Annotated in this window: 50 protein-coding genes (1 of these 50 running past the window's edge); 21 read left to right on the plus strand and 29 right to left on the minus strand. The window is 73.8% G+C overall.

Going from position 1 to position 53649, the window contains the following annotated elements; all coding sequences use genetic code 11:
- The 4 genes from fxsT to ACIRQF_RS32650 all read right to left on the minus strand — a co-directional run.
- Positions 1-1620 carry the start of an FxSxx-COOH system tetratricopeptide repeat protein gene (fxsT, locus tag ACIRQF_RS32635; protein WP_404097836.1) on the minus strand. 2805 nt of this gene lie to the left of the window's left edge, so only the first 1620 of its 4425 coding nucleotides appear in the window; its start codon is at positions 1618-1620; the stop codon falls past the left edge of the window.
- Positions 1620-2798 carry an AAA family ATPase gene (locus tag ACIRQF_RS32640; protein ID WP_404097839.1) on the minus strand — a complete coding sequence of 393 codons (1179 nt, stop codon included), beginning with the start codon at positions 2796-2798 and terminating at the stop codon, positions 1620-1622. Before ACIRQF_RS32640 ends, fxsT begins: the two co-directional genes overlap by 1 nt.
- Positions 2795-4252 carry a hypothetical protein gene (locus ACIRQF_RS32645; RefSeq protein ID WP_404097916.1) on the minus strand — a complete coding sequence of 486 codons (1458 nt, stop codon included), beginning with the start codon at positions 4250-4252 and terminating at the stop codon, positions 2795-2797. Before ACIRQF_RS32645 ends, ACIRQF_RS32640 begins: the two co-directional genes overlap by 4 nt.
- A 191-nt stretch (positions 4253-4443) precedes the next feature.
- Complete coding sequence (locus ACIRQF_RS32650; RefSeq protein WP_376630140.1) at positions 4444-4860, minus strand: organic hydroperoxide resistance protein; 417 nt, start codon at positions 4858-4860, stop codon at positions 4444-4446.
- A 124-nt stretch (positions 4861-4984) separates the two neighbouring features.
- Here ACIRQF_RS32650 and ACIRQF_RS32655 point away from each other — a divergent pair, with 124 nt between their 5' ends.
- The 4 genes from ACIRQF_RS32655 to ACIRQF_RS32670 all read left to right on the plus strand — a co-directional run bounded on the left by ACIRQF_RS32655 (position 4985) and on the right by ACIRQF_RS32670 (position 7664).
- A complete protein-coding gene (locus ACIRQF_RS32655; protein ID WP_404097842.1) occupies positions 4985-5497 on the plus strand; it encodes a MarR family winged helix-turn-helix transcriptional regulator in 513 nt (170 codons plus the stop codon).
- A gap of 41 nt (positions 5498-5538) precedes the next feature.
- Complete coding sequence (locus ACIRQF_RS32660) at positions 5539-6003, plus strand: GNAT family N-acetyltransferase (RefSeq protein ID WP_376630136.1); 465 nt, start codon at positions 5539-5541, stop codon at positions 6001-6003.
- On the plus strand, positions 6000-7256 hold the full coding sequence (locus ACIRQF_RS32665; RefSeq protein WP_389749954.1) for an MFS transporter: 1257 nt from the start codon (positions 6000-6002) through the stop codon (positions 7254-7256). The genes ACIRQF_RS32660 and ACIRQF_RS32665 overlap by 4 nt, the downstream gene beginning before the upstream one ends.
- Positions 7257-7490: 234 nt before the next feature.
- Positions 7491-7664 (plus strand): hypothetical protein, encoded by a 174-nt coding sequence (locus ACIRQF_RS32670; RefSeq protein ID WP_376630132.1) that lies wholly within the window; start codon positions 7491-7493, stop codon positions 7662-7664.
- A 28-nt stretch (positions 7665-7692) separates the two neighbouring features.
- Here the strand turns inward: ACIRQF_RS32670 and ACIRQF_RS32675 are convergent, their stop codons facing one another.
- From ACIRQF_RS32675 to ACIRQF_RS32700, 6 genes are all read right to left on the minus strand, one after another.
- A complete protein-coding gene (locus ACIRQF_RS32675) occupies positions 7693-9069 on the minus strand; it encodes a carboxyl transferase domain-containing protein (protein ID WP_404097846.1) in 1377 nt (458 codons plus the stop codon).
- Complete coding sequence (locus ACIRQF_RS32680) at positions 9062-10528, minus strand: acyl-CoA synthetase (RefSeq protein ID WP_382479991.1); 1467 nt, start codon at positions 10526-10528, stop codon at positions 9062-9064. The genes ACIRQF_RS32675 and ACIRQF_RS32680 overlap by 8 nt, the downstream gene beginning before the upstream one ends.
- A 20-nt stretch (positions 10529-10548) precedes the next feature.
- Positions 10549-11781, minus strand: a complete 1233-nt coding sequence (locus tag ACIRQF_RS32685; RefSeq protein WP_404097849.1) for a nitrate/nitrite transporter — start codon at positions 11779-11781, stop codon at positions 10549-10551.
- A 163-nt stretch (positions 11782-11944) separates the two neighbouring features.
- Complete coding sequence (locus tag ACIRQF_RS32690; RefSeq protein WP_404097851.1) at positions 11945-13486, minus strand: GAF domain-containing protein; 1542 nt, start codon at positions 13484-13486, stop codon at positions 11945-11947.
- Positions 13487-13520: 34 nt separating this feature from the next.
- Positions 13521-14567 carry a rod shape-determining protein gene (locus ACIRQF_RS32695; RefSeq protein ID WP_404097854.1) on the minus strand — a complete coding sequence of 349 codons (1047 nt, stop codon included), beginning with the start codon at positions 14565-14567 and terminating at the stop codon, positions 13521-13523.
- A 149-nt stretch (positions 14568-14716) separates the two neighbouring features.
- On the minus strand, positions 14717-15301 hold the full coding sequence (locus tag ACIRQF_RS32700) for a hypothetical protein (RefSeq protein WP_404097856.1): 585 nt from the start codon (positions 15299-15301) through the stop codon (positions 14717-14719).
- Positions 15302-15423: 122 nt separating this feature from the next.
- Between ACIRQF_RS32700 and ACIRQF_RS32705 the strand changes: the two genes are divergently transcribed.
- On the plus strand, positions 15424-16278 hold the full coding sequence (locus ACIRQF_RS32705; protein ID WP_404097858.1) for a hypothetical protein: 855 nt from the start codon (positions 15424-15426) through the stop codon (positions 16276-16278).
- A 282-nt stretch (positions 16279-16560) separates the two neighbouring features.
- Here ACIRQF_RS32705 and ACIRQF_RS32710 read toward each other — a convergent pair whose 3' ends face one another.
- Positions 16561-16989: a MarR family winged helix-turn-helix transcriptional regulator gene (locus ACIRQF_RS32710; RefSeq protein WP_376630117.1), complete on the minus strand. Its 429-nt coding sequence runs from the start codon at positions 16987-16989 to the stop codon at positions 16561-16563.
- 88 nt (positions 16990-17077) lie between these two features.
- Between ACIRQF_RS32710 and ACIRQF_RS32715 the strand changes: the two genes are divergently transcribed.
- From ACIRQF_RS32715 to ACIRQF_RS32725, 3 genes are all read left to right on the plus strand, one after another.
- Positions 17078-18097 (plus strand): NADP-dependent oxidoreductase, encoded by a 1020-nt coding sequence (locus tag ACIRQF_RS32715; protein WP_382480002.1) that lies wholly within the window; start codon positions 17078-17080, stop codon positions 18095-18097.
- A 63-nt stretch (positions 18098-18160) separates the two neighbouring features.
- Positions 18161-18583 (plus strand): organic hydroperoxide resistance protein, encoded by a 423-nt coding sequence (locus ACIRQF_RS32720; protein ID WP_190103533.1) that lies wholly within the window; start codon positions 18161-18163, stop codon positions 18581-18583.
- Between the two features lie 154 nt (positions 18584-18737).
- Entirely contained in the window at positions 18738-19553 is an 816-nt protein-coding gene (locus ACIRQF_RS32725; protein ID WP_376630114.1) for an EI24 domain-containing protein, read from the plus strand.
- 16 nt (positions 19554-19569) lie between these two features.
- Here the strand turns inward: ACIRQF_RS32725 and ACIRQF_RS32730 are convergent, their stop codons facing one another.
- The 3 genes from ACIRQF_RS32730 to ACIRQF_RS32740 form a co-directional block, all read right to left on the minus strand.
- Complete coding sequence (locus tag ACIRQF_RS32730; RefSeq protein ID WP_404097863.1) at positions 19570-20793, minus strand: serine hydrolase domain-containing protein; 1224 nt, start codon at positions 20791-20793, stop codon at positions 19570-19572.
- A 75-nt stretch (positions 20794-20868) separates the two neighbouring features.
- Positions 20869-22086, minus strand: a complete 1218-nt coding sequence (locus ACIRQF_RS32735; protein WP_404097866.1) for a PP2C family protein-serine/threonine phosphatase — start codon at positions 22084-22086, stop codon at positions 20869-20871.
- Positions 22087-22383: 297 nt separating this feature from the next.
- Entirely contained in the window at positions 22384-23343 is a 960-nt protein-coding gene (locus ACIRQF_RS32740; RefSeq protein WP_404097868.1) for a LysR family transcriptional regulator, read from the minus strand.
- 147 nt (positions 23344-23490) lie between these two features.
- Here ACIRQF_RS32740 and ACIRQF_RS32745 point away from each other — a divergent pair, with 147 nt between their 5' ends.
- Positions 23491-25680, plus strand: a complete 2190-nt coding sequence (locus ACIRQF_RS32745; RefSeq protein WP_404097871.1) for a M4 family metallopeptidase — start codon at positions 23491-23493, stop codon at positions 25678-25680.
- Positions 25681-25746: 66 nt separating this feature from the next.
- Here the strand turns inward: ACIRQF_RS32745 and ACIRQF_RS32750 are convergent, their stop codons facing one another.
- Both ACIRQF_RS32750 and ACIRQF_RS32755 read right to left on the minus strand, forming a co-directional pair.
- Positions 25747-26469 carry a carbon-nitrogen hydrolase family protein gene (locus tag ACIRQF_RS32750; RefSeq protein WP_389749932.1) on the minus strand — a complete coding sequence of 241 codons (723 nt, stop codon included), beginning with the start codon at positions 26467-26469 and terminating at the stop codon, positions 25747-25749.
- A 32-nt stretch (positions 26470-26501) separates the two neighbouring features.
- Positions 26502-27419, minus strand: coding sequence for a LysR family transcriptional regulator (locus ACIRQF_RS32755; RefSeq protein WP_376630103.1), 918 nt, complete (start codon positions 27417-27419; stop codon positions 26502-26504).
- Between the two features lie 49 nt (positions 27420-27468).
- Between ACIRQF_RS32755 and ACIRQF_RS32760 the strand changes: the two genes are divergently transcribed.
- Entirely contained in the window at positions 27469-28299 is an 831-nt protein-coding gene (locus tag ACIRQF_RS32760) for an NAD(P)-dependent oxidoreductase (RefSeq protein ID WP_404097875.1), read from the plus strand.
- 121 nt (positions 28300-28420) lie between these two features.
- Positions 28421-29629, plus strand: a complete 1209-nt coding sequence (locus ACIRQF_RS32765; RefSeq protein WP_404097877.1) for a serine hydrolase domain-containing protein — start codon at positions 28421-28423, stop codon at positions 29627-29629.
- Here ACIRQF_RS32765 and ACIRQF_RS32770 read toward each other — a convergent pair.
- Together ACIRQF_RS32770 and ACIRQF_RS32775 are read right to left on the minus strand one after the other, a co-directional pair.
- Positions 29626-30813 (minus strand): pyroglutamyl peptidase, encoded by a 1188-nt coding sequence (locus tag ACIRQF_RS32770; protein WP_404097919.1) that lies wholly within the window; start codon positions 30811-30813, stop codon positions 29626-29628. The two genes, ACIRQF_RS32765 and ACIRQF_RS32770, sit on opposite strands and share 4 nt — an antisense overlap.
- Before the next feature lie 287 nt (positions 30814-31100).
- Entirely contained in the window at positions 31101-31679 is a 579-nt protein-coding gene (locus ACIRQF_RS32775; RefSeq protein ID WP_404097880.1) for a TetR/AcrR family transcriptional regulator, read from the minus strand.
- 103 nt (positions 31680-31782) lie between these two features.
- Between ACIRQF_RS32775 and ACIRQF_RS32780 the strand changes: the two genes are divergently transcribed.
- Complete coding sequence (locus tag ACIRQF_RS32780) at positions 31783-34248, plus strand: glycoside hydrolase family 3 protein (RefSeq protein WP_404097883.1); 2466 nt, start codon at positions 31783-31785, stop codon at positions 34246-34248.
- 51 nt (positions 34249-34299) lie between these two features.
- Here the strand turns inward: ACIRQF_RS32780 and ACIRQF_RS32785 are convergent, their stop codons facing one another.
- Entirely contained in the window at positions 34300-35169 is an 870-nt protein-coding gene (locus ACIRQF_RS32785) for an SGNH/GDSL hydrolase family protein (RefSeq protein ID WP_404097886.1), read from the minus strand.
- 262 nt (positions 35170-35431) lie between these two features.
- Between ACIRQF_RS32785 and ACIRQF_RS32790 the strand changes: the two genes are divergently transcribed.
- Entirely contained in the window at positions 35432-35926 is a 495-nt protein-coding gene (locus tag ACIRQF_RS32790) for a DUF3145 domain-containing protein (protein ID WP_365342018.1), read from the plus strand.
- Positions 35927-36291: 365 nt separating this feature from the next.
- Here ACIRQF_RS32790 and fabF read toward each other — a convergent pair whose 3' ends face one another.
- The 5 genes from fabF to fasR all read right to left on the minus strand — a co-directional run bounded on the left by fabF (position 36292) and on the right by fasR (position 41181).
- A complete protein-coding gene (fabF, locus tag ACIRQF_RS32795) occupies positions 36292-37554 on the minus strand; it encodes a beta-ketoacyl-ACP synthase II (protein ID WP_382480025.1) in 1263 nt (420 codons plus the stop codon).
- A gap of 79 nt (positions 37555-37633) precedes the next feature.
- Complete coding sequence (locus ACIRQF_RS32800) at positions 37634-37882, minus strand: acyl carrier protein (RefSeq protein ID WP_382480027.1); 249 nt, start codon at positions 37880-37882, stop codon at positions 37634-37636.
- A 57-nt stretch (positions 37883-37939) separates the two neighbouring features.
- Positions 37940-38971: a ketoacyl-ACP synthase III gene (locus ACIRQF_RS32805; RefSeq protein WP_376630087.1), complete on the minus strand. Its 1032-nt coding sequence runs from the start codon at positions 38969-38971 to the stop codon at positions 37940-37942.
- Between the two features lie 18 nt (positions 38972-38989).
- Positions 38990-39910: an ACP S-malonyltransferase gene (locus ACIRQF_RS32810; protein WP_404097891.1), complete on the minus strand. Its 921-nt coding sequence runs from the start codon at positions 39908-39910 to the stop codon at positions 38990-38992.
- Between the two features lie 89 nt (positions 39911-39999).
- The gene (fasR, locus tag ACIRQF_RS32815) at positions 40000-41181 is read right to left on the minus strand and encodes a fatty acid biosynthesis transcriptional regulator FasR (protein WP_376630083.1); all 1182 of its coding nucleotides are present in this window, start codon (positions 41179-41181) and stop codon (positions 40000-40002) included.
- A gap of 93 nt (positions 41182-41274) precedes the next feature.
- Between fasR and ACIRQF_RS32820 the strand changes: the two genes are divergently transcribed.
- Positions 41275-41943: a pirin family protein gene (locus ACIRQF_RS32820; protein WP_382480059.1), complete on the plus strand. Its 669-nt coding sequence runs from the start codon at positions 41275-41277 to the stop codon at positions 41941-41943.
- 13 nt (positions 41944-41956) lie between these two features.
- On the opposite strand, the gene ACIRQF_RS32825 is transcribed toward ACIRQF_RS32820, so the two are convergent.
- The 4 genes from ACIRQF_RS32825 to ACIRQF_RS32840 form a co-directional block, all read right to left on the minus strand.
- Positions 41957-42151: a DUF397 domain-containing protein gene (locus tag ACIRQF_RS32825; RefSeq protein WP_376630082.1), complete on the minus strand. Its 195-nt coding sequence runs from the start codon at positions 42149-42151 to the stop codon at positions 41957-41959.
- On the minus strand, positions 42135-42959 hold the full coding sequence (locus ACIRQF_RS32830; RefSeq protein WP_403526859.1) for a Scr1 family TA system antitoxin-like transcriptional regulator: 825 nt from the start codon (positions 42957-42959) through the stop codon (positions 42135-42137). Before ACIRQF_RS32830 ends, ACIRQF_RS32825 begins: the two co-directional genes overlap by 17 nt.
- A gap of 133 nt (positions 42960-43092) precedes the next feature.
- Complete coding sequence (locus ACIRQF_RS32835; protein WP_382480033.1) at positions 43093-43614, minus strand: DinB family protein; 522 nt, start codon at positions 43612-43614, stop codon at positions 43093-43095.
- 57 nt (positions 43615-43671) lie between these two features.
- Positions 43672-44841 carry an Ig-like domain-containing protein gene (locus tag ACIRQF_RS32840; protein WP_404097896.1) on the minus strand — a complete coding sequence of 390 codons (1170 nt, stop codon included), beginning with the start codon at positions 44839-44841 and terminating at the stop codon, positions 43672-43674.
- Positions 44842-45061: 220 nt separating this feature from the next.
- On the opposite strand from ACIRQF_RS32840, the gene ACIRQF_RS32845 reads away from it, so the two are divergent.
- The 5 genes from ACIRQF_RS32845 (at position 45062) to ACIRQF_RS32865 (ending at position 50731) form a co-directional block, all read left to right on the plus strand.
- Positions 45062-46246, plus strand: coding sequence for a lipid II:glycine glycyltransferase FemX (locus tag ACIRQF_RS32845; protein WP_404097898.1), 1185 nt, complete (start codon positions 45062-45064; stop codon positions 46244-46246).
- Positions 46243-47895, plus strand: a complete 1653-nt coding sequence (gene murJ / locus ACIRQF_RS32850; RefSeq protein WP_404097901.1) for a murein biosynthesis integral membrane protein MurJ — start codon at positions 46243-46245, stop codon at positions 47893-47895. Before ACIRQF_RS32845 ends, murJ begins: the two co-directional genes overlap by 4 nt.
- Positions 47896-47961: 66 nt before the next feature.
- On the plus strand, positions 47962-48645 hold the full coding sequence (locus ACIRQF_RS32855; RefSeq protein ID WP_382480039.1) for a response regulator: 684 nt from the start codon (positions 47962-47964) through the stop codon (positions 48643-48645).
- Positions 48646-48653: 8 nt separating this feature from the next.
- Positions 48654-50126, plus strand: coding sequence for an ATP-binding protein (locus ACIRQF_RS32860; protein ID WP_376630069.1), 1473 nt, complete (start codon positions 48654-48656; stop codon positions 50124-50126).
- Positions 50123-50731, plus strand: coding sequence for a hypothetical protein (locus ACIRQF_RS32865; RefSeq protein ID WP_382480041.1), 609 nt, complete (start codon positions 50123-50125; stop codon positions 50729-50731). The genes ACIRQF_RS32860 and ACIRQF_RS32865 overlap by 4 nt, the downstream gene beginning before the upstream one ends.
- A gap of 26 nt (positions 50732-50757) precedes the next feature.
- Here the strand turns inward: ACIRQF_RS32865 and ACIRQF_RS32870 are convergent, their stop codons facing one another.
- Positions 50758-51573 (minus strand): serine hydrolase domain-containing protein, encoded by an 816-nt coding sequence (locus tag ACIRQF_RS32870; protein ID WP_404097906.1) that lies wholly within the window; start codon positions 51571-51573, stop codon positions 50758-50760.
- 52 nt (positions 51574-51625) lie between these two features.
- Here ACIRQF_RS32870 and ACIRQF_RS32875 point away from each other — a divergent pair, with 52 nt between their 5' ends.
- Both ACIRQF_RS32875 and ACIRQF_RS32880 read left to right on the plus strand, forming a co-directional pair.
- Positions 51626-52036: a MerR family transcriptional regulator gene (locus ACIRQF_RS32875; RefSeq protein WP_376630063.1), complete on the plus strand. Its 411-nt coding sequence runs from the start codon at positions 51626-51628 to the stop codon at positions 52034-52036.
- Positions 52033-53061: an aldo/keto reductase gene (locus tag ACIRQF_RS32880; RefSeq protein ID WP_376630061.1), complete on the plus strand. Its 1029-nt coding sequence runs from the start codon at positions 52033-52035 to the stop codon at positions 53059-53061. Before ACIRQF_RS32875 ends, ACIRQF_RS32880 begins: the two co-directional genes overlap by 4 nt.
- The last annotated feature ends 588 nt before the right edge of the window (positions 53062-53649 follow it).

The raw sequence follows: 53649 nt of genomic DNA on the forward strand, positions 1-53649 counted from the left end.
CAGGGCGCGGAGGATCGCCAGCTCGACGCGTACGAACGGAAGGCTCTCCGCGGTCATCGGAGGGTCGGGGGCCCCTTCCGGGGAGAGCAGGGCGCTGTGCAGCCCCCGCGCGGCCTCGGAACGGGCACCGAAGAAGTCGGACACCGAGCGCGCCACCCGCGCCGTGTCCGCGCGCATCGCGCCGGCCAGCAGCGCCTCGCGCGCGCCGTCGACGAAGTCGAGGGGGGCCGCCTGGGCGACGGAGCCCGGCGGTTCGTCGGCCGGCGCCTGCTCGACCAGGCCGCTCAGGAACAGCTCGGCCACATGGACCGGCTGCGCCTCGGGGACGAGGGTGCGCCGCACGTCCCGCACCAGGCGGGGCTCCAGGATCGCGGCGGCCAGATGGGTGGCGAGCCGGAAGGCGGTGGGGGTGGCGTGACTGCGGAAGCGGCGGATCCGCTCCTGGACCGACGGTGCCGGCGCCGCGGCCGGCGGCTCGGTGGGCTCCGGCTCGGCCCGCTCGGGCGCGCCCAGGAGCAGGACGGTGGCGTCGACCCAGCCGGAGTCCTCGCCGGCCACGAGCGACGCCCAGCGTCCCAGCCAGTCGGCGGCCAGCTCGACCACCGGGACGGCCACCCGCCACCGGTCCGGCGGCGGGTCGAACGGATCGCGCTCCTCCGGGGGGAAGGACACCGACAGCTCGGTGTTGCGGGCTCCCGCGCGCGGGCTGCGCAGCCTTACCCGCCAGGGGGTCAGCGCCGTGCGGTGCCAGTCCCGTTGGGACAGCAGGTGCACCATGGCCGTCGGCCCGGCGGCCGCCCACACCTCCAGGGCGGCCAGGCCCGCCCCGGTCGCCCACAGCGGCCCCAGCGCGTCGGTCAGGACGAGGACGATGCGCCGCCCGGTCCGGTCCGCCAGTTCGGCGGGGACACCGACGGCGTCGTCCCCGTACGGGCTGCGCAGCACCGCCTCCTCGCCCTCGGCGCTCTCGCGCAGGCCGAGGCGTCGGACGCGGACGTCGCGGAAGGCCCCCAACTGCTCCGCCACGGCGGTGAACTCGGCGATCGTCTGCTCCCAGATCGCCATCGTGGCGTGGTCGTCGACCACGAGCACCAGATCGAAGCGCCGCTCGTCGGCCGACCGGATCCAGGGCATCCAGAGGCCCGCCTCGGCGGCGTGCTCGGCGGTGGCCTCCTCGTCCAGCTCGACCTCGGTCCGGGAGGGGACCATCTGCTTCAGCGGGCGCAGCCGACGGCTGATGTCCGACGCGCCGCGCAGGTCCGGCAGCGGCTCGGCCCGTACGCGCACGTCCTGGAACTCCCGCACGAGCCGGGCCGCGGGCGCCGTCGGTCTTCGGGGCGGGAGGCCGGCCTGCGGGGGCGGCTCGGGCCGGAGGCCGCCAGGCGCCCCGGCCGGAGGCCCGGGAACCTCCGGTGTGCCGGACTCTCCGTTCGGGGACCCGTTCGCCGGAGGCCTACCGCCGGGTGCGGGCAGCCCGGAGAGACCGGGCGGCGTCACCGGCCGGGGCTGCGGCGGTTCGGCGGACGGGGGGAGCCGGGCGGCGAGCGTCTGGTACGCGTGCAGCCACAGCGCCTCCGCCACTTCGAAGGCCTCCGGAAGCGAACGGGCGTCGTCATCCATCAGGGTGCTCCCGAAAGCTGACGCCACAGCGCGTCCAGGAGCTCGTCCCACGCCTCGTCGTCCTCGCGGACGCCGGCCGTCCGCAGGAAGATCGCGTTGAGCAGCTGGTCCGTGGCCAGTCCGCCGTGCTCCCGGCTGCGTTCCATGAACTTCTGGATCATGGCCTCGTGCCGGCCGCCCTGGTCGCGGAAGTGGGCGGCGATCATGGCGGCGAGCTGGTCCTCGCGCGGCGGGGAGACGTTCAGCCGGACGCAGCGGCGCAGGAAGGCGGGCGGGAACTGCCGCTCCCCGTTGCTGGTGATCACGATGAACGGGAAGGCCCGGCACCGCACGCGTCCGTCGGACACCGTCACGGTGCCGTCGGGGTCGTCGGTGAACACCCGGGCCCGGCCCTCGTGATGGCGCGCCCGGACCAGCTCGGGGATGTCGTACGAGCCGTTCTCCAGGACGTGCAGGAGGTCGTTCGGCAGGTCGATGTCGCTCTTGTCCAGCTCGTCGATGAGCAGGACGCGGGGGAGCGCGTAGGGCAGCAGGGCGGTGCCGAGCGGGCCGAGCCGGACGAAGTCCCCGATCCTCGCGCCGCCCTCGCCGTCTCCGCGGGCGCCCTCGCCGCCCCCCGGGGCCGCGCCGGCCGGGCGCGGCCCGGTCGTGTCGTCCGGGGAGCCGGACGCCTGGGCGGGCACGGGGACGCCGGTGACCGGGACGCCCGGCCGGACGTGCCCCAGCGAGGCCTGGGCGCGGCCGATGGCGTCGTACTCGTAGAGACCGGAGCGCAGGGTGCTGCGGGAGGTGATGCCCCAGTGGAGGACCCGGCCCAGGCCCAGCTCGCGTGCCACGAGATAGGCGAGGGTGGACTTGCCGATGCCGGGCCGCCCGGTCACGAGCAGCGGCCTGCGGAGCAGCAGGGCCGTGTTGATCAGGTCGATGTCGTGCGGGTCCTGCCGGGGGGTCGCCCGGCCCACCGCGCCGAGCCGGCGGTCCGTCTCGGCGCTCTCGGCCGGTACGGGAGGCAGCACGGGACCGCCGTCGAAGTCCCGCCAGCCGGGTGGCGGCGGCAGGACGTCGCCGAGCCGGATGTCCGTCAGCGGCTGCCCGGTGCCGCGGTAGATCCACCAGCTGCGGCTGGTGACGGGCCCTCCGTTCCGGTCGCCGTGGACCGGGTGATGGACACCGCTCATGATTCCCCCTCCTCGTCGTGTCCGCCCCGCGCGTTCCAGGCGTCCGCCCCTGGCGAGCCGGACCAGTCGACGAGGCGGTTCGGGTCGTCGAAGAGAACCGCCACGTGTCGTCCCGCGTGGACGTCCCGTTGCGCGGCGGCGGCGGTGGCCGCCTCGTGGCGCAACTGCTGTACTCGCTCGGGCAGTTCGACCGCCCTGCCCTTCATGAGCTTCCTGGCGCGCTTGCGGAAGTCGGTGGCCGCCGGACGCCGGTCCCACACGGCCACGGGTACCCCGGCGAACAGGGCCGACTCCAGCGAGGCCCGGCTGCCGCCCGATCCCGGCAGCGGGGGAGCGCTGAGGGCGACGGTGACCAGCCGTTCGTCGGTGGCGAGGGTGCTGGCCCACTGGCTGGGGTCGTGACCGCGGCTGCCCGTCGTGTCCCAGTGGCAGACGGTGTCGGCGCTGTCGAGCAGCTGCTGCCAGCGGTTGTGCCACCGCCGGTGGAGCTGCGGCTTCCGCATGCGTTCCAGGCTGCGCAGCACGACCGGATAGCTCAGGCACAGGGCGGTGGAGACGGGCGCGTCGGACTGCAGCGGCAGCCACTCCATCGGCTGGTTCAGCAGATGGACGGGGAGCACGAACTCCATCACCGGCCTGCCGGGGCGTCCGGCCCAGTCCTTCTCCGCCCGGCCGATCAGCTCCTCCAGGACGGAGGCGACCTCGCCGAGGGAGACGACCCGGTCCTCTCCGCGCTCCGGCCGCCAGGGGCCCGGACGGATCTGGCGCCAGTGGGAGAGCAGATACCGGTCCGGGTCCATTCCGTGTCTGCACAACTGGACAACGAGACAGGCGGGCGCTGGTTGTGCCGCCGGGCCGCGGTCGAGGTCCGCGCGGACGGCCTGCAACTGCGGACGCAGCCCGAGGTGCTTGGCCTGGGCGTCGTTCCACTCGCGCAGTCCGGTCGCGACCTGCTGGTGGGCGGCGGTTCCGCCGAGCGCCGTGATCACGTGCTCCACGAGCACCATGGCGGGGAGCAGTCCGTCGGGGCGGGCGTTGACCCGGCTGAGGAAGTCGAAGGCCTCGGCGAGGGTGGCCACGGGACGGGGCGGCAGGGCGAGGTCGCCGGCCGCCGCGTAGAGCGTGCCGTGGGCGTCGAGGTGGCGGACGCGGGCCAGCAGGGCCCGCCCGTCCTGTAACGCCGCCTCGGGCAGGACCCCGAGCACCGGGGGCGCGATGGTGACGAGCTCCCGGATCCGCAGCACGGGGGCGGATCCGGGGTCGTAGACGTTCAGGGTGTCGAGCAGTTCGAGCAGTCCGCGGGGTTCGCGCAGGCAGGCGCGGACGATCTCCAGCATCTCCAGGCGCGTCCGGCCGTGCCGTTGGACGTTGCCCAGTTCGGGTAAGCGTTCCGTGAGCATGCTGATCAGCAGATCGCGCCCGCTCGGGGCGTCGAGCCCTGTCACCGCGCACATGTGATCCACCAGCTCACGCTCGAATCCCGGTGCGTAAGCGCCGTGGCCCTCATCGGACAAAAGCCCCCCCGTCACGGCTCCGATGATCCAACTCCTGTCCGGAGAAGGTCAGTACGGGCGCCGATCGCCCACTGCCAAGGGTATGGCCCGGGCCTGACGCGTCGCCACCCCGAGAGCCGGGTTGCTTCCGGCTACTCGACGACCAGCTCCACCGAGATGTTGCCCCGGGTGGCCTTGGAGTACGGGCAGAAGGCGTGGGTCTTCTCCAGGAGGGCCGTGCCGGCCTCGCCCTGCAGGTGCTCGGGGAATTCGGCGCGCATCACCACGGCCAGGCCGAAGCCGCCGTCGGCGGCGTCCTTGCCGATGGAGACCTCGGCGGTGACGGAGGCCTCGGAGATGTCGATCTTCTCCTGGCGGGCGACGACGCCCATGGCGCTGGCGAAGCAGGCCGCGTAGCCGGCGGCGAAGAGCTGCTCGGGGTTGGTGCCCTGGCCGTTGCCGCCGAGGGCCACCGGGTGGGCGAGGGGGAGGTCGAGGTGGCCGTCGGAGCTGACGGCGCGGCCCTCGCGACCGTTGGCGGTGGCGACTGCGGTGTAGATCGCGTCCATGGGAAGTCCTGTCCTCGGCCCCTCGGTGAGGGGGTGTGTCGTGCTGCCTCCGCAATTATTAGTGCGCGATTTAGTTGTGCACAACTAAATCGCGTGTGATGCGCGTCTCCCGTACCCTGGAGCCATGGACCGACCCATCACCGACCGCCCCGCGGGCGAGGACTTCCTCCGGCTCGACAACCAGATCTGCTTCTCCCTGCACGCCGCCACCCGTGCGTTCAACGGCGTCTACCGGGGTGCGCTCAGGGAGCTCGGGCTCACCTACCCGCAGTACCTGGTGATGCTGGTCCTGTGGGAGCACGGCGAGCTCCCCGTGAAGGGGATCGGGGAGCGGCTGCACCTCGACTCCGGCACCCTGTCGCCGCTGCTCAAGCGACTGGAGGTGGCCGGATACGTCGAGCGCAGGCGCAGCGCCGAGGACGAGCGGTCCGTCGCCGTGCGGGTCACGGACGAGGGGGCGGCGCTGCGGGGGAAGGCCCTCGGGGTGCCGCGCGGGATCGCCGCCGCGACCGGGCTCGACCTGGCGGAGATCCAGGAGCTGCGCGACCGGCTGCACGCCCTCGCCGCCCGGCTCGACGCGGTCGACCCGGACGACGTGGCGCAGTGCGTCGGCGCGGTGCCTGCGTCCGACATCTAAATGTAAGGATCGATTAAGCAGTCCGGTCCTATACTCGGGCCATGCCCGACATCACCCTCCGGCGCGCCACAGCCGCCGACGCCAAGCGGCTCACGCGGCTCGTCCGCACCTCCTCCGCCTACGCGGGCGAGTACGCGGTCATGGTCGACGGCTACCAGGTCGGCGGGGCGTACATCGAGCACCACACCGTCCACGTCGCCGTCGACACCGACGGCCGGGTGCTCGGCTTCTACGCCCTGCTCCTCGACGAGGCCGAGCTCGACCTCGCCTTCGTCGCCGACCGCGCCCAGGGCCTCGGGATCGGCCGGATGCTCATCGAGCACATGATCGGCGAGGGGCGCGCCGCCGGCCTCGACGCGATACGCGTCGTCGCCCACCCGCCCGCCGAGGAGTTCTACCTGCGCACCGGCGCCCGCCGCACCGGGACCGTCCGGCCCAGCGGACGGATCTTCTGGGCCCGCCCCGAGCTGAGCTACGACCTCGCCGCCACGGCCGACGCCGCGTGACCGCCACCCAGGAGGCCGGGCCGGAGAGCCGCAGGGTCTTCGCCGACCTCACTCCGCTGCGCACCTCCGCCGACTACCGCCGCCTCTGGTTCGGCAACAGCGTCACCTGGGTCGGCCAGGGCATGACGACCCTCGCGATCTCGCTCCAGGTCTACGACATCACCCGCTCGCCGTTCGCCGTCGGCCTCGTCGGGCTCTTCTCCCTCGTCCCGCTCGTCGTCTTCGGCCTCTACGGCGGCGCCGTCGCCGACACCCTCGACCGCCGCAAGCTCGGCCTCGCCAGCTCCACCGGCCTGGCCGTGCTCTCGGCCGGTCTCGCGGCCGCCGCGTTCGCCGGCTTCCACGCCGTCTGGTTCCTCTACGGGATCGTCGCCCTCCAGGCGGTCTGCGCCGCGCTCAACGCACCCGCCCGCAGCTCGATGATCCCCCGGCTGCTGCCGCCCGAGCAGTTGCGCGCCGCCAACGCACTCAACTCGATGACCACCACCTTCGGCACCCTCGTGGGGCCCAGTCTCGGCGGCGTCATCGTCGGCCTGGCCGGCTACCAGACCGCGTACCTCATCGACGCGATCGCCTTCTCCGCCTCGCTCTACGCGATGTGGCGCCTGCCCTCGATGCTGCCGGAGCGCACCGGCGCCAAGAGGGCCTCCGTCCTCGACGGACTGCGCTTCCTGGCCACCCGCCCCAATCTGCGCATGACGTTCTTCTCCGACTTCTGCGCGATGATCCTCGCCCACCCCCGGGCGCTGTTCCCGGCCGTCGCCGTCCTCTGGTACGGCGGGGACGCCCGCACCACCGGACTCCTCGTCGCCGCACCGGCGTTCGGCGCGCTGCTGGGCGGGGTGCTGTCCGGCTGGCAGGGCCGGGTCCGCCACCACGGGCAGGCGATCCTGCTCTCCGTGGGCGCCTGGGGCACCGCGATCGCCGCCTTCGGACTCACCCGCAACCTGTGGCTCGGCCTGCTGCTCCTCGCCGTCGCCGGGTACTCCGACACCGTCTCGATGATCTTCCGGAACACGATGATGCAGGTCGCCGCCCCGGACGAGATGCGCGGCCGGCTCCAGGGCGTCTTCATCGTGGTCGTGGCCGGCGGCCCCCGCCTCGGCGACTTCCTCGCCGGAACCGCCGCCGACCTCACCTCCCCGGCCGTGGCGATCACCGGCGGCGGGCTCGCCTGCGTCCTCGCCATCGGCCTGCTCGCCCTCTACGGCAGGAACTTCCGGCGCTACGACGCCGACAACCCCACCGCCTGAGACGGCGGTCGGCCGCCGCGCCCGGCCGGCGCGGGCTCCGTCTCGCTGCGGGCGGGCGCCGGCGACGACCGCGGCGGCTCCGTCACGCAGGAGATCATCCGAGCGGTGGGCGTGAAGTAAATGCGCCCCCGCCGAACGGGTCATCCCGGAGTCCGGTCAGGGCGCGGGCGCTTGCCGACGGCCTATGCCGCGGAGAGGCTCCGCATGAGCAACTCCGCTCCTCAGGAGGTTTTCATGCGCAAGTTCATCGCCTCGGCCGCGCTGGCCGCCGCCGTCGTCCTCTCGGGCGCGGGCACCGCCCTCGCCCACGGGTACGACGACGAGGGCGACGCTCCCAGCGTGACCGTGGTGGACAACACGGTCGTCGTCTGTGGGGACTTCAGCTACTGCGCGGGCGACATCGGCTGATCGTCACCCGGTCCGCGGCGAAGCCCCCTCATGCCGAGGGGGCTTCGTGCTGCCCGGGCTCCTCCCCGACGATCCCCCGCACGACGCCGAGTTCCACCAGGTCCTGGGGGCGCAGCCGGAGGCGCCCGGCCGTCTCCGGGACCAGCTCCGGCGGGCGCTTGAGGATCTGCGCGGCGAGCTCGGGCGCGATGACGGAGAAGTAACTGTCCGGGGTGGCCCAGGTGTTGCCCGGTGCGGCGAGCGCGAGCGCCCCGCCCGAGCCGCCCTCGCCGACGAGCAGCGACGTCACCGGAACGCGCGCTCCGGCGATCGCCGCGAACGCCTCCGCGATGGCCGGGCCCGCCCCGGCCCGCTCGGCGGCGGCGTCGTTGGCAGCGCCGGGCGTGTCGATCAGCGTCAGGACCGGGATCCCGAGCCGGTCCGCGAGCCGCACCAGCCGCGCGACGGTCCGGAAGCCGGCCGGCCGGGTCGCCCCGCCGTCCTGCGCCGCGTACGCCACCACCCGCCCGTCGCGCAGCCCGAAGCCGCACTCCACACCGGCGTCGGCGCCCCCGGCCCGGTCCCCGTGGATCGCCGCGCGCATCGCGAAGCAGGCGTCCAGATAGGCCCCGGCCCGCGGGCGTCCCGCGGCCCGCGCCGCCTGCACGGCCGCCCACCCGGTGGCGGGCAGGGCGAGGTCGCCGAGGGCGTGCGGCGGGGGAGCCGCGGCCGGCGCTGGCCCGGCCGCGGGACCCAGCAGCCGCAGCCACCGTCCCAGGGTCTCCCGCAGCCGCTCCGGCGGGACGAGGGCGTCGACGTGCCCGTGGGCGTACTGGTCCTCCGCCGTGTAGGCGGCGGGGTCGGCGTCCGCGGGGCGGACGCGGGAGCCCGCGAAGGCGACCTGGGCGGTGGGCAGGGCCAGGACGACGTCGGCGCCCGCGCCGACGGTGGCCCAGCCGCCGCCGGTGGTGGGGTCGCGCAGCACGGCCACGTGCGGGACGCCCGCCGCGCGCAGCCGGACGGCCTCGGCGGCGACGCGCTGCAATTGGGTGAGGGCGATCATGCCCTCCTGCATCCGGCTGCCGCCGGTCGCGACGAGCGACACCAGCGGGAGCCGCCGCCCGGCCGCCGTACGGAACGCGGCGACGAGCCGGTCGCCCGCCGCCCGGCCGAGCGAGCCGCCGAGGAAGCCGAACTCGAAGACCACGAGGACGCAGGCACGTCCGCCCACCGTCGCCGTGCCGTAGCGCACCGACTCGTCCTCGCCGGTGCGCGCGGCGGCCCGGGCCCGGGAGGCGTCGTAGCCGGGCCAGCCGATCGGCCCGTCGACGCCGGCCCCCGTCCCGGTTTCCGCCGCGTCGTCCTCCGGGACCCAGTCGTCCGCCACCAGGGCGACCGCGGCACGGGCGGTCAGGCGCTCAGCCACGGGAGGGCTCCTGGAGGGCCTTCTTCAGGACCTTGCCCATGTCGTTGCGGGGCAGCGCCGTCAGGAAGCGGACCTCGCGGGGGCGCTTGTGCGGGGCGAGCTGGGCCGCGACGTGCGCGGCGAGCGCGTCCGGCGCGGGCGGGGCGTCGGGGTCCGCCGGGACGACCCAGGCCACGATGCGTTCGCCCAGGTCCGGGTCGGGCGCGCCGGTGACGGCGGCCTCGCGAACGCCCGGGTGGTCGAGGAGGGCGTTCTCGATCTCCCCGGCGCCGATCTTGTAGCCGCCGCTCTTGATGAGGTCGGTCGCCTTGCGGCCGACGATCCGGACGTAGCCGTCGGCCTCGCGCACCGCCATGTCCCCGGTGCGGAACCAGCCGTCCCCGGTGAAGGCGGCCGCGGTCGCGTCCGGGCGGTTGAGGTACGCGGAGAACAGGTTCGGGCCGCGCACCTGGATCTCGCCGACCGTCTCGCCGTCGTACGCGTCCGCGCCGAGCACCGAGCCGTCCTCCTCCGCCAGGCGCAGCTCCACCCCGCCCAGCGGCAGGCCCACCGAGCCGGGGCGGGGGGCCGAGCCGACGGGGATCGAGGTGTTCATGAGCGTCTCGGTCATCCCGTAGCGCTCGATCACCGTCCGGCCCGTCGCCGCCCGGATCCGCTCGTGGTCGTGGACCGGGAGGGCCGCGGAGCCGGAGACCAGCAGCCGGGCCTGCGCCAGGGACCGGGCGAGCGCCGGGTCCCCGGGGAGCGCCTCGGCGAGCCGGTGGTACATGGTCGGCACGCCGAACAGCATCGTGCCGCCGGCCTCCCCCAGCTCCTTCGCGACGCCCTCGACCGAGAAGCCGCCCAGGTGGCGCACCTCGCCCCCGCGCCGCAGCGGGCCGAGGACGCCCAGGACGAGCCCGTGGACGTGGAACAGGGGCAGCCCGTGCACGAGGACGTCGGCGTCCGTCCACTCCCAGGCGTCCGCGAGTGCGTCGAGGGAGGCGGCTAGCGCGCGCCGGGACAGGACGACGCCCTTGGGCGGGCCGGTCGTGCCGGAGGTGTAGACGATCAGGGCGGGGGTCCCGGGGCCGTCCGGCTCCGGGCGGGCGGGCGTGCCGGGCGCGACCCGGATCGCCACGTCGGTCCGGGGCAGCTCCGCCAGTCCCGCCGGCAGGTCGTCCCCGGCACCCGCGAGCACGATCCCGGGCGCGCTGTCGCCGAGGATGTGCGCCAGCTCGCGCTCCCCGATGCGGGGGTTGAGCGGGACGGCCGGCACGCCCGCGAGCAGCGCGGCCACGACGCCGACCGCCGTCTCGGCCGTGGGCGTGGCCCAGACGGCCACCCTCCCGGCGCTCAGGAGCCGGGGCGCGAGGGCTCCGGCGGCGCGCGCCAGTTCCTCGTACGTCAGGGTGTCGGCGCCGAACCGCAGGGCGGGTCGGTCGGAAGGGGCCGCCAGGGCCGGGAACAGGGCGCTCATGGGCGCATTCTGCCCAGCCGTCAGGGACGGGGTACTGCGACTTTGCTCACCTCGGGGGCGGGCGTGTCGCTGTCGGGGCGCACGTTCCGCATCCGCCCGTAGGCGTAGACGCAGCCGGCGAGGGCCAGGTCGGACAGCAGCATGAAGCCGATCGAGTACGAGCCCTTGGCGCTGTAGATGGCGCCCATGACCAGCGGGGGTACGAAGCCGCCGAGGCCGCCCATCGCGCCGACGATGCCGGTCACGCTGCCCACCTTCGCCTGGGGGGTGACCTGCGAGACGAGGGCGAAGACCGAACCGCTCGCGGTGCCGAGGCCGGCGGCCATGAGGAGCAGGGCGGTCGTGCCGCCCGGGTTCAGCGGCGGGTCGAAGGCCTGGACGATGGCGAGCAGGGCGACGACCCCGAGCGCGACGGCCGTCACCAGGGCCGGGTGGACCCGGTCCGAGAGCCAGCCGCCGATCGGCCGGAAGACGACCGTCACCAGGGCGAACCCGGCGGCCTTGGTGCCCGCGTCGGTCGGGTCGAGCTCGTACCAGGTCTTCAGGTAGGTCGGCAGGTAGACGCCGAAGGCGACGATGCCGCCGAAGCCGATCGCGTACAGCGCCGACAGCTCCCAGGTGACCCGCAGCCGCCCGGCCTGGCCGAGGCGCCGGGCGAGGGAGGCGGAGGGGATCGGCCGGTCGGGACGGTCGGTGATGAGGAGCGCGGCGAGGACGGCGTACGCGGCGAGGGCCACGGCCACGACGACGAAGGGCAGGTTCTCGCCGTGCTCGGCGATCCGCGGGGTGAAGTATCCGGAGAGCGCCACGCCGCCCATGCCCATGCCGAAGACGCCGAGCGCGAAGCCGCGCCTGGCCGGCGGGAACCAGGAGTTGACCAGCGGGATGCCGATGGCGAAGGTCGTGCCGCCGATCCCGAGCAGGAAGGCCACGACCAGCAGCAGGCCGAAGGAGTCCTTGACGACGATCAGGAGCAGGACGGGCACGATCGTCAGCGCCGAGACCAGCGGGAACATCAGCTTCGCGCCGTACCGGTCGGTGAGCGCGCCGGCCGCGATCCGGCCGAGCGAACCGACCAGGACGGGGATCGCGACGAGCAGCGACTGCTCGAAGGAGCTGAGCGAGAGCCGGTCCCCGTACCAGCTGCCGAGCGGCGCGATCAGGTCCCAGGCCCAGAAGGTCAGCGTGAAGCCGACGGTGGCCGTGACCAGGTTGCGATAGGCGGCCGCGGGGATCTTCACTTCGGTGTCCACGCCCTCAGTCAAGATCCGGCGGGCGGGCGGGGCGCGCCGGAATGCTCCGTTCGGGGCGTCGGACGGGGCCGTCGTGGGCGGTGCGGCGCGGCCGGCCGGACGGGTCCGCGCCGGACCCCTTCGTACGGGCGAGCCGGACCGGCTCCCCACCGGGGTCCGGGTGTCAGATCTCCTGCGGCCAGGTGACGACCGTGGGCGGGCTCCCGTCGTCCTCGACCCGCAGCCGCAGCCCGGAACCGTCGGCGGTGATCTCGACCGTGACGGCCCCGACGTCCGGCCGGCGGTGGGCGGCGGCCAGCGCGGCGCGCAGCGCGGCGAGCAGCCGGTCGGCGGAGGCCTCCTCGGAGAGGGTGTCGACGGCGCCGGAGAAGTGCACGGAGGGCTGGAAGCCCAGCAGCGCCGCCGCGCCGCCGGTCTCGCGCAGCACCCGGCCGCGGAAGGAGGCCGGGGCGTCGGCCGGCGGCTGCTGCAGCGCGAAGATCGTGGTGCGGACCTCCTGGATCGTCGAGTCCAGCTCGTCGACGGCCCGGGCCAGGAGCGTGTCGACCTCGTGGACGGCGGCCCGCCGCCGGGTCGACTCCAGCATCATCTCGGTGGCGAAGAGGCGTTGCACGACCAGGTCGTGCAGGTCGCGGGCGATCCGGTCGCGGTCCTCGTACACGGCGAGCTGTTCGCGGTCGTGCTGGGCGTCGGCGAGGACGAGCGCGAGCGCCGCCTGCGAGGCGAACTGCGAGGCGAGCAGCCGGTCCACCGCGCTGTACGGGCGGTCGCCGCGCCGCCGGGGCAGAGCCAGGGTGCCGATGAGCCGGCCGCCGCTCTGCAGGGGCAGCAGCATCGAGGGCCCGAAGCGGCTGCGGACATGCGTGGTCATCCGCGGGTCGGTGGCCGAGTCCTCCACGAACACCGGCTCGCCACCGAGCAGCTGGACCAGCACGGGGGAGCCGGGCGCGATCGTGGTGCCGACCAGGTCGCCGGGGTCGTCGGGGGTGGAGGCGGCCACGATCTCCATGCCGCCCTCCCCGGTCGGCTGGAGCACCACGCCCGCCGAGGCGTCCGCGAGCAGCCGGGCCCGTTCGGCGACCGTGGTCAGGGCGTCCTGGGCCGGCTTCCCGGTGAGCAGCGCGGTCGTCACGGCCGCGGCGCCCTCGATCCACCGTTCCCGCTGTCGTGCCGTCTCGTAGAGCCGCGCGTTGCCGATGGCGATGCCGGCCTGGGTGGCGAGGACGCGCAGCAGGGCCAGGTCGTCGTCGCCGAACGGGCCGGTGGGCTTGTCGCCGAGGTAGAGGTTGCCGAACACCTCGGTGTGGACGCGGATCGGCACGCCGAGGAGGGAACGGATCTCCGGGTGGCCCTCGGGCACGCCGGAGGAGCGCGGGTCGGCGGTCACGTCGTCGAGCCGCAGCGGCCGGGGGTCGCTGACGAGGGCGCCGAGCAGTCCGGTGTGCCCGTCGGGGATGCGCCCGATCCGTTCCCGCTCCACCTCGGTCATGCCGGAGGTGAACAGCTCGGTGATGCGCAGGCGCTCGGGGTCGACGACCCCGAGCGCCCCGTGGCGGGCACCGGTCAGCGCGGTGGCGGTGTCCACGATGTGCTGGAGGGTGGCCCGCAGTTCGAGCTCGGTACCGACGCTGAGGACGGCTTCGAGCAGCATGGGCAGGCGGGGCGCAGGATCGTTTCCGTACGCGTCCTCGTCCATGTTCGACATGGGGTCATTCTCGTACAAGGCGTTCCGCCGTGGACTATTCGGCCGTCTCGGTCAGCGGGTCGAGGACCAGGGGCTGGATCCGGCCCTCCAGCATCGCGCCGAGCCCGAGGACGGCGCAGACGTCCGGGCGCTCGGCGATGTGCACGGGCATTCCGGTGGCCTCCCGCAGCATCTGGTCGAGGCCCGGCAGCAGGGCGCTGCCGCCCACCATCATGATGCCGCGGTCGGCGAGGTCGGCCACCAGGTCGGGCGGGCAGTCGCGGAGCACCTTGCCGATGCCGTCGAGGACGGCGGTCAGCGGGGTCTGGATGGCCTCCCGCACGGCCGCGGTGTCGACGGTCACCGAGCGGGCGAGCCCGGTGGCCACGTCGCGGCCGTGGATCTCGGTGAAGGTGGGGCCCTGGAGGGTCAGGCCGTTGCCGTGCAGGGCGACCTGGAGCGGGCGCACCGACTGGCTCGGCAGCATCAGTTCGTGCCGGTGGCGCAGATGCTGGATGACCGCGTGGTCGATGGCGTCGCCGCCGACCGGCATCCGCTCGGCCGTCACGATCGCGCCGAGCGAGAGCACCGCGACCTGGGTGGTCGCCGCCCCGCACACCAGGATCATCGTGGCGGTCGGCTGCTCGACCGGGAGGCCGCAGCCCACGGCCGCCGCGATCAGGGTGTCGACGAGCTCCACCCGGCGGGCGCCGAGGCCGACCAGGGTCTCCACGGCCGCGCGCTGGGCGAGCGGGTCGCTGTCGTGCGGGGTGCAGGCGGCGGCGCGCAGCCGGGGCTTGCGGCGCAGCTGGCGACGGAGCTTGTCACCGAGGAGATGACGGAGCATCCGCTGGGCCATCTCGATGTCGACGACGGTGCCGCCGGAGACGGGGCGGACCACCCGGATGTAGTCGGGGGTGCGGCCGGTCATCTTCTCGGCGAGCGCGCCGACGGCGATGAGCGCGCCGGTGCGGGTGTTCACGGCGGCGACGGACGGCTCGTCGACGACGAGTCCGGCGCCCTTGACGAAGACCCGGGTGCGGGCGGCGCCCAGGTCGACGGCGACATGGCAGCGGCGTAGCTGCTCAAGGCTGACGGTCACGGCGGTCCTCCGGAGTGCGGTGCTGGCACGGGCGAGGCGGGGCGCACGGGGTGCGCGGTCCTGTTCGATCGTCCTGCGGTCCCGCGCGGGGCGCGCGCTGAGCTGAGCCGCCCGGGGGTGCCGAAACCCCGGAAGACCCTGACGGAACGTCAGGCCTGGGGGGTCGTCCGGTGCCCGGCCGGTGGCGGGACCTGACGCTGGAGAAGACCCCAGGCGAACTCGGCGGCCGCCCGGCCGCCGTCGGGGAGGGTGAAGTCGAGGCGGGCGAGCGTCGGGGCGGCCCCCTCCCGGGGCTCGACGTCCCGGAAGGCGCGCCAGACCTCGTCGATCGTGCACCGCCACGGGCGCAGGTCCTCGGCGGTGCGCAGCTCGGGCGGCGCGGCGCCGGGAGCGCGGGTCAGGGAGCGGGACCACACGGCGCGGCGCGGGCCCACCAGGACGGTGAACCGCAGATCGGGCCAGAGCGGCACCGGCCAGGCCCACGCCTCGCTGTCGCCGCGCACCGGCTGCCGCGACTCGGGATCGCCGAGGGCCTGCCGGTAGCGCTCGAACTCGCCCGGACCCTGCCGGGCGTGCGCCCGGGCCTGCCAGCGCTTGTTCGCCTCGCGCATCTCGGCGCGCGTGGCGCCGAGTTCGCGCAGCGCCTCCTCGACGAGGCCGGCCTGGTGGTCGGCCATCCGGCGGAGCAGGACGAGCTGGAACTCGTACGGCCCAAAGGGGGTGGCAGGGGTCATGCGCCCATCCTGCCCGAAGGGGGAGATTCGCGACGGCACGCCGACGACCTGCGGTTTCCTCACAGGATCCTCACGTTCACGCCTATCAGCCGTGTCCGAGCGGCGCATAACCTGCGGGCGCCATGGACTACTGCCCCCAGTGCCGACGGCATCTCAACGGCGCCCTGGCCTGTGCCGGTTGCGGGACCCCCGCCGAGGAGCTGCGGTACTTCACCCCCCACCCGCCCGCCCCCGCGCCCGTGCCCACCTTCACGCAGCCGGCGGAGACCCCGCCGCCCGTGGAGGAGGAGTACGGCTACGCGTACGAACTGGACCCGGTCGAGACGCCCCGGCCCGCCGAGGGGCGCGCGGCCGCGCGCCGTGGCCGGAGCCGGTCGGGCGGCGGCCGGGCCGCCCCGCGGGGCGGGCGCCGGGCGCGCTCCCGGCGTGGGCGCACGGTGCTGCTCGGCACGCTCGGCTTCGCGCTCGCGGCCGGTTCGCTGAGCATGGCCAAGCTGGCCCTGGACCAGCCGGCCGGCGGCGCCGCGACCGCCGTCCAGGAGGAGGACGTCGTCGAGGCCACCCTCGACCCGGAACCGCCGGCGCCGTCGGAGAGCACCGGCCGGCCGGACGGCCCCGGGCCGGTCGAGTCGGTCACGGCGCGCCCGACCTCCACCGGGCACCCCGCCCGCGGTTCCGGCCGCGGGGGTGGCACGGGAGGCGCTTCCGGCGACGGTGCGGGAACGGGCTCGGGCGACGGTTCGGGCTCAGGTGACGGGACGGGCACGGGGACCGGCTCGGGCGACGGGTCCGGCGCCTCGCCGAGGGCGTCCGTCCCCGGCCCGGAGAACCCGTCCGGCACGCCCTCGACCGGCCCCTCCGGCAGTGCCTCGCCGACGCCCGGCGGCGGTCCCACCACGGCCCCGGGCACGCCGACGGCGAGCCCGAGCCCGAGCCCGACGCCGACCTGCACCCGCTTCCTGTGGTGGTGCGTCTGAGGCAGGCCTCGGGGGCCTGCCTCGGGATCGTGCCGGGCGCACGGCGCATCGGGCACGGGGCACGGGGGCGCCTCGGGTCGGGGCGTGCGGGGTCCGGGGGTGCGCGGGATCCGGCGGGTGCGGGGGCCGGGGGTGCGCGGGATCCCGCGGGTGCGGGGTCCGGGAAGGCACGGGATCCGGCGCGTGCGGATGCCGCCGTGGCGCCCGGGGGAAGGCGTCCGCCGGCCTCTGGGTCGTGACCCTTGGCCGGGGCCTATTGGCCGGGGCCCCTGGGCCGGATCTTCAGGGCGTGCCCAGCATGCGCTTCAGTAGGTCGCGCAGCAGGGTGCGCTCGGTCTCGGTGAGTTCGCCGAGCGGCTCGCGGGCGAAGTGCAGCGACTCGCGCAGCCGGCGGGCGGTGTCGCGGCCCTCGTCGGTGGGGGCGGCCACCTTGACGCGGCGGTCGGCGGGGTCGGGGCGGCGCTCGACGAGGCCGCGGGACTCCAGGCGGTCGATGATCCCCGTCACGTTCGACGGCTCGCACTTGAGCTTCTCGGCGATCTTCCGCATGGGCGTGGGCTCCAGGGCGAGCAGCCCGAGCACGCGGGCCTGCGCGCCGGTGAGGGCGTGCGCGGCGGCGGCCTCCTCGTACTCGTCGTGGTAGCGGGCCACGACGGTGCCGATGAGCTCCACGACTTCCAGCGTCAGGGGGTCCGTGTGTCGGGTGGGCATGGGTTCATCGTACTCCGATGCTTGACAACATGAAATATCGAGGCGCATGGTTGTTTCAGTTCGTGAAGCATTTCTAGGAGGCTCCGCCATGTCCGTACTTCCCGCGTCCAGCCGTGAGTGGCACCTCGTCGCCCGCCCGCACGGCTGGCCCGTGCCCGCGGACTTCGCCCTCCGCGAGAAGCCGCTGACCGAGCCCGCCGAGGGCCGCGTCCTCGTGCGCAATCTGCACTTCTCCGTGGACCCGTACATGCGCGGCCGGATGAATGACGTCAAGTCGTACATCCCGCCCTTCCAGCTGGACCAGCCGATGGACGGCGGCGCGGTCGGCGAGGTCGTCGCCTCCAACGCCGAGGGCTTCGCCGTCGGCGACCACGTGCTGCACGGCCTCGGCTGGCGCGAGTACGCCGACGTGCCCGCCCAGCACGCCACCAAGGTCGACCCGGAGCTCGCCCCGCTCTCCGCGTACCTGGGTGTGCTCGGCATGACCGGCCTGACCGCCTACGCGGGCCTCTTCGAGGTCGCCTCCTTCAAGGAGGGCGACGCCGTCTTCGTGTCCGGCGCGGCCGGCGCCGTCGGCAGCCAGGTCGGCCAGATGGCACGGCTCAAGGGTGCCTCCCGGGTGATCGGCTCGGCCGGCTCCGACGAGAAGGTCAAGTGGCTGGTCGAGGAGCTCGGCTTCGACGCCGCCTTCAACTACAAGAACGGCCCGGTCAAGGACCAGCTGCGCGAGGCCGCCCCGGACGGCATCGACGTCTACTTCGACAACGTCGGCGGTGACCACCTCGAGGCCGCGATCTCCTCGCTCAACGTGCACGGCCGCGCCACCATCTGCGGCATGATCGCCCAGTACAACGACACCGAGCCGGTCCCCGGCCCGCGCAACATGGCCATGATCATCGGCAAGCGGCTCCGCCTCCAGGGCGTCCTCGTCGGCGACCACTACGGGCTGCAGCAGCAGTTCGTCCAGGAGGTCGGCGGCTGGCTGCGCTCCGGCGAGCTCAAGCACGGCGAGACCTTCGCCGAGGGCATCGAGAACGGCGTGGACGCCTTCCTCGGCATGCTCCGCGGGGACAACACCGGAAAGATGATCGTTTCGGCGACCCGCTAGTCTTCCCTCAGCCGTCGCGATCGTGGGCGCGAGTCGCGGCGAACGAATAAGGGAAACAACAGCATGTCGATTCAGCAGTCCGACGTCCTGTACACCGCCGTCGCCACCGCCGAGAACGGTCGTGACGGCCGGGTCGCCACCGACGACGGCCAGCTCGACGTCGTCGTCAACCCGCCCAAGGCCATGGGTGGCTCCGGTGCGGGCACCAACCCGGAGCAGCTCTTCGCCGCCGGCTACAGCGCCTGCTTCCAGGGCGCCCTGGGTGTGGTCGCCCGGAACGAGAACGCGGACGTCTCCGGCTCGACCGTCACCGCCGAGGTCGGCATCGGCAAGAACGACGACGGCTTCGGCATCATCGTGAAGATCTCGGCGACCATCCCGAACGTGGACGCCGAGACCGCCAAGGGCCTCATCGAGAAGGCCCACCAGGTCTGCCCGTACTCGAAGGCGACCCGCGGCAACATCACGGTCGAGCTGGCCGTCTGAGCCGACCCGCCGCAGACTGAGAACGAGGGCCGCACCCTGACCGACCGGGGTGCGGCCCTCCCTCCGTTCCGGACCCTCGCAGGGCCGGGTCCCACCGTCTCAGGTTCGGAACAGGAGGAGGGCCTTGGCCGGACCCGCCACTAGGGTGATCGTCATGCGTGATTTCGGAGCAGGATTCCGTTACCTGCTGCAGGGGCAGAAGTGGGTCGGCACTCACGGACGCTGGTTCGGGTTCGGGCTGCTGCCCGGACTCGTCACCTTCGTCCTCTACGTGGGGGCGCTGGTCGGGCTCTCCTACGGGGCCGACGACCTGACGGCCTGGGCGACGCCGTTCGCCGACGGCTGGGGCTCGCCCTGGCAGGGCGTGTTCCGCGGCACCCTGACCTTCCTGGTCTTCGCGCTCGGCGTCTTCCTCGCCGTGATCACCTTCACCGCCGTGACGCTGCTGATCGGCCAGCCCTTCTACGAGTCGCTGTCCGAGGCGGTCGACCGCAGCGAGGGCGGCGAGGTCCCCGAGTCCGGGTTGCCGCTCTGGCGCGAGCTGTTGATCTCGGCCCGCGACAGCCTGCGTGTCCTCGTGCGGGTCGCGTTCTACGGCATCCTGCTCTTCGCGGCCGGCTTCATCCCGGTGGTCGGCCAGACGGTGGTCCCCGCGCTCGGCTTCGGCGTCTCCGGCTTCTTCCTCACCGAAGAGCTCACCGCGGTCGCGCTCCAGCGTCGCGGCGTCGAGTTCAAGGAGCGCCTGGGGCTGCTGCGCGGCCGCAGGGCGGCCGCGCTGGGCTTCGGCGTCCCCCTCGTCCTCGCCTTCCTCGTCCCCTTCGTCGCCGTCCTGCTGATGCCGGGCGCGGTGGCCGGCGCCACGCTGATGGCCCGCGACATGACCGGCGAGGCGGCGGACGAGGGCACGGACGACGACGCGGACGAGGACGGGACGGGCCGGACGAGGGGCGCGGCGCACCACACCGTCTGATCCGGCCCCGGCCCGGTCAGGGCTGCAGCGGGTCCTCCGGCGCGAGCGCCGCCGCGATCCGCTCCGCGACCACCTGCGCCATGTTGCCTTCGGCGGTGTCCGGCGTCTTGGTCGCGGACACCGCGATGGAGAGGCGCTTCGACGGCAGGTACGCCTGGATCGCCGCGTACCCGGTGAACGACGGGTTCTGCAGCAGCCAGCCGTTGGCGACGATGACGCCGAGCCCGAAGTGCTTGGCCTCGGTCTGCTTCAGGCAGATGTCGGCGGGGCACTTCGCGGTCGGCACGCCGAGCCCGACCGTGCCCGGGTCCAGCAGGGTGCGGTACGAGCGCCGGGAGATCAGCTCGCCGCTGCCGATGCCCCGCGCGGAGCGGGCCATGTCGCACACGGTCGAGGTGATCACGGCGCCGGGACCGGTGGTCCACGAGGGGTTCCAGAAGGTGGACTCCTCGTAGAGGCCGCGGTCCGAGGTGAAGGCGTGCAGCACCGGGGCGGGGATCTCCGGCGTGAAGTTGTTCTGCGTGTTCCGCAGCCCCAGCGGGCCGGTGACCTGCTCCTCCACCAGCCGGTCGATCCGCTGTCCGGTGATCCGCTCCAGGGCGCGCTCGAGGAGCAGGTAGTTGGCGTGCGAGTAGCTCCAGTTGGTGCCCGGTGTGTACCAGAAGTCGTGCGCGAACGGGAACGCGAGCAGTTCGTCGGGGGTCCAGGCGCGGAACGGGTCGGCCAGCAGCTCGGCCTCGAACTCCGGGTCGGTGACGTAGTCGTGCAGGCCGCTGGTGTTGTTGGCCAGCATCCGCAGCGTGATCTCGTTCGCCCGCGGCACCTCGGGCAGCCAGGGCTCGACCGTGGCGTCGAGGTCGACCCGGCCCTGCTCGACCAGCCGGAGCAGGGTCGTGCCGATGTGGGCGAAGGCCACCGAGCCGGCCCGGAAGTGCATGTCCGGCTCGGCCGGGACGCCCGTCATCGACTCGCCGAGCGCGTCGGTGACGACCTCCCGCCCGCCGTCGTCGACCCGCAACAGCACGGCCTTCAGCTTGAGGTCCTGCTGGGCCTGGCGGGCGATGGCCAGGACCTGGCGGCCCCGGGCGTCCAGGGGGTGCCGGGTCCGTGCGCAGTCGCGGTCGCCGTGGCCGCCGGGCGGCCCGGACGGCGTCTGCGCGACGGCCGCGCCGACGGGGAGGAGGGTGGCGAGGAGGGCGGCGGCGAGCAGGGCCGCGCGGTTCCGGGGGGTGCGTCTCATGCCCGCACTATGTCCGGAAGGTCCGTCTGATCCCGGCGAACACTCCGCGCGGCACCCGGGACCCGCCCGGACGCCTCACAAGCCCACGACGATCAGCGCCGTGTCGTCCGTCGCCCCGCCCACCGGCAGCATCTGCAGGAGCAGCGCGTCGGCCAGGGCCTGCGGCTCGACGCCGCGGTGCCGCCCCAGGATCCCGGCGAGGCGGGCGAGCCCGGCGTCGATGTCCTCGTTCCGCCGCTCGACCAGACCGTCGGTGTACAGGACCAGCGCGGTGCCCGGCGTGAACGCCGCCTCCGCCTGCGGGCGGGCCGCGTGCTCCAGGTGCGCGCCCAGCGGCGGATCCGTCGCCCGGTCCAGGAACTCCACCGTCCCGTCCGGGTGGAGCAGCGCGGGCGGCGGGTGCCCGGCGCTGCTGTACGTGACGACCCGGCGGTCCCAGTCGATGCAGGTCTCGACGGCCGTCGAGTTCTCGGCGCCCGCGACGGACCGGGCGTACAGGTCGAGCACGTCCAGGGCCTTCGCGGGCCCCGCCACGACCAGGGACGCGGCGCTGAGGGCGCTGCGGAGCTGGCCCATCACCCCGGCGGCGCTCAGCCCGTGCCCCACCACGTCGCCCACCGCCACCCCGCCCCGGTCGCCGCCGGGCAGGGTGACCAGGTCGTACCAGTCCCCGCACACGTTGAGCGCGCCGACCGCCGGCCGGTAGCGCACCGCCGTCGGGTGCGAGCCGATCGGCACGGGCGCGGGCAGCATGGCCTCCTGCAGGGTGAGTGCCACCTCGCGCTCGCGGGCGTGCGCCGCCCGCAGCCGTTCGTTGACCTCCTGGAGCTCCCGGGCCCGCGCGTACACCTCGGCCTCCAGGACCCGGGCCCCGCCTTCGCCGGGCCCGCCGCGGGCCCGGATCAGCTCGGTGATCTCCTCGACCCGGTGGACGAGCAGCACCACTCGCCCGTCGGCGTCGAGCACGGGCACGTTGACCGCGCTCCAGTACCGCGGCTCCCACTCCCCGGGCCGGTCCAAGCGCTCGACGTCGTAGCGCTCCGGGGCCATGCCGTCCCGCTCGCCGGTCGCGGCCACCCGGCGCAGCGAGGTCACCAGGTTCCGTACGCCGTTCGCCGCCGGATCGTTCGGGTTGTCGGGGAACACGTCGAAGGGGCGCCGGCCGATCAGCTGCTCCCGGCTGCGGCCCGACCGGGTGGCGTACTCCGCGTTGACGTCGAGGTACACGAGATCGGGGGTGAGCAGCGCGATCATGCCGGGCAGCGCCCGGAACACGGCCGCGTAGTCGGTCACCGTCCCTCACCTCTCACCCCAGGGTGCGCCGCGCGGCGCCCGTTCACATCCCGGAGCGGTGCCGCGGGGCCTGCCGCTGGGGTACCGGGCCGCGCGGGGCCGCCGGAGTGCCCGGCTCCGTGGGGCGGGCGGAGTGCCCGGCTCCGTGGGGCCGGCGGAGTGCCCGGCTGGCTCCGTGGGGCCGGCGGAGTGCCCGGCTCCGGGGGGGCGGGGTGCTCCGGCGGGGGCGCGCGCCTCCGGTCGGTCCGGGAAGGGGTGACCGGCCGCGGCCGGCCCGGGGCGGGCACCCGGCTCCGGTCAGTCCAGGGCGGGGTGGAGTTCCGGGCGGGACTCCCACCAGATCCGGTGGAAGGCGTTGGTGGGGACGTTGTCCAGGTACGCGAGTCCCGCGGCCCGGTAGAGCAGCCCGGCGCGCCGCTCGGAGACCGCCGCCCGGTTCCAGGCGAGGCGTATGCGGCCGGTGACCGGGTCCCCGACCAGCGGACGGAGCACCGTGCCCTCGGCGGGCGGCGCCGTCGGCTGGCTCACGGAGATCGCCCGGCCCGCCGCGATCAGGTCGTAGTGCATCTTCCGGTCGGCGATCCGGTAGCGCAGCTTCGGGGTGAAGCCGGCCTTCGCGCAGGCGTCGACCAGCGCCTCCGGGCCGCCGTCGTCGTCCTCGACCATCGTCATCCAGGTCTCGCCCGCGAGGTCCGCCAGGTCGATCCGGTCCCGCCCGGCCAGCGGGTGGGCCGCGGACATGCGCACGCAGAAGGGTTCCTTCGGTACGAGGGTGCGGGCCGCCACGCCTTCGGGCAGCGGGACCTCGTGGTCGGCGACCTCCCCGTACACGACGGCGTCGTACCGCCCGGCGGCGAGCAGCCGGGTGAGCGTCGTCACCGAGTGCTCGATGTCGACCTCGATCTCCTGGCCCGCGAACTCCTGCTCCAGCCGCCCGATCAGCCGGTCCACGAGGACCAGCAGGATGCAGCCGAGGCGCAGCGTCGGATGGGGCGCGACGGCCCGCGCACCGGCCGCGAGGGCGTCCATCTCACCGAGCACCCGCCGCGCCTTGGACAGCACGAACTCGCCCAGCGGGGTCGGGTCGACACCGTGCCGGCCCCGGGTGAACAGCTCGCCGCCCGCGACCCGTTCGATGCGCCGCAGCTGGGCCGAGAGGGCCGGCTGGGAGACCCCGAGCCGGGCCGCCGCCCGCCCCAGACTGCCCGCCTCCGCTATCCGGCAGACGGCCTCGAGATGCCTCAACTCCAGCTGCATTTCAGCAGCGTATGCACCTCGCGCCCGAGGGCGGAGCCGTTCGGCATAACGCGTGTCTTATGCCGGGTGAGATGTCCCCTGGTGGGCATGTCCACGCCCATACTCGGCGCGTCCCACCGTCTCCCCCCCACCCGAAACGGAGCAGACGTGCACCCCACCAGACTCTCGGCGGCCTTGGCGGCGCTCGCCCTGACGGCGAGCCTCGCGGGTACCCTCGCGGGCACCGCGACCGCCGCCACCGCGGGACCGTCGCAGCCCGTACCGCCCGGGCACGGCAAGTCCCTCGCCCTCGCCGCCGCCGACAAGGCCGCCGACAGCGGACTCGACGGGCTGCGCCACGGCACCGACGAGGAACTCGTCCGCACCGCGGTCACCCCGTGGGCGGGCGGCCTCTACTACGCCGCCTACCAGCGCACCTACAAGGGCCTCCCGGTGGCCGGGGGCGACGCCGTCGTCGTCTCCGACAGCGCCGGCAAGGTCCGCGAGGTCGCGGCCGCGCCCGCCCCGGCCATCCGGCTCTCCACCAAGGCCACCATCGGCTCCGCCGCCGCTTTGGCCACCGCCAAGGCGCAGCTGGCGGGCGTCGAGAGCGCGGGCACCCCCGAACTCACCGTGCTGCTCAAGGGGAACAAGCCGGTCCTCACCTGGCACACCCTGGTGGTCGGCCGCACCGCCGAGGGCCTGCCGAGCTCGCTCGACACCCACGTGGACGCCCGCACCGGCAAGGTCACGCAGGCCACCGACAAGATCCTGCACGCCGACGGCCGCGGCTACCACAACGGCAACGTCACCATCGACACCGCCGCGAGCTCGATGACCGACCCCAACCGCTCCGGCTTCCGGTGCGGCGGCCAGAACGGCAGCGCCTACACCGGCACCCCGCCGTGGGGCAACGGCACCGCCAACGACCTCGTGACCGCCTGCGTCGACATCATGTACGCGGCCCAGCGCGAGTCGGACATGCTCAAGCAGTGGTTCGGCTACAACGGCCAGAACGGGCAGGGCGGCATGGTCCCGGCCCGGGCCGGCCTGGGCGAGGTCAACGCCTACTACGACGGCACGAAGACCACGTACGGCCGCAACCAGAACGGCACGATGCAGCTCACCGGCATCGACGTCGTGGCCCACGAGTACGGTCACGAGATCTTCGACAGGACCCCGGGCAGCTCCGGCTCGTCCAACGAGAACGGTGGGATGAACGAGTCCACCGGCGACATCTTCGGGGCGCTCACCGAGCACTTCGCGAACAACCCCAACGACACCCCGGACTACACGGTCGGCGAGAAGCTCAACTTCCTCGGCGACAACAAGCCGATCCGCTACATGTACAACCCCTCCCTGGCCGGTGACCCCAACTGCTACCCGCAGCTGAACTCCGGCACCGAGGTGCACGCCGCGGCCGGCCCGCAGAACCACTGGTTCTACCTGCTCGCCGAGGGCTCCAACCCGGGCGGCGGCAAGCCCGCCAGCCCCATATGTTCCGGCGGCCCCTCCTCGGTGACCGGCATAGGCATCCAGAAGGCCGGCAAGATCTTCATGGGCGCCCTGCTGATGAAGACCTCCTCCTGGAACCACCTGGCCGCCCGCAAGGCCACCCTGGCCAGCGCCAGGAACACCTACGGCAGTGCCGAGTGCAACGCCGTGAAGACGGCCTGGAACGCGATCGGCGTCCCGGCCCAGTCCGGTGAGACCGACTGCGGCGGCACCACCACGCCGGACTTCTCGCTCGCCCTGAACCCGGCCTCCGGCTCGGTCCAGCCCGGCGCCTCGGTCACCTCCACGGTCAACACCAGCACCACGGGCGGCAGCGCGCAGACCGTGCAGCTGTCCGCGAGCGGCGCCCCGAGCGGGGTCACCGTCTCCTTCAGCCCGTCCTCGGTGACCTCCGGCAACTCCTCGACCATGACCGTCCAGGTCGCGGCCGGCACCGCGAACGGCACCTACCCGATCACCGTGACCGGTACGGGCTCCGCCACGCACACCGTCACGTACCAGCTGTCGGTCGGCACCACGACGCCGCCCACCGGCTGCGCCGACACCGAGTACACGTACGAGGGTTCGCTGGCGTCCGGCCAGGCCGAGGCCCAGCCGGACGGCTCGTACTACTACTCGGCGACCTCCGGCACCCACGTGGGCTGCCTGCGCGGTCCGGCCGGCGCCGACTTCGACCTGTACCTGCAGAAGTGGAACGGGTCGGGCTGGGCGGACGTGGCGGTCGGCGGCACCGAGAGCGCCGACGAGGACATCGCCTACAAGGGCACCGCGGGCTACTACCGCTATGTGGTCCACGCCTACAGCGGCTCCGGCGCGTACACGCTGGGCCTGAGCGCCCCGTAACAGGGGCGGGACGCCGTCACGGGCAGGGGGTTCCGTGACGGGCCTCCCGAGCCGGGCGGCCGGTTCCTACCGGCCGTCCGGCACGTCCACGAGCACGTACCCCGGCTTGTCCGGACCCGCGTCCGCGAGCCGCGCGCCGTCCGGCCCCCAGGCGCCGGCCAGGCCGCCGCCCACGCCGTCCTCGTTGGGGCCGAGAGCGTTGCCGAGCACCACGTACAGGCCGAAGTCCCGGGCCCGCACCGGATACACCGTCTCGAACGAGTCGTTGTCGGCCGAGAGCACCGAACTCGCCAGGTACGCCCGGCAGGAGTCGGCGGCCGCCCGCTCGGCGAGCTCGGGGAAGCGGTTGTCGTAGCAGGTGGCCAGGGCGAAGCGGAGCCCGTCGAGCGTGAAGCGCCCGTCGGCGGTGCCCGGTGCGAAGACCTCGGCCTCGACCCCGTACAGATGCTGCTTGTCGTAGCGGGTCAGCAGGGTCCCGTCCGGACCGAGGACCAGCGTGGTGATGCCGGGGCGTCCACCGGGCGTGCGGACCGGGCCGTTGACCACGGCCGCGGCCCCGGCCGCCCGGCAGGCCTCCCGCAGGGGTTCGAGGCGCGGGTCGTCCTCGGTGAGGACGAGGTCGGGGGAGCGGTGCACCAGACTCGGCTCGTAGCCGGTGAGCGACAGCTCGGCGAAGACCACCACCCTCGCCCCCTCCGCCCCGGCGGCGCGGACCGTCTCGGCGATCGAACGGACGTTGGCGGCGATGTCCCCGGCGACCGGGGTGAACTGCGTGGCAGCGACGATCATGACCGACATCATCCCGCGCCTGTCTGTAAGGGTCAACAGCGCCCAGTGGGTGTTAGTTCGTGGGCCGTCTCGTGCAGCAGCCCCAGGAACGCCGTCGCCGCCGCCGTCGGAGCCGGCGGGGTCGCCGCACAGATCCGCCGGTACGGCACGTCGTCCGGATGGATCGTCACCAGGGCCACGTCCGGCCGCACCGACGCCGCCGCCAGGGCCGGGACGAGCGTGACGCCGAGCCCGGCCGCGACCGCGCCCAGCTTCGCGATCCAGTCGTGCGCGATCAGTCCCGTGCGCGGCCGCAGTCCGGCGGCGACGGCCGGGCGGAACAGGGTGTCCTCCAGGCGCTCGTTGCCGACGATCCACTCCTCGTCGGCGAGCGCCGCGAGCCGCACGTCGCGCCGCCCCGCGGACGGATGCCCGCGTTCCAGGGCCACCAGCATCGGCTCGTCCAGGAGGTGATGGAGCGTCACCCCCTCCGGCGCGGGGCCGCCGGCCGCCGGGCTCACCACGGCCAGGTCCTCCTCGCCCGCCGCGACCAGCCCCAGGTGCTTCACCGAGGGCCCCTCGATCCGGGTCACCGCGATCCCCGGGTGCCGCCGGCGGAAGGCGGCCTGCGCGCGCGGCACCAGCGCCGCGCCCGCGCTGGAGAAGGCGCCGAGCCGCAACAGCCCGCCGTCCAGGGTGCGCAGCGCCTCCAGCTCCGCGCGGGCGACCGCGAGCCGGTCCCGGACCGCCTCCGCATGCGGCAGCAGCACCCGGCCCGCCTCGCTCAGCCGCACCCCGCGCGGCAGGCGCTCGAACAGGGCCGCCCCCGTCTCGGCCTCCAGGGCCTGGATCTGCCGGGACACCGCGGACTGGGTGTAGCCGAGGGTGCGGGCGGCCGCCGTGAAGGAACCCTCGTCGGCGACGGCGAGGAAGACCTCGTACAAGCCATGCGGAGTGGACATGGATGCCATGCTAGACATTCGCTTGTGGCATGACGTACGTCCTCCTAGCGTCGACGACATGCCGAACGAAACACACCGGACGCCCCTCGCCACGCCCCCGACCGCGCAGCCCGTCGCCTTCCTCGGGCTCGGCTCCATGGGCCTCCCCATGGCCCGCCGACTGCTGGACGCCGGCCACCCGCTGACGGTCTGGAACCGCACCACCGCCAAGGCCGACGCACTCGTCGCCGCCGGAGCCGCGCGGGCGGCGACGCCCGCCGAGGCCGTCGCCGGCGCCGCGGTCGTCGTCACCATGCTGGCCGACCCGGCCGCCGCGCTCGCCGTCGCCGACGCGATGATCCCCGCGCTGCGCCCCGGCACCCACTGGATCGACACCTCCACCGTCGGCCCCGACACCGTCCGCGCGCTGGCCGCACGGCTCCCCGAGGGCGTCACCCTCGTCGACGCCCCCGTCATGGGCAGCGTCGACCGGGCGGCCGCGGGCGAACTGATCGTGCTGGCCGGCGGCGACACCGCGCCCGTCGCCCATGTCCTGGACCGCTTCGGCGCCGTCACCGCGTGCGGCGGACCCGGCGACGGCGCCGCCCTCAAGCTCGTCCTGATCAACGCCGTCATCGGCGCCGTCGCCCTGGTCGGCGAGAGCCTGAGCCTCGCCGAGTCCCTCGGGCTGCCGCGCGAACTCGCCCTGCGCACCCTCGCCGCGGGCCCCCTCGCGGGGGCCGTCGGCCGTGCCACCGCGACCGGCTCCCACTTCCCCGTCGCGCTCGCCGCGAAGGACGTGGCCCTGGCCACCGCGACGGCGAGGCTCCCCGTCCTGGAGGCCGTCCACGCCGCCCTCACCCGCGACCCGGCCCTCGCGGGCCAGGACCTCGCCGCCGTCGCGCGGTAGGGGCGAGCGGGGCGCCGAACGAGTGGACTCGCCGGACGGCGGTCCACGGGCGCCGGTCCGGTGCGGGTTGCGGTGGTGATCTGTGCCCGTCCGCCCCCGTGAACCTGGAAGAGGCGCCCCCATGCGACGTACCTCCCCCCGCCGGCTGCTCGCCGCGACGCTGCTCGTGGCGTCCGTGCTGGCCCCGATCGCGACGGCACCCGCCACGTCCGTGTATGCCGCGCCCGCCCCGGCGGCGGGACCGCACCACGGCGACGACTGCCCCTCGGACGGCCTCGGTCCCGCGCTGACCGCCAAGCTGGACAAGACCGTCGAGGACGTGCGCGAGCAGGCCGGCATCCCCGGTGTCGTCGTCGGCCTGTGGATGCCCGGCAAGGGCTGCTACGTCCGCGCGACCGGCATCGCGGACAAGGCCACCGGGCGTCCGATGTTCACCGACACCTACACCCGGATCGGCAGCGTGACCAAGACCTTCACCGTCACCGCGCTGCTCGAACTCGTCGACCAGGGCAGGATCGGGCTCGACGACCCGATCGACAAGTACGTCCGCGGCGTCCCCAACGGGCGCGAGATCACCCTGCGACACCTCGCCGAGATGCGCAGCGGCCTCTTCCCGTACACCTCCGACCCCGACTTCACCCACGACCTGCTGAGCGAGCCGGAGCGCGCCTTCAACCCGTGGGAGCTCCTCTCCTACGGCTACCGGCACGCGAACATCGCCGAGCCCGGTACGACGTTCCAGTACTGCAACTCCAACCTCGTCCTGCTCGGCCTGGTGATCGAGAAGGTGACCGGGCGGCCGCTGGCCGAGGTCATCCGCGATCGTGTCATCCGCCCGGGCGGACTGCGCCAGAGCTTCCTCCCGGAGGGCGCCGAGTTCCCCGAGCCGCACGCGCACGGCTACAGCGACCAGACGCTCACCGGCGCCGTCGAGGACACCACGGACTGGAACCCCAGCTGGGCCTGGGCGGCCGGCGGCATGATCTCGAACCTCCGGGACCTGCGCCGCTGGGCCCCCGTCCTCGCCACCGGCAAGCTGCTCAGCCCCGAGACCCAGGCCCAGCGCCTCAAGACGCTGCCGACCGGCTTCCCCGGCACCACCTACGGCCTGGGCATCCTCGAGACCAACGGCTGGATCGGGCACAACGGCTCCCTGCCCGGATACGAGACCGTGGCCGTCTACCTGCCCCGGGAGAAGGCGACCCTGGTCCTCATCCTGAACACGGACTCCCTGGTCGGTGGCCAGGAGCCGTCGACGCTCGTGGCCCGGGCGATCACCTCCGTGGTCACCCCGGACAACGTCTACGCCGGCAAGGTCGACGCCCGCTAGGACGCAGACCCCGCGGCGACGGACACGATCGCCCGTACCTGGGCGATGATGTCGAGCCGGTTCCGGACGAACCCGGGATCGGTGACCGTGCCCGTCGCCGGGTCCGTGTTCCCCGCACCGAACTCCAGCACGGGGGTGTGCACATGACCGCCCGGCAGGCCCCCCAGGCCGAGGCGGTCGCGCAGCAGGGTCGCCCGGTAGGCGATCTCGTTGGACAGGTAGTTCCCGCCGCCGCCCGCCCGGGCGGCGGAGCCGGGCGTCGGACCCCCGGGGCGTACCACCGGGGTGTCCGAGCCGGCCGGGAGCTCGGTCACCGACGTGTTGTCGTACACGGGGAAGCGGCCGGTCGGTGCCGCCGTGATCGCCCCGTACGGGAGGGTGGTCGAGGTCCACTGCGGCTGGCTGCCGGGGTCGGCGACGGGCACGGTCTCGGTACGGGAGAGGTTCTCGTTGTCCGGGAAGCCGCCGCGCCAGGCCCCGTTGGTCCGCTCGACGTCGAAGCGGCCCGGCCGGCCCTGGCTCACGGTGGTGAAGAGGTCCACCTCCGGCAGGTGCGGGGTCAGCGTGCGTTCGACGGTGCCGTCGGCGAAGTCCTGCCAGCGCACCGGGAAGACGGCCGTCTCGACCCGGGCGAGGGAGCCGTCGGCGGTGCGCAGCCAGGTGCCGTCGAGGGCGAGCGCGGTGGCCCCGGACGGATTGCTGATGCGGGTGTCCCGGTCGAGCGTGAACGGGTCGAAGCCGGTCAGCAGGATCCGCTTCACGCCCTTGCCGGCCGGGAAGCGGATCGCGTCCTGGCCGCGCGAGGAGCGTTCGAGCCGGTCGAGCAACCGGGCCCGGCCCTCCTCGCCGATCCCGAACCCCGGTCGCCAGGCGCGCAGTTCACGCGTGAGCGCCAATCGCGCCCAGTACAGCGGCCGGTCGTCGTCCCGGCTGAGGTCACCGCCCGCCGGGCCCCGCCCCTGAGCCCGGTCCACCGCCCGGCTCCAGAGCCGGGAGGCGTACCGCGCCACCGTCCGCTCGGCCTCCGGGAAGGTCCGGGCGCGGGAGAGCGCGGCCGTGAACTCCGGTGCCAGGGAGTCGAATCCGCTGCGCCGCAGGATCTCCTGGGGGACCGCCCGGTCGAGCCGGGCCTCCTCGACGGTGACGGCCGGGGCCGCGGTCGCCGAGGCCGGTGGCGCACCCAGCGCGAGGGAGAGGGAGGCGGCGGAGAGGGCGAGGGCGAGCGTGCTGCGTATCGGGGCCACGGGGGTCCTTCCGTACGGCGGTGACGGGCCGCCGGAAGTATCCCGTCGCAGGGGCGGGCCCCGCTACGGCACCCTTCCCGCCACTCCCGCCCCACGGCACCCTTCGCACCACGGAGGCGGTGCGGCCGTCGCCAGGCCGTCGCCTGGCCGAAGCGGTCTGGCCGAAGCGGTCGGGCCGAAGCGGTCGGGCCGACGCGGCCGTTGCCGACGCGGCCGTGGCGCGTGCGCTACGGCGCCTTGACCCGTCCCTCCTTGAGCAGCGCCAGGAAGTCCCGGAAGGCGGCCGGCATGTCCACCGCCTCCGGGTCGAGCAGCCACTGGAACTGCAGACCGTCCATCACCGCCGTGAGCAGCGGCGCCGCCCGCTCCGGGGTGAGGCCGCGGGGCAGCTCGTCGCCGCACTCGGCGCGCAGGACCCCGGCCATGTTCTCCCGCACCTGGGTGTAGCGCTCGGTGAAGAAGGCGCGGGCCGGGTGGTCCTCCGTGACGCTCTCGCCGAGCAGGGCGGAGAAGGTCTGCACGATGCCCGGGCGCATCGCGTTGTACTCGACGAGCGACTCCATGAGGTCGAGCCGCCATTTCCCCGGGTCCCGGGCGCCGCTGGTGTCCCAGCGGTCGCGCTCCTGCAGGACCGCGACGAGGAGCGCCTCCTTGGTCGGGAAGTAGTGCAGCAGGCCCTGCTGGGTCAGTCCGACCCGCTCGGCCACCGCGCCGAGGGACGCGCCGCGGTAACCGCGCTCGGCGATCACCTCCAGGGCGGCCCGGACGATCTCCGCCCGCCGCTCCTCGCTCCTGGCCCGCGCCATCGCCCGTCCCCCTTCCGAAGGTCCCTGTCGAGAAGGACCGTACGCCATCATTTGATAACGAAATCCTAACGTAACCTACCGATCTACAGGTAGGAGAGTCACCATGGGCCGCACAACGCCCACTACGAGAGGTACGGCCGTGGCAGACACGAACCCGGAGCGCGAACAGGCCGTCGAGACGGCCCTGGCCAAGCTCGACCTGGATGCCAAGACCCGGCTGCTGGCCGGACAGGACATGTGGTCCCTGCCCGCCCTGCCCGAGATCGGGCTGGCCTCCCTGGTCATGTCCGACGGCCCGATCGGCGTCCGTGGCGTCCGCTGGACCGCCGACGACCCGTCCGTCGCCCTGCCGTCCCCGACCGCGCTCGCCGCCGCCTGGGACCCGGCCCTCGCCCGCCGCGCCGGCCGGCTGCTCGCCCAGGAGGCCCGCCGCAAGGGCGTCCACGTGCTCCTCGCTCCCACGGTCAACCTGCACCGCACCCCGCTCGGCGGCCGCCACTTCGAGGCCTACAGCGAGGACCCGTTCCTGACCGGCGCCATCGGCACCGGATACGTGCAGGGCGTCCAGGACGGCGGCGTCGGCACCACGGTCAAGCACTTCGTCGGCAACGACGCGGAGACCGACCGCTTCACCGTCGACAACCGGATCGCCCCGCGCCCGCTGCGCGAGCTCTACCTCGCCCCCTTCGAGGCCATCGTCCGGAACGCCCACCCGTGGGGCATCATGACCGCCTACAACCAGGTCAACGGCACGACCATGAGCGAGCACCGCTACCTCGTGAACGAGGTCCTGCGCGGCGAGTGGGGCTTCGACGGCTACAACGTCTCCGACTGGATGGCCGCCCGCTCCACCAAGGGCGGCATCGAGGGCGGCCTCGACGTCGCGATGCCCGGCCCGCGGACGGTCTACGGCGAGGTGCTCGCCGCCGCCGTCCGGGCCGGCCAGGTCGACGAGACCGCCGTCGACGCCGCCGTCCGCAACGTCCTGCGGCTCGCCGCCCGCGTCGGCGCCCTGGAAGGCGCCCCGCCGGCCGTCACGGACCTGCCCGCCGGGATCGACGGCGACGCCCTCGCCCGCGAGATCGCCCGCCGCGGCTTCGTCCTCGTACGCAACGAGGCCGGGGCGCTCCCGCTCGGCCGGGGGACCGTCGCCCTCTCCGGCGCCGCCGCCCGCGACGCCCGGGTCCTCGGCGGCGGCTCCGCCCAGGTCTTCCCCGACCACACCGTCTCCCCGCTCGACGGCCTCACCGCCGCCCTCCCCGAGGGCAGCCTGTCCTACACCGTCGGCGCCGACCCCAGCGAGGAACTCGCCCCCGCCGACCAGGGGTTCACCCTCCGTGCCGTCTGCCGGGACGCCGCGGGCGACGTCCTCGGCGAGGGCAGCCTGCCCAACGGCCAGGTCCAGTGGATCGGCGACGACCTCCCGGCCGGCGTGACCCACGAGACCCTCGCCTCCGTCGAGGTCATCGGCACCTTCACCCCGCGCGAGAGCGGCGAGCACGCCTTCGGCACCCGCGGCCTCGGCGCCTACGCGCTGCGCGTCGGCGGACGCCTCCTCTTCGACGGCGTGCAGGCCATGGGCGCCGAGAGCGACCCCTTCGAGGCCTTCTTCGGCTCCCCCGTCGAGCGCGGCAGGGTCGCGCTCACGGCCGGCGAGACCGTCGAGATCTCCCTGCTCCACACGCTGGACAAGGAGTTCGCCGCCCCGCTGCCCGCGGTCATGTTCTCCTTCGTCCACCTCGGTCCCCGCCGGGACCCCGACGAACTGATCGCCGAAGCCGTCGAGGCCGCCCGCGCCGCCGACACCGCCGTCGTGGTCGTCGCCACCACCGAGCGCGTCGAGTCCGAGGGCTTCGACCGCAAGGACCTGGCCCTGCCCGGCCGCCAGGACGACCTCGTCCGCGCCGTCGCCGCCGCCAACCCGAACACCGTGGTCGTGGTCAACGCGGGCTCCCCCGTGGAACTGCCCTGGCGCGAGGACGTGGCCGCGATCCTGCTCAGCTGGTTCCCCGGCCAGGAGGGCGGCGCCGCCCTCGCCGACGTCCTCACCGGCGCCGAGGAGCCCGGCGGCCGCCTCCCCACCACCTGGCCGGTCGCCCTCGCCGACGTGCCCGTCACCGAGGTCACCCCGACCGACGGCGCACTCGACTACGCCGAGGGCGTCCACATCGGCTACCGGGCCTGGGACAGGGCCGGCGCCGTCCCCGCGTACTCCTTCGGGCACGGCCTCGGCTACACCACCTGGGCGTACGAGTCCCTCGTGGTCACCCCGGAGAACGCCACCGTCCGCCTCACCAACAGCGGTGAACGCGCCGGCCGCGAGGTCGTCCAGATCTACCTCGCGCCCGTCGCCGACGCCGTGGAGCGGCCCGCCCGCTGGCTGGCCGGCTTCGCGAGCGTCGAGGCCGGGGCGGGCGAGACCGTCGAGGTCACCGTCGAACTGCCGCGCCGCGCCTTCGAGATCTGGGACGAGGGCAGCGATGACTGGACCTTCGTGTCCGGCGGCTACGAGGTCCTCGCCGCCCACTCCCTCGCCGACGCGCGCCTGACCGCCCGCCTGGACGTCTGACCCGTCCTCCTGCGGACCGGCCCCGGAGCGGACCTGACGCCCGCTCCGGGGCTACTTCCGGGTGACCTGGCGATACGCGATCTCCGCGAGCCGCGCCTGGCCGTCCCTGCTCGGATGGAAGAAGTCCCACGGGCTCAGCTGCCGCCCCTCGAAGGCGAAGCCGAACACCGCCCCGCCGTCGTAGCGGCAGCGCGCGTCCTTCGCGCACACCTCGCGCAGCACGCCGTTGTACGCCACCACCCGCTCCCGCACCCGCGACCTGCGCTTCTCGGCCGCCGGGCTGAGGTCCTCGGCGTCCGCCAGCATCGCCCCGCAGATGCCGAGCCGCCACACCTGACGCCCCGTCGGACTGACCCGGCCGGCCTCCCAGAGCCGGTGCAGATCCGGCACGCTCGACACGTACACCTGCGCCTTCGGCGCCCCGGCCCGCAGCCGGCCGAGAGCCGCCGTGAAGGAGGCGCGGAACTCCTCGACCGGGGTCATCTGTTCCGGACGGTCCCGGCACGCGTCGTTCGCGCCCATCATCACCGTCACCAGCTCCGGCCCCTGGGCCGCCGCCGCGGCCATCTGCTCCGGCAGTTCCGCCATCCGCGCCCCGCTGCGCGCCAGGTTCCAGCTCTTCCCGGCCACCCCCGCGGGGCCGAGCAGCCGCAGCGCGAGGCTGTTGACCGTGCTGTCCGTGCCCGTCGCCCACGACACCTCGGGGCAGTCCGCCAGGACCGAGCAGGCGTCGAAGGCGCGGGTGATGGAGTCCCCGACGGCGGCGACGGAGGCGGGCGCGGCGTTCCACACGGGCGTCGGCCGGGGCCGGGGCGCGGGGGCCACCAGGTCGGGGCCGCCCGCCGAGCAGCCGCCCAGCGTCGCCGCGCACAGCAGTGCCGTCGCGGCCGCGGTGGCACGCAATCCTCGTCGCCCGCGCATCCCTGGGGCCCCTCCTCGGCGTCCTCGCGAGTGAAAGCTTGGTGTCCACCCGCCCCCGACCGACCGTACGTCACCCCGATGTGGGCGCGGCACGGTAGCTTTTCCCCCGTCGAACCTGAGGCGCCCCTTGCCGATCGGCTCCGGTAAATTACATCACGTCACATGCTGTCCCCTTTTTGGGGGTTTGCGAAGCCCCTTCTTCGTGATGTTGTTTACTGAGGCCGCTGGGAAGGCGAACCTCGTCCCCACACTGGAGGTCCCGGTGACGACACGTGGAGTCCTGTACGTTCATTCCGCACCGCGTGCGCTCTGCCCGCACGTCGAATGGGCGGTCGCGGGCGTCCTCGGTGCGAGGGTCCAGCTCGACTGGATCCGCCAGCCGGCGTCCCCCGGGACCTGGAGAGCCGAGTTCTCCTGGCAGGGGGAGACCGGCACCGCCTCCAAACTCGCCTCCGCCCTGCGCGGCTGGCAGATGCTCCGCTTCGAGGTCACCGCCGAGCCCTGTCCCACCGCGGAGGGCGAGCGCTACAGCGCCACCCCCGAGCTCGGCATCTTCCACGCGGTCACGGGCATCCACGGCGACATCCTGATCCCCGAGGACCGGCTGCGCGCCGCCCTGGCCCGCGCGGCCCAGGGCGAGACGGTCCTGGAGGCGGAGATCGCCAAGCTCCTCGGCAAGCCCTGGGACGACGAACTCGAACCCTTCCGCTACGCGGGCGAGGGCGCCCCGGTCCGCTGGCTCCACCAGGTCGTCTGACCGTACCCCGTCCCGGGCGACGGACGGGCTACGGCGTCTCCGTGTCCCTGGCGACGGAAGGGCCTCGACACCTCTCCCGCCCCTGGCGACGGGAGGGCCTCGACGCCTCCCCGCCCCTGGCTACGGACGGGCCTCGACGCCTCCCCGCCCCTGGCTACGGGCGGGCCTCGACGCCTCCCCGCCCCTGGCTACGGGCGGGCCTCGACGCCTCCCTGCCCCTGGCTACGGACGGGCCTCGACGCCTCCCCGCCCCTGGTTGCCTACGCGCTTCGGCGCCTTGCCGCCCCCGACGCCACCCCTCGTACGCCGAAAGCCCCCTGCCGAGACGTTCCGGCAGGGGGCTTTCGGTGAGGCGTGACGGTGGATCAGACCGTACGGAAGGCGAGGACCACGTTGTGGCCGCCGAAACCGAACGAGTTGTTGATCGCGGCGATCGTGCCCTGCGGCAGCTCGCGCGGCTCACCGCGGACGATGTCGGCGTCGACCTCCGGGTCCAGGTCGTCGACGTTGATGGTCGGCGGAGCCAGCCGGTTGTGGAGCGCCAGGACCGTCGCGACGGTCTCGATGCCGCCCGCGCCGCCCAGGAGGTGGCCCGTCATCGACTTCGTCGCGGAGACCGCGACGTGGTCCAGGTCGTCGCCCAGGATCTTGCGCAGCGCCTTGATCTCGGCGACGTCGCCCTGCGGCGTCGACGTGGCGTGGGCGTTGAGGTGGACGACCTCGGACGGCTTCAGGTCGGTCGCGTCGAGGAGGTGCTGCAGCGCGGCGGCGATGCCCCGGCCGGTCGGCTCGGGCTGCGCGATGTGGTGGCTGTCGGCCGACAGGCCCTGCCCCAGCACCTCGCAGTAGATCTTCGCGCCGCGCGCCTTCGCGTGCTCCTCGGACTCGATCACGACCACGCCCGCGCCCTCGCCCAGGACGAAGCCGTCACGGCCCTTGTCGTAGGGGCGCGAGGCCTTCTCGGGCTCGTCGTTGCTCTTGGACATCGCCATCATGTTGGCGAAGGCCGCGATCGGCAGCGGGTGGATCGCCGCCTCGGTACCGCCGGCGACGACCACGTCGGCGCGGCCGGTGCGGATCATCTCGACGGCGTAGCCGATGGCCTCGGCACCCGAGGCGCACGCGGACACCGGGGTGTGCACGCCCGCGCGGGCGTTCACCTCCAGGCCCACGTTGGCGGAGGGGCTGTTGGGCATCAGCATCGGGACGGTGTGCGGGGAGACGCGGCGGACGCCGGACTCCTTCAGCACGTCGTACTGGTCGAGCAGGGTGGTGACACCACCGATGCCGGACGCGATGACGGAGCCGAGCCGCTCGGGCACGACCTTCTCGTCCTCGCCGGCCGGGCCGGTGAAGCCCGCGTCCGCCCACGCCTCACGGGCCGCGATCAGCGCGAACTGCGCCGAGCGGTCCAGCTTGCGGGACAGCGGGCGGGGGAGCACCTCGGTCGGGTCCACCGCGGCACGGGCCGCGATGCGAACGGGCAGCTCAGCAAAGCGCTCGCCCTCGAGGGGCCTGACGCCGGAGCGTCCCGCGATCAGACCTTCCCAGGTCGATGCGGAGTCGCCACCCAGCGGAGTGGTTGCGCCGATACCGGTGACGACCACGGTGCGATTGGTCGAGCTCACAGGAAATCTTTCTCCATGTGTGTGATGGTCGGAAAACGGCGCCACCGCTGGGTGGCGGACCGGGTCAGCAGAGGCCGGATCAGGCCTGGTGCTTCAGGATGTACTCGGTCGCGTCGCCGACGGTCTTGAGGTTCTTGACGTCCTCGTCCGGGATCTTGACGTCGAAGCGCTCTTCGGCGGCGACGACGACCTCGACCATGGACAGGGAGTCGACGTCCAGGTCGTCGGTGAAGGACTTGTCGATCTCGACGTCCTCGACCGGGATGCCGGCGATCTCGTTCACGATCTCAGCGAGACCGGCGACGATCTCTTCCTGGGTGGCGGCCATTCTGGCGCTCCTTCTTGTGTGTACTGAGGTAACAAGCTTCCGGAATATCCGGAGTGCCTAGGGGAGGGTAACGACCGTCGCGGCGAAGACGAGACCCGCCCCGAAGCCGATGATGAGCGCCGTATCGCCGCTCTTCGCCTTCCCGGTCGCCAGAAGCCGCTCCATGGCGAGCGGGATCGAGGCGGCCGAGGTGTTGCCGGTGGTCTCCACGTCACGGGCGACCGTGACGTGCTCCGGCAGCTTGAGCGTCTTCACCATCGAGTCGATGATCCGCATGTTGGCCTGGTGCGGGATGAAGACGTCCAGGTCGTCCGCCGAGATGCCGGCGGCGTCCAGGGCCTGCTGGGCGACCTTCGCCATCTCGAAGACGGCCCAGCGGAACACCGCCTGGCCCTCCTGCGTGATGGCGGGGAACTTGATCTCGCCCTGCTCGTTGAGGGGGAGCTTCGACACGTCGCCGAGGTGGAACTCGTTCCACGGCACGGTCTGCTTGATCGTCTCGGACTTGTCGCCCTCCGAACCCCACACCGTGGGGCCGATGTGCGGCTCGTCCGACGGGCCGACGACCACGGCGCCCGCGCCGTCGCCGAACAGGAAGGCCGTCGCGCGGTCCTCCAGATCCGTCAGGTCGCTGAGCCGCTCCACGCCGATGACGAGGACGTACTCGGCCGAACCCTCGACGATCATGCCCTTGGCGAGGGTCAGGCCGTAGCCGAAGCCCGCGCAGCCGGCGGAGATGTCGAACGCGGCCGGCTTGCCGGCGCCGATCTTGTCGGCGATCTCGGTGGCCACGGCCGGGGTCTGCTTGAAGTGCGACACCGTCGAGACGATGACCGCGCCGATCTGCTCGGGGTCGATGCCGGCATCGGCGATCGCCTTGCCCGAGGCCTCCACCGACATCGCGGCGACGGTCTCCTCGGGGGACGCCCAGTGCCGGGTCGCGATCCCGGAGCGGGACCGGATCCACTCGTCGGACGAGTCGATCTTCTCCAGGATCACCTCGTTGGGCACCACGCGGGTCGGGCGGTAGCCGCCGACACCGATGATGCGCGCGTACGGGGCGCCCTTGCTGGGCTTGATCTTGGCCATGCTTCTCGACACTCCTTGTCAGGCCGTGGCGGTCGTCTCGGCGACGAGCGTGCGGGCCGCGTCGAGGTCGTCGGGGGTCTTCAGGGCCACGGTGCGCACACCGGGCAGCGCGCGCTTGGCCAGGCCGGTCAGGGTGCCGCCGGGGCACACCTCGATCAGACCGGTCGCGCCGAGGCCCTGGAAGGTCTCCATGCACAGGTCCCAGCGGACCGGGTTGGCGACCTGGCCGACGAGGCGGGAGATGACCTCCGCGCCGGTCGTCACGACCTGGCCGTCCTTGTTGGAGACGTACGCGGTGGCCGGGTCGGCCGGGTCCAGCTTCTCCGCCGCCTCCGCCAGCTTGTCGACCGCCGGGGCCATGTGGTGCGTGTGGAACGCGCCCGCGACCTTCAGGGCGACGACGCGCCGGACACCCTCGGGCTTGTCCGCCTCCAGGGCGGCCAGCTGCTCCGCGGTGCCGGCGGCCACGATCTGGCCGGCGCCGTTCACGTTGGCCGGGGTGAGACCCAGCTTCTCCAGGTGCGGGACGACCACCTCGGGCTCGCCGCCGAGCAGCGCGGACATACCGGTCTGCGTGATCGCGGCGGCCTCGGCCATCGCCAGACCGCGGGTGCGCACGAGACGCAGCGCGTCGGTGGCGTCGAGGACGCCCGCGAACGCGGCGGCGGTGATCTCGCCGACGCTGTGGCCGGCGACGGCGCCGGGCGCGACGTCACCGAGGGCGGCCGCGGACAGCAGACCGGCCGCGACGAGCAGCGGCTGGGCCACGGCGGTGTCGCGGATCTGGTCCGCGTCCGCCTTCGTGCCGTAGTGGGCAAGGTCGAGCTCGATGGCGTCGGACCAGGCCGCGACGCGGTCGGCGGCGCCGGGGAGTTCGAGCCAGGGAGTCAGGAAGCCGGGCGTCTGGGCGCCTTGGCCGGGAGCGACGAGTACGAGCACCCTCACACTCTCTCTTGGGGACGGTCCCGGACGCCCGTGGGGACAAGGACGAAGAACCGCCGGGGGAATTGTTGGCGTTCGACAAAAGTCTAGGACTGCGTATCCGCGTCGGCCAAGCGCCCGAGGATCAGCGCGATCCGCAAGGTGAACGCAGATCGGACATCGGAGGGTGACCAGCCGGTGACGTCGGTCACACGTCGAAGCCGGTAGCGCACGGTGTTGGGGTGCACGAAGAGCATGCGGGCGGCACCCTCCAGGCTGCTCGCCTGCTCCAGATAGACGCTCAGCGTCTCCAGGAGGGCCGAGCCCGCTTCCTCCAGCGGTCTGTAGATCTCCTCCACCAGCTGCTCGCGGGCCGAAGGGTCGGAGGCGATGGCGCGCTCCGGAAGGAGATCGTCCGCGAGAACCGGGCGCGGGGCGTCCTGCCACGCCGAGCAGGCCTTGAGTCCGGCCGCCGCGGCCTGCGCGGACCGGGTCGCCGCCAGCAGGTCGGGCACCACGGGCCCGGCGACGACCGGACCGGCCGCGTACGGCCCGATCAGCGCCTTCGCGACGGCCAGCGGATTGTCGTTGCCACCCGCGATCACGACGAGCCGGTCACCCAGCACGCCGGTCAGCACCTGGAGCTTGGCGTGCCGGGCGGCCCGCCGGATCGCCTCGACGGTCAGCTCGCTGTCCCCGTCGGGCGCGGTGCCGAGCACGACGCACACGTTCTCGGGGGAGTTCCAGCCGAGGGCGGCGGCCCGGGACACGGCGCCCTCGTCGGCCTCGCCGGACAGCACCGCGTTGACGACGAGCGACTCCAGCCGGGCGTCCCAGGCGCCGCGGGCCTCGGCGGCCTGCGCGTACACCTGGGCGGTGGCGAAGGCGATCTCGCGCGCGTAGACGAGCAGCGCCTCGCGGAGCACCCTCTCGTCCCCCGGCGCGGCGACCTCGTCGATCGCCGCCTCCATGACCTCGATGGTCGTCCGCACCATCTCCACGGTCTGGCGCAGCGTGATCGCCCGGGTCAGCTCGCGGGGCGCCGTGCCGAAGACGTCCGTGGAGATCGCCTGCGGGGTCTCCGGATGCCGGAACCACTCCGTGAACGCGGCGATGCCCGCCTGGGCGACGAGACCGATCCACGACCGGTTCTCGGGCGGCATCGCCCGGTACCACGGCAGCGTCTCGTCCATGCGCGCGATGGCGTTGGCGGCGAGGCGTCCCGAGGACTGTTCGAGGCGCTTCAGGGTCGCGGCATGGCGGTGGGCGGCGTTCACGGGTTCAGACACGGGGACAAGACTGCCTTATCGGGACGGCGGCGTGCGGGGGCGGGGCGGTTTCGCCGCCGTCGCGGCGGCGCCCGCGGCTACCGTGATCCCGTGATACGCATCCAGCGCGGCGGCGAGCGCCACCCGGGCGGTGACCCCGAGGCGGGCATCGACACCCGGCACGCCTTCTCCTTCGGGCGCTTCTACGACCCCGACAACCTGCGCTTCGGCGCTCTGCTCGCCTGCAACGAGGAGCGCCTGGCCCCCGGCTCCGGCTTCGACGAGCACCCGCACAGCCATACCGAGATCGTCACGTGGGTCGTCGAGGGCGAACTCACCCACCGCGACTCGGCCGGTCACGCCACCGTCGTCCGCCCCGGTGATCTGCAGCACCTCAGCGCGGCGGCCGGCGTCCGTCACGTCGAACGCAACGACGGCCCGGACCCGCTGGTCTTCGTCCAGATGTGGCTCGCGCCCCTCACCCCCGGCGGTGAGCCCGCGTACGAGATCGTCCGCGGCATCGCCGACGCCACCCCGTACGCCCTCCCGGCGGCGGGCGCCCTGCTCCACCTCCGCCGCCTGGAACTCGGCGAACGGAGCGCGGTCCCGGACGCGGACCTGCTGTACGTCCACGTGGCCCGCGGCACGGTCCGCCTGGCCGGTGAGGAACTGGCGGCGGGCGACGCGGCCCGGGTGGAGGGGGAGAAGGACCTGGCCCTGCTGGCGACCGGGGACGCCGAGGTGCTGATGTGGGAGATGAGGGGCGCCGGGGCCGGCGCCTGAGGTGCGGACGCGGCTAGCGCAGTCCGTCCACGAAGGCCCGCCAGGCGCCCGCGGTGACGATCAGGACGGGACCCAGGGGCTGCTTGCTGTCGCGGACCGGGACGGCGCCGGCCCAGCCCTCGGCCACCTCGACGCAGTCGCCGCCGTTGGTGCCGCTGTAGGACGACTTCCGCCACCGCGCTCCGGTGAGGTCAGGACGGGTCTCCATGGCGTTCCTCCATCACGCGAGTGATCAGTGCCGCCGAGTCCTCGGGGGAGAGGGCCGTGGCTTGCAGCCGAGCGTAGCCGACGGAACGCTCCTTGATCACGGGCGGATTGGCGGTCATGTGCCCCTGGTCGTAGCTCTCGACGTAGAAGAGGTCGGGGTCGTCCTCGAACCTGAGGAGGTTGAACGACCCCATCATTCCGGTGTGCTCGCCGGCGGCGAACGGGAGCACCTGGATCTGCACCCACGGGTTGGCGCGAAAGGTCAGGAGATGCGCGAGCTGTTCGCGCATGACCTCGCGGTCGCCCACCTCCTGGAGCAGTGCGGCCTCGCTCATCACCACCCACAGGGCCGGCGGCTCGGACCGCTCCAGGATGCGCTGGCGTTCGAGGCGGGCCGCCACCATCTCGTCGGCCTTCTCCGGGTGATCGACGGCGAGCAGCGCCCGGGCGTACCGCCGCGTCTGCAACAGGCCGTACACCACCTGCGCCTGGAAGGTGGAGATGTACGTCGCGCGGCTCTCCATCGCCGCGTACGGCTGGAACCACGTCGGCAGCTGGCTGCGCAGCACCAGCCCGATGAGCCGGGAGAAGAGCCCGTCCGTGCCGAGTGCCGCGTCCACGCGTTCGGAGAACTCGCGGGTGGGAACCTTGCGCGTGGTCTCGATCTGGCCGACCAGGGAGCCCGTGCAGAAGATGATCTCGCCCAGCTGGTGCTGGGTGAGTCCGTGTGCCTCCCGCTGGCGGCGTAGCTCCCAGCCGTAGTAGTCCAACGGGGACGCGCTGGGGTCAAGTTGCTGGATGTTGACCACGCTGGACACCTCCGGCCTGCGCCGCCGCGTCCGCCGCGTGGCGTTCCGTTCGCTGTGCCACCGAGCGTAGGCGGGGTGGCGCGGGCCGGGGGAGCGAGCTGCCGAAACCACCCGTGAGGGTGGTCCGGTCGTCCTAGACGCCGGTGCTGCCGTCGAGGAGTTCGCGGACGATGTCCAGGTGGCCGTTGTGGCGGGAGGTCTCCTCGACGAGGTGGAGGAGGATCCAGCGGAGGTCCACGTGCAGGCCGTCACGGATGGGGCGCTCGGCCTTCGCGTCCAGGTCGTGTTCGGACACCAGGCGGCGGTGGCGGGCGTTCTGCTCCTCGTACTCGGCGAGCAGCCGGGGCAACGGGACGTCGACCGCCGTCCGCATCTCGGGGTCGGGGTCCTCGTCGGTCGCCTCCGCGAGCGGGCCTTCGAGTTCCCCGCCCAGGAACACCACGTCCAGCCACCAGTGCTCGACCCAGCGCAGATGGCTGATCACACCGCTCATCGTCATCAGCGGCGAGTTCGGGAGGGGGGCCTTGCGGGCGTCCTCCGCGGACACGCCCTCGCACTTGGCGCGTGCCGTGGCGCGGGCGTAGTCCAGGAAGGTGCTCAGCTGGGTGCGCTCGTCCCAGGAGGGCGGCGTATCGGTTCGTTCAGTCGTCGTCATCGCCCGGAAGTCTGCCCGCGTCCCGAGAGGGTGTCGAGCGGTTAAACGGCGGCGGCGTCAGCGCAGCGCGCTCTTCGTCTGCCAGTCCGCCCAGCTCAGGTTCCACGCGCCGTAGCCGTTGCCCGGTGCCACGACGCCCTTGGTGTCCTCACCCTTGATCTCGAAGGGGTCGCCGGGGCGGACCAGGGCGTAGAAGGCGGAGGCCTGTTCGGTGCTCATGCCGATGCAGCCGGAGCTGTGGTTGGCGCGACCGAAGTACGCGGCGTTCCAGGGGGCGGCGTGCGCGTACATGCCCGACCAGGTGAGGCGCATCGAGTAGTCGACGTCCCTGTTGTAGGCGTCGCCGAGGCCGACCGTCTCGGAGTTCATGTTGATCGTGCCCTCCTTCGCCATGAGGACGGCCGTGCCGCGCCAGGAGCGCTTGTCGCCGCCGGGGGTGCCGCCGGAGACCGGGATCGTGCGGACCGCCTGTCCGTCGCGCACGAGGGTGAGCTTCTTGCGGTCCAGGTCGACCTTCACGATCCGGGCCGTGGAGTCGACACTGAAGCCGGTGCGGTAGTCGCGGACGAACCAGCCGCCGCCCGAGTCCGTCCCGTTGAGCGTCGCCTCCAGGGTGACCTTGGTGCCCGGCTTCCAGTACTCCTTCGGGCGCCAGTCCACCCGGTCCCGGCCCGAGTAGTCGGTCAGCCAGCCCCAGGACCCCTCCGTGCCGTTGGAGGTCGTGACCTTCAACTGGCGTTCCACGTCCGCCTTGTTCCTCACCGGGCGGTCGAAGACGATCGACAGGGGCTGGGCGATGCCCACGGTGGTGTTCTTGCCGGGCGACAGGGTCACCTTGTTGACCCTGGCCGCCTCCGGAGTGGAGAACGACGACTTCGACGTCGCCTGCTTGCCGCCGGCCGACGTGGAGGTCACCTCCACCGTGTACGTCGTGCCGGGCGCGGCCTTGCGGTCCGAGACCCAGGAGACCCCGTCCGCGGCCGTACGGCCGGCCAGTGGCGTGCCGTCCGCGTCGACCACCTTCACCTGGGCCAGCTTGCCGCCGGCCGCGGTCACCGTGACCTGCTTGCCGGCGGCCGGGGGCTGCACGGTCACCTTCGCCGGGGTGTCGGCCCCGCCGGCGGCCTTCGGGCCGTCCGGCTGGCTTGCCGTCGCCGCCGAACAGGCGGTGAGCGCCACCGCCGTGAGGAGGAACAGGGGTATGCGTATGCGCGCAACGGGCAGCACGGGACGGACCTCCGCGGAAGCGTGAGTGGAGTGGAAGAAGGGGTATGACCTGGACTCTAGGTCGCGGCCGGACGCCCGCGCCGCCTCCCGGGCCCATGTGACGTGCCCTGCAGAGAAACGGTCATCGTCCGGTCACATTCCTCGCGCGGAGCGGTCAAGACCGGCTGTGAGCCTGCTGTGCGCCCCACCACCGACGGGGCGGAACAAGGAGGCTCCCGTTGTGTCAGCGCTGCTCGTGACGGCCGCACCCATGCCCGCAGTTGCTCCGGTGCCGTGGCTCGGACCCGTCACCCCGGAGGTCTACCGCGCGTTCCTCGCCGCCCGCTCCACCGGTGCCGACGGACCCAGCTTCCTCCAGCTCCCGGCCTGGGCCGAGGTGAAGGAGGGGTGGACCCACCGGCTCGTCGGCTGGGGCCGCCGGTCCGGTGAGCTCGACGGGGTCGCGCTCGTCCTGCTGCGCGCCTTCCCCGGCACCCGGAAGTACCTCGCCTACCTCCCCGAGGGGCCGGTCGCCGACTGGGCCGACCCGGACCTCGACGGCTGGCTCGATCCGCTCCTGCGCCATCTGCGCGGCCTCGGCGCCTTCGCCGTCCGCATCGGGCCCGGGCCGGCCTACCGGCGCTGGTCCGCCGCCACGCTCAAGGCGCACACCGGACCCGGCCGGCGCCTCTCCGACGTCCTGGCCAGCGAGGTCGACCCGCTCGGCTCCGCCGTCGCCGAGCGCCTGCGGGCGCGCGGCTGGCGCAAGTGCGGCGGGGACAGCGAGGACGGCGCCGACGCCCAGCCGCGGCACGTCTACCAGGTGTCGCTCACCGGCCGCAGCTCCGACGACCTGTGGAACGGCCTCAACCAGGAATGGCGGCGCAACATACGCAAGGCCCGGAAGTCGGGCGTCGAGGTCGTCGTCGGCTCGGCCGCCGACCTGCCCGAGTTCCACCGGCTGCTGCGGATCACGGAGGAGCGCGACGGCTTCCGGCTCGGGCGCTCGCTCGCGTACTACGAGCGCCAGTACGCCGTCCTCAACGCGGAGCACCCCGGCCGCATGAAGCTCTACCTCGCCCGCCACGAGGGCGAGGTGCTCGCCGCGCACACGATGATCACCGTCGGCCGGCGGGTCTGGTACCAGACCGGCGCCTCGGCGGACCACCGCCGCGAGGTCCGGCCCTCCAACGCCCTGCAGTGGCGCATGATGCTCGACGCCCACGCCGTCGGCGCCGACGTCTACGACCTGCGCGGGGTACCCTCCACCCTCGATCCGGACGACCGCGCCCACGGCCTGCTTCGATGGAAGCTCGGCACCGGCGGACAGGTCGTCGAGACCCTGGGGGAGTGGGAGATTCCGTTGCCCGGCACGACCAACCACACGCTGTACCGCGCCTTCCAGGCGTATCTGGCCCGTCGATGACGGCCACCGCCACCGCCACCGAGAACAGGGCGGCGGCGCCGTCCGTCCTGCGCAGCGGCGCCCTCATGGCCGCCGGTTCGCTCGTCTCGCGCGCCACCGGCTTCGTCCGCTCCGCGGTCGTCGCCGCGGCCATCGGCACCGGACTGGTCGCCGACGGCTACGCGGTGGGCAACTCGGTGCCCACCATCGTGTACATGCTGCTGCTCGGCGGGGCCCTCAACGCCGTCTTCGTGCCCGAACTGGTCAAGGCCGCCAAGGAGCACGAGGACGGCGGCGTCGCCTACACCGACCGCCTGCTCACCGTCTGCGTGCTCGCCCTCACGGCGCTCACCGCGGCCGCCGTGCTCGCGGCCCCCGCGATCGTCGACGGCTACACCGACTACACCGGCGCGCAGCGCGACATGACCATCGCCTTCGCCCGCTCCTGCCTGCCGCAGATCTTCTTCCTGGGCCTGTTCACGCTGCTCGGGCAGGTGCTCAACGCCCGCGGCCGGTTCGGCGCGATGATGTGGACGCCGGTCCTCAACAACATCGTCGCGATCGCCGTGTTCGGGCTCTTCCTGGCGGTGTCCGACGGCGGCCGGCTCACCCCCGGCGAGACCGCGCTCCTCGGCTGGGGCACGACCGCCGGCATCGCCGTCCAGGCCCTCGCCCTGCTGCCCTCGCTGCGGGCGGCCGGCTTCCGCTGGCGGCCCCGCTTCGACTGGCGCGGCAGCGGCCTCACCGCGCCCCTGCGGGCGGCCGGCTGGCTCGTGCTGCTCGTCCTCACCAACCAGGCCGCCTACTGGGTCACGACGAAGGTGGCGACGGCGGCCGGCCAGCTCGCCGAGGGCGCCGGGCTCAGCGCGTACAACAACGCCTACCAGTTGTGGATGGTCCCGCACGGCATCATCACCGTCGCCCTCGTCACCGCGCTCATGCCGCGGATGAGCGGCGCCGCGGCCGAAGGCGACCTCGCGGGCGTCCGCCGGGACCTCGGCTACGCCCAGCGCACCAGCGCAGCGGCCGTCGTCCCCGCCGCCTGCGCCCTGTTCGCGCTCGCGGTCCCGGTGATGGGCACCGTCTACCAGTACGGCCGCACCGACGCGGACGCCGTACGGTCGATGGCCTGGATCCTGATGGCGCTCGCGCCCGGACTCGTCGCCCTGTCCGGCCAGTACGTGTGCACGCGCGCCTTCTACGCGATGCGCGACACCCGCACCCCCTTCTTCCTCAACCTCGTCATCGCGGGCCTCAACGCCCTGCTCGCGGTCTGCTCGTTCGCCTTCCTGCCGTCCCGGTGGGCCGTGGCCGGCATGGCGGCGGGCTACTCGCTGGCGCTGTGGGCGGGCTGGGGTCTGACGGCGTACGTGCTCGGGCGGCGCCTCAGGAGGACCGCCGGGGCCGACGCGACGGCGACCGACGGCACCGACGGCGTCGTCGCCCCCCTGCTCCGGCTGCTCGTCGCCGCCGTGCCGGCCGCCGGGCTCGGGCTGCTCGCCACCGGCGCGACCGGCGCGGCCGGCTCCGTGGCCTCCGGCCTGGCCGGCGCGGTCGTGATCCTCGCCGTCTTCGGCCTGCTCGCCCGCCCCCTGCGGCTCACCGAGGTCCGGGCGCTGTTCGCAGGCGCCGCGGACAGGGCCCGCCGCCTCGTCCGCCGCGGCGGCTGACCCACCCCTTCCCCGCCGGGCCCCCTCCCCGGCGGGGAGCTCCTACGACCTTGGGATACTCCTCAGATGCCACGCGTGCTGCTGATCGAAGACGACCCCTCCGTCCGCGAAGGCGTCGAGCTCGGGCTCCGGCGCCGCGGGCACGAGGTGCGGACCGCCGCGACCGGGGAGGCGGGACTGGCCGCGCTCGGCGAGTTCCGCCCCGACCTGCTGCTGCTCGACCTGATGCTGCCCGGGATGAACGGCGTCCAGGTCTGCCGCCGCGTCCGCGAGACCAGCCAGCTGCCCATCATCATGCTCACCGCCCGCGGCGACGACTTCGACGTGGTCGTCGGCCTGGAGGCCGGCGCCGACGACTACATCGTCAAGCCCGCCCGCACGGAGGTCATCGAGGCCCGCATCCGCGCCGTGCTCCGCCGCATCGAGGAGCCGGGCGCCGGCCGTCCCGCCGTCGAGTTCCACGGGGAGCTGGCCATCGACCGGGCCGGGCTCACCGTCGCGAAGAACGGCGAGCGGGTCGCCCTCGCCCCCTCCGAGCTCAAGCTGCTGCTGCACCTCACGGCCGCGCCGGAGCAGGTCTTCAGCCGCCAGCAGCTCCTCGAACACGTCTGGGAGCACAGCTTCCACGGCGACGCCCGCCTCGTCGACGCCTGCGTCCGCCGGCTCCGCACCAAGATCGAGGACCCCGGCGAACCCCGCTACATACAGACCCTGCGCGGCTTCGGCTACCGCTTCGGTCCCCTCCAGTGAGGGCCCACGTGCCCGGCGTCGACCGGCCCCCGAGACGCCGCCGCCCCCGTGCCTTCGGGCTGCGCACGCGGCTCGTCCTCGCCTTCCTGCTCGTCGCCGCCGTGGGCTGCGGCACCACCGCCGCCCTCACCTACCGCGCCGCCCGCAACGCGATCCTGGAGCAGACCCAGGACACCGCCGTCACCGCCTTCCGGCAGCAGGTCGAGACCCTCAACACCACGATGCCGGTCAACCTCGACGTGCTGCGCGACGAGCTCCGGCGCATCGCCCGGCAGGGCAAGCCGCGGCCCTGGCGGGTCTACGCGGAGTACGGCACCGTGCGGGTGTCCTCCACCGACCGGCCCGAGTCGACCGTCCTCACCGAGGAGCTGCGGCGCCGCGCCCACGCGCCCGGCACCACCCACGGCAGCTTCCAGCGGGTGGTCAGGAACGGAACCCCGTACCTCACCATCGCCGTGCCCGCCGTCTTCAGCGGTCGCGGCGGGGGCTACCCGGCGGGCCGCCCCACCGGCCTCGTCGTCTACGCGGTGATGGACCTGGGCGAGGAGGAGGCCAACATCGAGGCCATGGTCGTCGCCGCCCGCGACGGCGCCCTGCCGGCCCTGCTCGTCGCCCTCGTTCCCGCCCTCATCGCCTCGCGGAGCGTGCTGCGGCCGGTCCGCGAGCTGCGGCACGCGGCCCACAGCATGGGCCAGGGCCGGCTCGACACCCGTATCCACGCCAAGGGCAGCGACGAACTCGCCGACCTCGCCCGTACGTTCAACGAGTCCGCCGCAGAGCTGGAACGTTCCGTCGCCGAGCTGCGGCGGGCCGAGGCGCGAGCCCGGCGCTTCGCCTCCGACGTCTCGCACGAACTGCGCACCCCGCTCGCCGGCATGCTCGCCGTCACCGAGGTGCTCGACGAGGACGCCGGCACCCTGGACTCCGACACCGCCCGCGCGGTCCGCCTGATCAGCGCCGAGACCGGCAAGCTGGCCGTCCTCGTCGAGGACCTGATGGAGATATCCCGCTTCGACGCGCGCGCCGCCGAACTCCACACCGACGAGGTCGACGCCGCCGAGACCGTCCGCAAGACCCTGATCCGGCGCCACTGGACCGACCCCGACCAGGTCGTCACCGAGCTCGCCGACGGCATCCGCGCCCGGCTCGACCCGCGCCGCTTCGACGTGGTCGTCGCCAACCTCGTCGGCAACGCCCTGCGGCACGGGCGCCCGCCCGTCACCGTCCGGGTGTACACCGCGGACGGGGCGGGCGAGGAGCTGGTCACGGAGGTCGCCGACCAGGGGCCCGGCATCCCCGACGACGTCCTGCCCCACGTCTTCGACCGCTTCTACAAGGGCGACCCGGCCCGCACCCGCTCCGCGGGCAGCGGTCTCGGCCTCGCCATCACGCTGGAGAACGTCCGGCTGCACGGTGGTAGCGTCGTCGCCGCCAACCGGCCCGACGGCGGCGCCGTCTTCACCGTCAGGATCCCGCTGTGACCCGGACCCGCACGCCGTGGCGGCGCCTGGCCGCCGTGCTGAGCCTGCTGCCGCTCGCCGCCTGCGGCATCCAGAAGAGCGACGTCGTAGAGGCCGGCGGCGCGGCCACGGTCGCCGTGTACCCGACCAACGGCGTGAAGATGGTGCTGTTCCTCGTCGGTCCCGACGGGCGGCTGATGCCGACCGTCCGCGACTTCGGTCTCTCCTACGGTCCCGACGGGGACACCGGTCTCGTCGACCGTGAGGGCCACCCGCAGAGGCTGCCGACCGAACGGGCGATCGTCGGCGGCTACCGCATCGCCACCGACAAGGTGCTCAGCACCCTCCTGGAGGGCCCTGACGAGAGGGAACGCGCCGCCGGACTCACCACCCGGCTCGCCCTGCACGGCGCCTTCACCCCGCACACCGAGACCCGGCCCGGCCCCGACGGGGGCGACACCGTGCTGAGCCTGCGGCTCGCGGTCCGCGTGCAGGACCTCGACCCGGTGGCCGTCCAGCAGCTGGTGTGCACGGCCGCCTACGCCGAGGAACTCGGCCAGGCCGCCCAGGTCGTCGTCTCCGGGATCGACGCGTCCCTGCCGGCCACCCGCTGCGAGGCGGACTGACCGGCCCCGGGACCGCCCCCGGCGCCTTACGCGCGGAGCTCCGCGAGCACCCCGTCCGTGAACGGCGGCCACGCCTCGATCGCCCACGGCCCGAAGGGCCGGTCGGTCAGCGCCACGCACGCGGCGCGCGCGTCGGGGTCGATCCACAGGAACGTTCCGGCCTGGCCGAAGTGCCCGAAGGTGCGCGGCGAGGACGTGGCACCGGTCCAGTGCGGCTCCTTGCCGTCGCGGAGCTCGAAACCGAGACCCCAGTCGTTCGGCCGCTGGTGCCCGTAGCCGGGCAGGATGCCGGTGACGCCCGGATACGTGACGGTCATCGCGTCCAGCACGGTCCGCGCGTCGAGCAGCCGCGGCGCCTGCACCTCGGCGGCGAAGCGCACCAGGTCCTCGACGGTCGACACGCCGTCCCTGGCGGGCGAGCCGTCGAGCGTCGTGCTCGTCATGCCGAGCGGCTCCAGCACGGCCTGGTGCAGGTACTCGGCGAAGGGGATGTCGGTGGCCTTGGCGACATGGTCGCCGAGCACCTCGAAACCGGTGTTGGAGTAGATCCGGCGGGTGCCGGGCGCGGCCATGACCCGGTTCTCGTCGAAGGCGAGCCCGGAGGTGTGGGCCAGCAGGTGCCGCACGGTCGCGCCCTCGGGGCCGGCCGGCTCGTCGAGGTCGATCGCCCCCTCCTCGTACGCGACGAGGACGGCGTACGCCGCGAGCGGCTTGGTGACGGAGGCCAGCGCGAAGCGCTGCCCGGTGGGGCCGTGGGCCCCGGCCAGGGTGCCGTCCGCACGGACGACGGCGGCGGCCGCGGTGGGGACGGGCCAGTTCTCGATCGACGCCAGGCTCTGCATGCAGCCGAGCCTACTTGCTTCGAGTGCACTCCAAGTCTCTAGCGTGGTGGTCATGAGCGTGATCGAGAGCACGACCGGGCCCGTCGTCAAGGACCGCTACACCATCAGCGAGGTGGCCGCCCTGACCGGGCTCAGCGCACACACCCTGCGCTGGTACGAGCGCATCGGCCTCATGCCGCACGTCGACCGCTCGCACACCGGCCAGCGGCGCTTCACCGAGCGCGACCTCGGCTGGCTGGCCTTCGTCGGCAAGCTGCGGCTCACCGGCATGGCGGTGGCCGACATGGTCCGCTACGCGGAGCTGGTCCGGGAGGGCGAGCACACCCACGACGCGCGCCGGGCCATCCTCGAATCCACCCGTACCGACGTCCTCGCCCGGATCGCCGAGCTGCAGGACGCGCTCTCCGTGCTCGACCGCAAGATCGACCACTACGCCACCGTCTGCGGAGGAACGACGTCATGAGCAACCCCGACGCCAGGATCGACACCGTACGCCTCGGCGGCCCGGACGGCCCCGAGACCGGCGTCCAGGGCTTCGGCGCCATGGGCATCAGCGAGTTCTACGGCGACACCGACGAGGCCGCCGCCCGCGACACCCTCGAAGCGGCCCTGGAGGCCGGCGTCACCCTGATCGACACCGCCGACTCCTACGCCTTCGGCGCCAACGAGGAGTTCCTCGCCCCGTTCGTCGCCGCGCACCGGGACGAGATCGTCCTCGCCACCAAGTTCGGCATCGAGCGGCGCGCCGACGACCCCGCCTTCCGCGGCGTCAACAACGACCCCGCCTACATCCGGGCCTCCGTCGAGGCCAGCCTGCGCCGCCTCGGCGTCGAGACGATCGACCTCTACTACATCCACCGCACCGACCCGGCCGTACCGTTCGCGGACTCCGTCGGCACCATGGCCGAGCTCGTGAAGGAGGGCAAGATCCGGCAGATCGGGCTGAGCGAGGTCACCGGCCCCGAGCTGCGCGAGGCCTACGCGGTGCACCCGGTCGCCGCCCTGCAGTCGGAGTGGTCGCTGTTCTCCCGCGACGTCGAGCACAGCGCGGTCGGCGCGGCGGCCGAACTCGGCGTGACCTTCGTGCCGTACTCGCCGCTCGGCCGCGGCTTCCTCACCGGCTCCTTCGCGGACGCCTCGAAGGAGTTCGGGACCGACGACTTCCGCCGCCGCCAGCCGCGCTTCACCGGCGAGAACGCCGAGCGCAACGGGGCCCTGCTCGCCCCGCTCCACGCCATCGCTGCCGAACGCGGCGCGACCTCGGCGCAGATCGCCCTGGCCTGGGTCCAGCAGCGCGCCGCCGTGCACGGCCTGACCGTCGTCCCCATCCCCGGCACCCGCAAGCGCTCCCGCCTCCTGGAGAACGCGGCGGCCACCCGGATCACCCTGACCGAGGCGGAGCTCGCCGCCCTGGAGCCGATCGCGGGCCAGGTCGCCGGAGACCGCTACCCCGACATGACCTTCACGTCGGCGGCCCGCGAGGGGTAGCCCCGGCCCCGCCCGTCCAACCGGCGGCCCGCGGGGGCCGCTCGGGCCGAGCGGGGGCCGCGGGGGCCGCGCGGGCCGCTCGGCGCGCGCCCGAGACCCGTGGGTCCGCGGGGTGCGGGGCCTGCGGGCGCCGCCCGAGACCCGTGGGTCCGCGGGGTGCGGGGCCTCCGCGGGGGTGGGGGTGTCCGGACTGCGAGCTTCCCTTCGCTTCGCTCGGGAAGGTCGCCGCCACGTCCGGACACCCCCACCCCCGCTCCGGCCCCGCACCCCTCCCGCCGCATGACATCAGCCGCCCGCTCGCCCCACCCCCGTGGGGGCCTCACTCGTCCCAGGCCGGGGGGCGCTCGCTCCGCTCCGTGTGGGCCATCGTCCCCCCGGACGGAGTCTGGGGGAGGGGGCGCACGGGACGTCAGCCCTTGCCGGGGACCAGGCTCCTTGCTCGTACGCCCGCCCTATGGGCGCTCGTGCCGGATCGAGCCCTACGGGCGCCGCCCGAGACCCGTGGGTCCGCGGGGTGCGGGGCCTCCGCGGGGGTGGGGGTGTCCGGACTGCGAGCTTCCCTTCGCTTCGCTCGGGAAGGTCGCCGCC

Source organism: Streptomyces sp. NPDC101191 (assembly GCF_044767915.1).
In the GTDB taxonomy this organism is placed as follows: Bacteria; Actinomycetota; Actinomycetes; order Streptomycetales; family Streptomycetaceae; genus Streptomyces.

Bases quoted from the DNA above. Each gene is read 5' to 3' on its own strand.
- ACIRQF_RS32640 (WP_404097839.1), bottom strand. From the start codon at position 2,798: ATGAGCGGTGTCCATCACCCGGTCCACGGCGACCGGAACGGAGGGCCC.
- ACIRQF_RS32645 (WP_404097916.1), bottom strand. From the start codon at position 4,252: ATGTGCGCGGTGACAGGGCTCGACGCCCCGAGCGGGCGCGATCTGCTG.
- ACIRQF_RS32650 (WP_376630140.1), bottom strand. From the start codon at position 4,860: ATGGACGCGATCTACACCGCAGTCGCCACCGCCAACGGTCGCGAGGGC.
- ACIRQF_RS32655 (WP_404097842.1), top strand. From the start codon at position 4,985: ATGGACCGACCCATCACCGACCGCCCCGCGGGCGAGGACTTCCTCCGG.
- ACIRQF_RS32660 (WP_376630136.1), top strand. From the start codon at position 5,539: ATGCCCGACATCACCCTCCGGCGCGCCACAGCCGCCGACGCCAAGCGG.
- ACIRQF_RS32670 (WP_376630132.1), top strand. From the start codon at position 7,491: ATGCGCAAGTTCATCGCCTCGGCCGCGCTGGCCGCCGCCGTCGTCCTC.
- ACIRQF_RS32680 (WP_382479991.1), bottom strand. From the start codon at position 10,528: ATGAGCGCCCTGTTCCCGGCCCTGGCGGCCCCTTCCGACCGACCCGCC.
- ACIRQF_RS32690 (WP_404097851.1), bottom strand. From the start codon at position 13,486: ATGTCGAACATGGACGAGGACGCGTACGGAAACGATCCTGCGCCCCGC.
- ACIRQF_RS32700 (WP_404097856.1), bottom strand. From the start codon at position 15,301: ATGACCCCTGCCACCCCCTTTGGGCCGTACGAGTTCCAGCTCGTCCTG.
- ACIRQF_RS32705 (WP_404097858.1), top strand. From the start codon at position 15,424: ATGGACTACTGCCCCCAGTGCCGACGGCATCTCAACGGCGCCCTGGCC.
- ACIRQF_RS32710 (WP_376630117.1), bottom strand. From the start codon at position 16,989: ATGCCCACCCGACACACGGACCCCCTGACGCTGGAAGTCGTGGAGCTC.
- ACIRQF_RS32715 (WP_382480002.1), top strand. From the start codon at position 17,078: ATGTCCGTACTTCCCGCGTCCAGCCGTGAGTGGCACCTCGTCGCCCGC.
- ACIRQF_RS32720 (WP_190103533.1), top strand. From the start codon at position 18,161: ATGTCGATTCAGCAGTCCGACGTCCTGTACACCGCCGTCGCCACCGCC.
- ACIRQF_RS32725 (WP_376630114.1), top strand. From the start codon at position 18,738: ATGCGTGATTTCGGAGCAGGATTCCGTTACCTGCTGCAGGGGCAGAAG.
- ACIRQF_RS32730 (WP_404097863.1), bottom strand. From the start codon at position 20,793: ATGAGACGCACCCCCCGGAACCGCGCGGCCCTGCTCGCCGCCGCCCTC.
- ACIRQF_RS32740 (WP_404097868.1), bottom strand. From the start codon at position 23,343: ATGCAGCTGGAGTTGAGGCATCTCGAGGCCGTCTGCCGGATAGCGGAG.
- ACIRQF_RS32750 (WP_389749932.1), bottom strand. From the start codon at position 26,469: ATGATCGTCGCTGCCACGCAGTTCACCCCGGTCGCCGGGGACATCGCC.
- ACIRQF_RS32755 (WP_376630103.1), bottom strand. From the start codon at position 27,419: ATGGCATCCATGTCCACTCCGCATGGCTTGTACGAGGTCTTCCTCGCC.
- ACIRQF_RS32760 (WP_404097875.1), top strand. From the start codon at position 27,469: ATGCCGAACGAAACACACCGGACGCCCCTCGCCACGCCCCCGACCGCG.
- ACIRQF_RS32765 (WP_404097877.1), top strand. From the start codon at position 28,421: ATGCGACGTACCTCCCCCCGCCGGCTGCTCGCCGCGACGCTGCTCGTG.
- ACIRQF_RS32775 (WP_404097880.1), bottom strand. From the start codon at position 31,679: ATGGCGCGGGCCAGGAGCGAGGAGCGGCGGGCGGAGATCGTCCGGGCC.
- ACIRQF_RS32780 (WP_404097883.1), top strand. From the start codon at position 31,783: ATGGGCCGCACAACGCCCACTACGAGAGGTACGGCCGTGGCAGACACG.
- ACIRQF_RS32785 (WP_404097886.1), bottom strand. From the start codon at position 35,169: ATGCGCGGGCGACGAGGATTGCGTGCCACCGCGGCCGCGACGGCACTG.
- ACIRQF_RS32800 (WP_382480027.1), bottom strand. From the start codon at position 37,882: ATGGCCGCCACCCAGGAAGAGATCGTCGCCGGTCTCGCTGAGATCGTG.
- ACIRQF_RS32805 (WP_376630087.1), bottom strand. From the start codon at position 38,971: ATGGCCAAGATCAAGCCCAGCAAGGGCGCCCCGTACGCGCGCATCATC.
- ACIRQF_RS32825 (WP_376630082.1), bottom strand. From the start codon at position 42,151: ATGGAGACCCGTCCTGACCTCACCGGAGCGCGGTGGCGGAAGTCGTCC.
- ACIRQF_RS32835 (WP_382480033.1), bottom strand. From the start codon at position 43,614: ATGACGACGACTGAACGAACCGATACGCCGCCCTCCTGGGACGAGCGC.
- murJ (WP_404097901.1), top strand. From the start codon at position 46,243: ATGACGGCCACCGCCACCGCCACCGAGAACAGGGCGGCGGCGCCGTCC.
- ACIRQF_RS32855 (WP_382480039.1), top strand. From the start codon at position 47,962: ATGCCACGCGTGCTGCTGATCGAAGACGACCCCTCCGTCCGCGAAGGC.
- ACIRQF_RS32870 (WP_404097906.1), bottom strand. From the start codon at position 51,573: ATGCAGAGCCTGGCGTCGATCGAGAACTGGCCCGTCCCCACCGCGGCC.
- ACIRQF_RS32875 (WP_376630063.1), top strand. From the start codon at position 51,626: ATGAGCGTGATCGAGAGCACGACCGGGCCCGTCGTCAAGGACCGCTAC.
- ACIRQF_RS32880 (WP_376630061.1), top strand. From the start codon at position 52,033: ATGAGCAACCCCGACGCCAGGATCGACACCGTACGCCTCGGCGGCCCG.